The sequence below is a fragment of the Bacillus cereus group sp. BfR-BA-01309 genome (assembly GCF_022664315.1).
Lineage (GTDB): Bacteria > Bacillota > Bacilli > Bacillales > Bacillaceae_G > Bacillus_A > Bacillus_A mobilis.
Genome location: NZ_JAKUHE010000026.1, coordinates 1 through 48,434 on the forward strand (window position 1 = coordinate 1; position 48,434 = coordinate 48,434).

The window sequence follows — 48,434 nt, forward strand, 5'->3', positions numbered from 1 at the left end:
CTCTCCAATAAAGTTAGTTTGTCTAGCATCTAAAAATAAAAATTGACGTTTCACGTTGTTTGTTTCGTTCAGTTTTCAAAGAACTTGTCTGTCGCTCAGAAGCGACTTTATTAATATAACATTTCGTTATATTTTCGTCAACAACTTTTTTCAATAAGTTGTTTTTCGTTTGTTTTGCTTGTTACCTTTCGTGGCAACGAATATAAATATACCAGTTTGATTATTAAAATGCAATAGTTTTTCTAATAAAATTTTTAACTTAGTAAAAAAGTATAAAAACAGCACATTTCTTCTATATAAATATAATTTCTTGCACCCTCAAGAACTACTATCCCCACGTAACTCTTACTCAAATAAAAAAAGCTTTGGAGAAATCTCCAAAGCTTAGTCTTGTTTATGACGCATAGCAGGGAATAATAATACATCACGAATAGATGGTGCATTCGTTAATAGCATAACAAGACGATCAATACCAATTCCTAGTCCACCTGTAGGAGGCATACCGTACTCAAGAGCTTCAATATAATCATCATCCATCATGTGGGCTTCATCATTACCTTGTTCGCGCTCTTTTAGTTGCGCTTCAAAACGTTCTTTTTGATCAATCGGATCATTTAGCTCAGTGAATGCATTTGCATGTTCACGTGCAACGATAAATAATTCGAAACGATCTGTGAATCGTGGATCTTCGTCATTCTTTTTCGCAAGTGGCGAAATTTCTACCGGATGACCGTAAATAAACGTTGGTTGGATTAATTTATCTTCTACTTTTTGTTCGAAGAATTCATTTATAATATGACCAACTTCCATCGTATCCTTAATACCTACATTATGTTCTTTTGCAAGTTCACGCGCTTCTTCTACACTCATTGGATTCCAAAAATCAGCTCCAGAGTGTTCTTTAATCGCATCCACCATATGAAGACGTGTCCATTCTGGCTCTAGATTAATTTCATAATCACCATATTGGATTGTTGTTGTACCTAGTACTTGCTTCGCAATATGAGCAACCATATTTTCTGTTAGTTTCATAATATCTTTATAATCAGCATACGCCTCATATAATTCAATCATTGTAAACTCTGGGTTATGGCGAGTTGATACACCCTCATTACGGAATACACGACCGATTTCATAAACTTTTTCTAATCCACCCACAATAAGGCGTTTTAAATGAAGTTCAATTGCGATACGCATGTATAATTCCATATCTAACGCATTATGGTGCGTAATGAAAGGACGCGCAGAAGCTCCACCTGCAATTGCATGCATCATAGGTGTTTCCACTTCAAGGTAACCATTGTCATCTAAGTATCTTCTCATTTCACGAATGATCTTACTACGAGTAACGAATGTTTCACGACTTTCCATACTTGTAATTAAATCTAAGTAACGTTGACGGTAGCGTTGTTCAACATCTTTTAACCCATGATATTTATCCGGTAATGGACGAAGAGATTTCGTTAATAGTGTAAAGCCCGTTGCTTTCACTGAAAGTTCTCCAACGTTTGTTTTGAATACTTTACCTTCAATACCTACTAAGTCGCCTAAATCTGCTGTTTTAAATAATTCGTACTCTTCATCTCCAACAGCATCTTTACGAACATAAATTTGAACTTGTCCATGTAAATCTTGAATATGTGCAAATCCAGCTTTTCCTTTACCGCGTTTTGTCATAATACGACCAGCGATAGAAACAGAGATTTCTTTCTCTTCTAATTCTTCTTTAGAGAACTCTCCATATAAGCTTAATAAGTCATTTGTTGCATTTGTACGTTCAAATCGTTTACCGAACGGATCGATTCCTTGCTCACGTAAGTTATGTAACTTTTCACGACGAACAAGCAATTGGTCGTTTAATTCTTCGTGGTTCATGTTATCCATGGTATTGATATCACTCCAGCTCTATTAATTTTTACAATATATACAGTATAGCATTTTCTACTCAACTAGAAAAACTGCCAGCAACTAGCTGGCAGTTCTTCTTTCTTTCACGTAATTATAGGAAGTGTATAGAAGAATGTCAATCTTCCCTATCTATTATTAACCAACGTGAATTGTTTGTTGTTTCGCTTCTACTTCTTCTACAAATGCACCTAATACATTCGCAAGGTCTTCACGCGTATTACAAGCATTGATACCATTACGTACAGTTGCATTACCTCGAACACCCTTTAAATACCAAGCTGCATGCTTTCTCATCTCTCTTACAGCGACATTTTCGTTCTTTAAATCGATAAGACGATCCAGATGCAACATACACACGTCAATTTTCTCACGCACTGTCGGTTCCGGCATTAATTCACCTGTCTCTAAATACTTTACCGTACGATAAATCATCCACGGGTCCCCAAGGGCAGCGCGACCAATCATAACACCATCTACACCAATTTCATCAAGCATTCGCTTTGCATCTTGTGGCGTTTCGACATCACCATTTCCGATAACCGGGATATTTACAGCTTGCTTTACTTGTTTAATAATATCCCAATCTGCTTTCCCTTCATACATTTGTACTCGTGTACGCCCATGAACCGCCACCGCTTGTCCGCCAGCACGCTCAACAGCTTTCGCATTCTCAATTGCAAAAATATGATCTGCATCCCAACCAATACGCATCTTAACTGTAACCGGCTTTTCAACAGCATCTACAACTGCTGCTACCATTTCATATATTTTATTCGGGTCTAAAAGCCACTTTGCTCCCGCATCACACTTAATGATTTTCGGTACTGGGCACCCCATATTAATATCAATAATGTCTGCTGTCGTATATTTATCTACATATTTCGCAGCATCTACAAGCGTTTCTTTTTCTCCGCCGAAAATTTGTAAACTTAATGGCTTTTCTCTTTCATCAATATATAACATATCTAATGTTCTTTTGTTATTAAGCAATATCGCTTTATCACTTACCATTTCAGCACAAACTAGGCCTGCACCAAATTCTTTTACTGTCAAACGGAATGCAGAATTACACACTCCCGCCATCGGTGCTAATACAACCGGGTTTTTCATCTCAATATTTGCGATTTTTAACACTCGACTTACTCCTTCCTTCATAGTCACTTTGGCATTAATTCCTCCACCGAAACCTTCAATGCCTTAGCAACTTCCACTACAAAATCTTGGGAAGGCGATCGATTCCCTCTCTCAACTTCACCTAAAACAGATACAGATACCCCTAACTCTTTCGCAAAACCTTCTTGCGTGTAGCCTTTTAGCTTTCGAAAAGCACGAATGCGTCTTCCCCATTTTTCTGCTTCCATACCGTTACTCCCTCTCGCCTTTTCATTTCTTCTACTTGTGAACGTGAAATGTTTTGTTTAATATCTTGATTAATCTCTAACAACGGAACGATAACAAAAGCTCTTTCGAACATCCGCGGATGCGGAACAATAAGATTCTCTGCCTCAATATTTTCTTGATTATATAGCAAAATGTCAAGGTCGATGGTCCTCGGACCCCACCTAATTTCCCTTTTTCTTCCTAAATCATTCTCTACTCTTTGCGTAACTTTCAATAACTCTTGCGGTGATAAATTGGTAGAAATTTTTACAACTAAATTTAAAAAGCAACTTTGGTCAGTATAGCCAACTGGTTCTGTTTCATATACAGATGAAACATCGTTAACTTCGATATACGGGTTTTTATTTAAAAACTGAATCGCTTCAGTTAAATACGTGTGACGTTCTCCGATATTTGAGCCTAATGCAATGTAAGCTATATTATTCATGGACGTTCTCTCATAATTTCCACTGCTACAGCACGATAATGCCCCGGTATCGGCGGATCTGGTTTAATTACTTTAATTGTACAACGGCAAATACTCTCATATTGTTTCAATATATCTGCAGCAATATTTTCAGCGATACTCTCCACCAGCTTATACGTTCTATCTTCAACAACTTTTCTACATAATTCGAAAAGTTCTCCATAATTGACAGAATACTCTAAGTCATCACTTTCTCCCGCCTGCTTCAAATCCAATTCCACCGTTAAGTCCACTTTAAATCTCTGACCCAATTTATTTTCCTCTGGGAATACACCATGATAACCGTAAAACTCCATATCATGAACATAGATTTTATCCAATTACTTTACCCCCTTACCAATCATCGCATCCATCATCTTAGCCATACGTGACATTTCCTTCACATCATGAACACGAACAAACTCACAGCCCTTTTCAATACCGAGACAAACGGTAGCTCCCGTTCCCTCAAGACGTTCCTCTACCGGTAAATCTAGCACATGCCCAATAAAGGACTTTCTTGAAGTACCTAACAGCACTGGGTAACCTAGCACGTTTAACTGTTCTAAATTACGCATCGCTTCTAAATTTTGTTCAGGTGTTTTAGCAAAACCGATGCCTGGGTCTAAAATGATATTCTCATCTCGCACACCCGCATCTTTAGCAATTTTAATACTGTCATATAAATCAGCAACCATATCAGCCATTAAATTGCGGTAATTCATGTTATCGCGATTATGCATTAAAATAATAGGTACATCGTAATGAGCTGCAACTTCAGCGATTTTTGGTTCCGCCTTCGCTCCCCAAATATCATTAATAATATGAGCACCCGCCTCTATTGCCTGTTTTGCAACTTCAGCTTTATACGTGTCGATAGAAATAGGTAATTTCACTTCTTGTGAAACAGCCTGAATCATCGGAACGACTCGCTTGATTTCTTCTTCCACTGATACTTTAGCAAAACCCGGTCGAGTAGATTCACCGCCGATATCAATAATATGAGCACCTTCATCTCGCATTTCTTTCGCATGTCGCACCGCAGCCTCTACCTCGTTGTAACTCCCACCATCAGAAAACGAATCTGGTGTTACATTTAAAATCCCCATAATTAAGGTTTTTTCATTTAAGTTCAATGTATATTCGCCGCAGCGCAAATCATAATCCCACTTCAAACTACACATCTCCTCTTCACAATTCATTTCTGCTCCACAATTTCTCTCTCTGCATTTCATAAAGACTCATAAACCTTTTTGTAACCATACCTACTTTACCCGGGAAATCTCGTCCCTCTACATGATAAAGTGGAACAATTTCTTGAATCGAGTTTGTTACGAAAACTTCATCAGCTGAAAGTAATTCATCTTTTGTAAAGAAACCTTCCTTTACTTCTATCCCTAACTCTGCAGCAACCTTTATAATAAACGCACGAGTGATACCATTTAAAATCCCCGTTTTTAACGAAGGTGTATATAAAATACTACCTTTTACGAAAAAAAGATTCGAAACAATACCCTCTGCAACATAACCTGTTTCAGTAAGGAAAATACCTTCCTTATTCACAACGTTTCCAATTTCACGTTTCCCTAAAATATTATTTAAATAATGATGAGACTTCAAGCGGGATGCACCTTCTGGTGTATTTCGCACTTGCTTTAAAACAACCCCTTCTTTTTCCACTACATCTCCCGGGGCTGCTAAAGGTTTTATAAAAACAATAACAGACGGCTCTTCATACATTTCCGTTTGCAATCCAATTTCATCTATACCCGCCGATACATTAAAACGGACATACGCATGCTCTAATTCATTCTTAACGAGTAGGTTCTTCAAAATAAGCAACACTTCATCTTTCGTCATTGTCCATTTAATTTGCAATGTATTCAGCGCATCTATTAAACGATCATAATGATCATCCAATAAGAAAGGATGACCATTATAAATACGAAATGTCTCAAAAACTCCAAGGCCATATAAATAACCATGGTCATAAGGAGAAATTCTTGCTTCATTTGCTTCTACATACTCACCATTTACGTAAATTAACATGATGTCACACTTGGACTGTATTTACGAATGAAATTCTGCAACAACTCTTTCCCGTGGGAAGTCATAATCGATTCCGGATGGAACTGTACACCTTCAATCGGTAACGTTTTATGACGGAGCGCCATAATTTCCCCTTCTTCCGTCCAAGATGTTACCTCTAAGCAATCAGGTAACGTCTCTTTCTTAACGATAAGGGAATGATAGCGCGTTGCAGTAAACGGATTAGGAATATCCGAAAAAATCGTCTTTCCGTCATGATGCATAAGCGATGTTTTTCCATGCATTAAGCGCTCAGCACGAACAACCTCTCCACCGAACACTTGTGCAATGGATTGATGCCCAAGACAAACCCCAAAAATCGGAATCTTCCCAGCAAAGTATTGAATAACCTCCATACTAATACCTGCTTCATTCGGACTACACGGACCTGGTGAAATCATTAAAAAGTCTGGTTTCATATTCTCAATATCTGAAATAGCCACTTCATCGTTACGTTTAACAACAAGCTCTTGTCCGAGTTCTCCAAGAAACTGCACTAAATTAAATGTAAAAGAATCATAATTATCAATCATTAATATCATTTCTCTCACCTAACCGTTTCTTCACTACGTTCTTTTGCACGCCATAAAGCAATCGCCTTTTTTAACGACTCTTTATATTCATTTTCCGGATTTGAATCAATTACAATTCCCGCTCCTGCTTGTACATGAGCCTTTCCATCTTTAGCAAGAAGTGTTCTAATTACAATATTCAATTCTGTATCTCCAGAATAACCGATCCAACCGATTGAACCTGTATAAATCCCTCTGCGAACAGGTTCTAATTCTTCAATAATTTCCATCGTACGTATTTTCGGGGCACCAGTAATTGTTCCCCCAGGGAATACAGCCTTCACTAAATCAAAAGCATCTTTATCTACATCCACCTCACCACGCACATTAGAAACAATATGCATTACATGTGAGTATTTCTCGATTACCATAAATTCATCTACTTCTACAGTGCCATATTTACAAACACGTCCTAAATCATTTCGTTCTAAATCTACAAGCATGACGTGCTCTGCTCTTTCTTTTTCGTTCTCAATTAATTCTCTGGCTAATGCTTCATCCTCTTGCTCATTCGCACCTCTAGATCTCGTTCCAGCAATTGGTCTTGTACTTACTTCGGTTCCTTGTTTCTTAATTAACAACTCCGGCGATCCACTAACAATTTGAAAATCTCCCAGCTCCAAGTAACCCATATATGGAGATGGATTAATTTCACGAAGACTTGTATAAATTTCTAGCGGGTGTGTTTGTAACGTTCTTTCTTGTCTCGTCGACAAGTTCACTTGGAACACATCACCAGCACCAATATATTCTTGAATACATTCAACCGCCTTCATAAAGCTTTCTTCTGTAAAAGCAACTGCTTCACTTTTCTTTTCAGGGCATGCAAATGGTATAGTCACTTCCGGCGCTTCTGTCGCCCAAAGAACCTTCCACTCATTTAATCGCTCTTTTGCCTCTTCATGCTTATCTACATAATGTGTAATAATCCATAATACTTTCTCTTCTTGATCATACACAAACACATCATCAAATAATAAAAAGAATATATCAGGTATATTAATGTCATCCTCCGCAAGAGAAGGAAGTTTTTCAATATAACGAATGCAATCATAACTAAAGTAACCAATCGCACCACCTTGAAAAGGCGGGTACTCTGGATTATAGTCCGTTTTCCATCGCTCCATATATTCCTGCATTAAATCTAATGGGTTTCCTTGCTTTATTGTTTCCTTACCACTTTCGCTTATATGTAACGTTTCATCCTTCCCTCGGATTACCGCTACTGGGTTCAACCCCACAATGTTATAACGACCGCCACGTCCACTTTCTAACAAAATATGTTGCGGTTTATCCTTAGAAAGAAATTTATATTGCTTAAAGAAATCTAACTGATATGGAATAGAAAGCGCTAAAGATTTTCTTCGTTGCATATCAACACCCCGTCTTCTTTTATCCCACCCTCTTAAAGTAACCACCACAAACTACATTCATTATGTATATAGAACGGTTATACTCGAAGGCTAGTGAAAATAAATTAATTATACTATCTCTTATTTTACATGAAGTTTTCTAGTCATTCACTCTTTTCCTATTTCCAATCCAAAAAGAAAAAGCATCCTTTTTCAGGGATGCTTTTTCAATCACATATAATTAAGACTCAAATTGATAAAGTGGTGTACTTAAATAACGTTCACCGTTACTTGGGATAATAACAAGTACCTTTTTCCCTTTACCTAACTTTTTCGCAATTTCTGTTGCCGCATAAATAACCGCTCCAGAAGAGATACCAACTAAAATACCTTCCTCTTTAGCCACTCTTCTTGCATATTCAAATGCTTGCTCCGTTTTCACTTGAACAATTTCATCATATACTTCTACATCCAATGTCTCTGGGATGAATCCCGCCCCAATTCCTTGGATTTTATGTGGACCTGGTTTCCCACCAGATAATACTGGTGAATCCGCAGGTTCTACTGCATAAATTTTAATATCTTTATACGCTTCCTTCAGTACTTCACCAGCACCAGTAATCGTTCCACCTGTGCCAATACCTGCAATAAACGCATCTAATTGATCGCCCATTTGTTCAACAATTTCTGGCCCTGTTGTTAAACGATGAATTTCTGGATTCGATTGATTTTTGAACTGTTGCGGTATAAAGTAACCATGCTCTTTTGCTAATTCAGTCGCTTGACGAATTGCTCCACCCATTCCTTCAGGCCCTGGAGTCAATACTAATTCCGCACCGTAAGCACGTAATAAATTACGACGCTCAATACTCATTGTTTCTGGCATTACTAAAATTGCCTTATATCCTTTAGCGGCCGCTACCATCGCTAAACCAATTCCTGTGTTACCACTTGTTGGTTCAATGATTGTATCGCCTTCTTTTAATAATCCTTTTTTCTCAGCATCTTCAATCATAGCTAATGCAATACGATCTTTAACGCTGCTCCCTGGATTCATAAATTCTAATTTTAAGTATATATCTGCGCTGTCTGATTCTACGATGCGGTTCAACTTAACGATCGGCGTTTTCCCGATTAATTCTGAAACTGATTGTGCCACTCGCATTCCTGTCACTCCTAACACCGAGTATTTTTATTGGTTTTATCTTTATTTAGATTTTGTCAGAAAATTCCCTGTTTGTCAATCTATTTAGGGGGAGAATCCCCTTAATATCCTTATTACAAACTCTCGATTAAATTTGTAATATCTTCTTTAGAGAACTTGTATCGCTCATTACAGAAATGACAATGAACTTCTGTCTCTTCTTCTTCTGCACGAACTTGCTCTAACTCTGTTTTACCTAAACTAATTAACACACTCTCAATACGTTCGCGTGAACATGTGCAATTAAATTGAACATCCATCGTTTCTAATACTTTTACTTTATCTTCTCCAAGAACTGCATACAGTAACTCTTCTGGAGAAAGCCCTTGTTCGATTAACGTTGATACAGGAGGAATGTTCTGCAAACGATCTTCAATGAATGAAATTGTTTCTTCCTGTGCACCTGGCATAATTTGAAGGATAAATCCACCTGCCGCTAATACGCTGTCATCTCCATTTACAAGAACGCCAACTCCTACAGAAGAAGGTGTTTGCTCAGAAACTGCAAAATAATACGTGAAGTCTTCTCCTAATTCTCCTGAAACAATTGGAGATTGACCAATAAACGGCTCACGCATACCAATATCTTTAATTACTGTTACAAATCCTTCAGTACCTACCGCTTGATATACACGTAATTTCCCTTGTTCCGTTCCTTCAAAATCAACATGTGGATTCGTTACATAACCACGTACATCCCCATTCGCATGAGCATCTACTAAGATGGGGCCAATCGGACCATTACCTTCTACCTTAATCGTTAACTTTTGGTCACCTTTTAACATTGCGCCCATCATTGTACCTGCAGTTAAAGAACGACCAAGTGCCGCTGAAGCTGTTCTCCATGTGTCATGACGTCTTTGCGCCTCACTTACTGTGTTTGTAGTACGTACACTATATGCACGCACTTCTCCATCAAACGCTAACGCTTTTACTAAATAATCTTTCATACTCATTTATTCACCTTTCTCATGCTGTAAATTTGCATTACGCTCGTATAACATATACAAACCTTTTAATGTTAAAAATGGATCTACAACATCAATTACATTCGATTCTTCTGAAATTAATTTCGCCAATCCACCTGTTGCAATAACTTTCGGTTCTTGTTTAGCTTCCTCTTTCATACGCTTAACAATACCTTCCACTTGTCCAACATAACCATAAAGAATACCCGATTGCATCGCACTTACCGTATTCTTTCCAACAACACTGCTTGGTTTTGTAATTTCAATACGAGGAAGTTTTGCCGCTCTACTATATAAAGCCTCTGCTGAAATCATAATTCCCGGCGTAATAACTCCACCCATATAATGCTTTTCTTCGTTAATATAACAATATGTAGTAGCCGTACCGAAATCGACAATAATAAGCGGACTTCCATATAAGTGGATTCCTGCCACCGCATTTACAATTCGGTCCGCGCCTACTTCACGTGGATTTTCATATTTAATATTTAGCCCCGTTTTTATTCCAGGACCTACTACAAGCGGTTTAATTTTAAAATATTTTTCACACATGCGCTCTAAAGCAAACATAATTGGTGGTACGACTGAAGACACGATAATACCTTTCACATCTTCAAACGAAAGACCTTCATGCTCAAGCAACTGCTTTACAAGCATTCCATATTCATCTTCTGTCTTATGACGATCTGTTTCCATGCGCCAATGTTGACGAAGTTCCCCCTCTTCAAACACGCCTAGCACAGCATTTGTGTTCCCTACATCCAATACAAAAATCATATTCTCACCACTTATCTTATTTAATCTATATTTGTTCAGTATGTATAAAACTTATAAAAACATCATATCACACATACTTATATAATCAGCTTTTCTATCCTCATCATTTTACAAAAAGATTACGCTCTATTTCAATTTTTAATACCAAATTTATTTAAATTCTTTTTCTACTTCATTTCGTTCCACAAATAAAAAAGGAGTGACTATCGTCACTCCTTCATCTCTTACTTATCTTCTGATTCTTCATCGTCCTTCTTCATGTTGATGTTTACTTTCACATCAGCTGAAGATGTTGGACGTTCTGGCAATCTGCCGTAATCACATAAATGATTGATTTGCTCTGCATCTAACGTTTCTACTTCAAGTAACGTTTTCGCAATAAGATCTAGTTTATCACGATTTTCAGTAAGAATTTCTTTCGCACGAGCATAACAGTCTTTCATAATCGTTTGCATTTCCACATCGATTTCATGTGCAATTGCATCACTGTAGTTTTGTTCTGAATGGAAGTCTCTTCCTAAGAACACTTGACCACCTTGTGAGCTACCAAATTGCATTGGTCCAAGCTTATCACTCATACCGAATTCCGTAACCATACGTCTTGCAATGCCAGTCGCACGTTGGAAGTCGTTGTGAGCACCTGTACTCACTTCACCAAACACAATCTCCTCAGCTACTCGACCACCAAGTAAACCAGTGATTTTATCAAGTAACTCTGGCTTTGTCATGAAGTAACGATCTTCTTTCGGAAGCATTACTGCATATCCACCAGCTTGACCACGAGGGACAATTGTTACTTTATGAACGACATCTGCTTCATCAAGAACAACACCAATTACAGTGTGGCCCGCTTCATGGAAAGCAACGATATTACGTTCTTTTTCAGAGATAACACGACTCTTCTTAGCCGGACCTGCAATAACACGATCCGTCGCTTCATCAATGTCGCTCATATCAATTTTCTTCTTATCTTGACGCGCAGCTACTAAAGCAGCTTCGTTTAATAAGTTTTCAAGATCGGCACCAGAGAATCCTGGTGTACGAGTTGCAATTGCTCTTAAGTTGATATTCTCATCAAGCGGTTTATTACGAGCATGTACTTTCAGTACAGCTTCACGACCATTTACATCTGGACGATCGACTGTGATTTGACGGTCAAAACGACCTGGACGTAATAACGCTGGGTCAAGAATATCAGGACGGTTTGTCGCAGCGATGATAATAATACCTTCGTTTGCACCGAATCCATCCATTTCAACAAGCAATTGGTTCAACGTTTGCTCACGCTCATCATGGCCACCACCAAGACCTGCGCCACGTTGACGTCCTACCGCATCAATTTCATCAATGAAAATGATACAAGGAGCATTTTTCTTTGCATTTTCGAATAAATCACGTACACGTGATGCACCGACACCGACGAACATCTCTACGAAATCAGAACCACTGATAGAGAAGAATGGAACGCCTGCCTCACCTGCAACGGCACGTGCTAGTAAAGTTTTACCTGTACCTGGAGGTCCTACTAATAGAACACCCTTCGGAATACGGGCACCAACTTCAGCGAACTTACGAGGGTCTTTCAAGAATTCAACTACCTCAACAAGCTCTTGTTTCTCTTCATCCGCTCCAGCAACATCTCTGAAACGAACTTTTTTCTTTTCGTCATTATATAACTTCGCCTTACTTTTCCCGAAGTTCATAACACGGCTACCGCCGCCCTGAGCTTGGTTTAATAAGAAGAAGAATAAAATGAAGATAATAACAAACGGAATGATAGAAGTAAAGAATGTTACCCAAGCACTTGTTTCTTCTGCTGGTTGATACTTAACTTCAGCACCTTGCGCTTTGTCATTAATTTTCTTTTGTAATTCCTCAGTATTTGGTGCATAAGTAACAAATTGTTCTCCTTGGCTAGAGTTGTTAAATTGTCCTTTTACCTCAAATACACCATTTTTCGGTTGAAGTTGCACATTACGCACTTCACCTTTTTCTAGTTTAGTAATGAATTTATCGTAGCTAACTGATGTCGTTTTTTGTGTCGAACCATTAAAATAGCTCACGATTCCAATTACTACTAGGAATATCAGTAAATAAAAGATGGTATTACGGAAGATACGATTCATTCCTAACCTCCTCTCACGGCATAAACACTATAGTAAATCGTAACATAGAAAAAATTTCCTATACAATTGTGACGCCTGTATTTAATTAATTTGAGTAAACGCTTGGTTTTAATACTCCTACATAAGGAAGATTACGGTACTGCTCTTTATAATCTAATCCATACCCTACAACAAATTCATGCGGTACAGTAAATCCAACATAATCCGCTTTCAAATCTACTTTGCGGCCTGTTGGCTTATCTAATAACGTAACAATTTTTACAGATTTCGCTTTACGATATTTAAATAGGTCTACTAAGTAGCTTAGCGTAAGACCGCTATCAATAATATCTTCAACAATTAAAATATCGCGACCTTCTACAGAAGTATCAAGGTCTTTTAAAATTTTCACTTCGCCTGTTGAAACAGTAGAGTGACCGTAACTAGATACAGCCATAAAGTCCATTTCAAGATATGTATCTGTTCTCTTTAATAAATCTGCCATGAATGGCATTGCACCCTTTAATACGCCGATTGCAAGAGGTACTGTGTTTTTATAATCCTCTGCAATAATTGCGCCTAATTCGAGCACCTTTTCTTGTATTTGTTCTTCAGAAATTAATACTTTTTCGATATCTTGATTCATCATTTCATTATCCTCCCGGAAGACTCCTTGCTTTGTAGTGAATAATCATATATTTATCCTTCTTTGCTGTCTCTTTCGAGATAGCAAATGCAGATCGCTTCAACAAGGGTATCCAAATAATATTCCCACTTGCATCACAAACGACCGGCCATTCTTCTCTTTTTTCTCTTGGTACTTTTGCTTCGATAAAAATAGTTTTTATCTTTTTTGTGCCATTCATACCTTGTATTGACATACGATCTCCATTTTCTCTAGAACGAATACGAAGTGGATATGATATATCATTATACTTAGCAACAAATACTGTTTCATTCATGTTACTTGGTATATCTTCGCTCACCTCTGCTACAAGCTTATCCCCGTTCGATAGCGTAATTGTCCCGGGCACTGATAAATCTTGTAAAAAAGGAGAAACAATTTCTTGTTTAAATCCAAAGTTGCACTCCTCGTATGCGCGAACAATTTTTAAATCACCTGGGAAATCAAGTGAACCCGAAGGTTGTGTCCGCTTAAAAAACTCAATCACTTTGTCAATATGTATAGAGGAAAGAGAAGATGGAATCTTATATTCATAAAGATAGTTTAATATTAGTTGAATCCCTCTTCTTTGTAAAGGCATAGACATGGATTCAAAGGCAGGAATTGATAAGCTAATTTGTTTATCACTTTTTTTTGTAATTACTTTATTCATTTTCTCAAAAGCTAATTCCTGCAAATACGCCTCATCCTCTTGCATCTGCATGCTAAATTTTTGGAATTTCTCATGCACTTGTGAATTTTCTTCTTTCAAATGCGGAAGGACATATTTACGTAATCGATTCCTTGTATATACTTCCTTTTTATTACTTGGATCTATACGAGGAATTATTTTTAGCTTATTACAGTAATCAACAATTTCTTCCTTCGTTACTCCAAGTAACGGCCTAATTAAATATCCATTATGAAAAGGACGCTTCACTGCAATGCCTGCATATCCTTTCGGAGTACTCCCTCGCACAAGGCGCATTAAGATCGTCTCTACTTGGTCATCACCATGATGTCCAAGAGCTACATATCTCGCATCATATTTCTTCATTATTCTTTCCAAAAATGCATATCTGCATTCTCTAGCAGCAACTTGTGCATTCATCCCGTATTGCTGTTGATATTGCGACACATTAATCCTTATCGTTTCGCAAATAACTCCCAGTCCCTTACAAAGATCCTGCACAAACTGTAGGTCCTCATGAGATTCATCACCTCTAAACATATGATCCACATGCGCCACTACAATTTCAAACTTTTTTGCTGCTCTTTTTTCTAACAAATAATATAGAAGAGCCAAAGAGTCAGGACCACCAGAAACCCCCACAACAATTGTTGAATGTTCCTTTAATACATCATGCTGCTTTACAAAGTCATCTACCTTTTCAACAAATGTATCTTTCAACTTCGTAATCACCTTTCATTAAACAAGAACAGCAACGTTAGTTACCTTGTTTATAATGGTACAACTTTTACAAACATTGTGCAAAAAAAAGATATACAAAAATTACATTTTTATCTTACATCATCCGTACATATTCACAAAAATAATACCATTATCTTTTAAAGCAAAAAAACCTAGGCATCCACCTAGGTTTTTAGAACGAAACATCATGCTTAAAGTGTCACTTTATTGTGCCTGCATTCCTACAATTGGAATCGTAGCCCACTTCGGCATATTTTTCTTCACTTTCGCCACAACAATAGTCATATCGTCATTTATATAACCATCACCGGAGCGAATCACCTCTTCCATAATGATATCAGCAATTTCTTGTGGATCTTCGGTTTGTAATTCTTTAATTTTTCGTTTCATCCATAGTTCATGATTCTCCACATGTTGCGCTCCCTCAAAAATCCCATCACTCATCATAATAAGAATATCACCCGTTTTTAATTGTTCACCTACTACATCAACTTCAACATCCTCAATAATCCCCATCGGTAAATTACTTGCCTCAATTTTCAAAATATTATTTGCGCGTTTAACAAAACTCGGTGTCGACCCAATCTTTAAAAACTTCGCGCTCGCATCCCGCAAATCTACCATAGCTAAATCTAACGTCGTAAACATCTCTTCTGTTGTCCTTAAAGAAAGAATAGAATTGATAGACTTAATCGCTATTTCCTCATCAATGCCTGATTGAAGTATTTTTTGTAATAATTTCACCGTTTCTTTACTCTCCATATGAGCTCTTTGCCCATTTCCCATACCATCACTAATTGCAAGCGCATATTTACCGACACTTAGATCCATCATCGCATAAGAATCACCCGAAACAAACCCACCGCCTTTTGCAGCTGTAGCCAACCCAGTATCAAGAGAATACGTTTTTGCCGAACCAAATGATATTAAGCTGTGACCGTTCGGATAAGAAGACTTTTCTTCATGTTTAACAACTATATTTTCCTTTAGAATATCAGAAAGCATCGGTGCAACTAATTTTTCACACTCTCCATGTTCATTAGATGCAACCGGAATTAGCATTTCAATATCAATACTTCCTCTATCTAAACAATAAATATCAACGTGCTCTATTTCTACACCAAAATCACGAAACGCTTGCAAGATCTGTTCTTCTTGTACTTGGTGATTTTCTCGTTCTCTTTGTATCTCCTTAGCAAAATCCTCCATAACTTTTGATACACCTAATAGTTGCTCCGCTACTATTCTACGATTTTCTTTCATTTGCTTTCGTAATTTCTGTCCCTCATAGAAATGATCTAATTCACCAGCTACTAAATCCGTCACTTTCTTTCCTCTCACACAATGCTTGTCCCATTCACGGACTAACTTCCGATTATGCTGCAACGTCCCCTCTTCCGTTTCACTCATTATTTGTTTCATATAGTCGTACGTTTTATCGAAATTAACTACCCAGCATTGGTCCTTTTTAAAGCATGTTTGACATGTTTTTGCAGTAATTGTGCTTAAGAACAAGTCTGCCTCCGTCTCTTTATCTTCCTCCTCCACATATCCATATACAGAAAAGCTATTAGATAAAGCAGCAAATACATTGGCAAATTGATTAATTTTATTCGCTGTAACATCACGCATCCTTCTTAAATACTGTTGTTGATCTTGCGAATGTTCCTGTGTGCCTGGCATGAATTTAGCAATACGATCCATAACAAGTTTCGGTGTTAATAAGAAGAACGCAATCGCCACACCAGATTCAATTAAAGTTGTCACAATGTTTGTTTGTTTGTCTACATATAGCGTAATCAAGCTCGTCCCAATTAATAAACCTAAACTAACACCTAAACGCTTTCCTTCTTTTAACAAACCACCAAGCAACCCAGAAAAAGCAAGCAGACTAAGTTGAGACAAACTAGAGACATTCGCTAAACTTAATATTAATCCAGTGACGACCCCCACTGTAGATCCTGTAGCCGCCCCCGCGATAAATGCAAACACGAGCACTAAATACCTAGTAAAAATATGTTGAATAGAAGCGTCATATACAAACCAATCTGTTGTACCTGTTAAAACAGATGCTAGTAATATAATTAAACAAACAATTTCTTCTGTCTCTAGCGCTTGTTGTTTACCTTTTCGTTCGACTAAAAGCGGAACACTTTGTAAAAATATCATAGTTAATACGAAGCTAAGCCCTGCCTCAATCGTACTAACGAGTAAATCGTACATGGTAACAGTTTGTTGCGCAAAATATACGACAACTAAATGTGCGGTTAATGCGGAGATAAATACTTGGAATGGAACAAGTCCGACAGTTTTACGTGTAAACCGACTAAAGAAGATATTATAAATGAAGAAAGTAAAAATAGATGCAAAGGTAAAGAATAAATTATCTATCGAAACTGAAAGTGCGCCCCCCATTAGAGCCAAGAACGCGAGCGGCATTTTATCCCGCTTCATAACATAAACAGCAGCAAAAAACGGCAGTGCAAACGGTAAAATGTTTGTTAATATATATGCTCGTCCCAAAAGAAAACCAATAACAACAATAATAAATCCCCATCTAAAGAAAACTTGTTCAAACTTCATTCGCAACTTACTTGTCCACTTTCCTGCTCCAAGCTGACTCTCATTCATTGCCAATGCACTTGTATTCATAGTATTCCTTCCTGCTTTAGGCATATTTTTAACACCACCTGCATAGTTTAATTACTGTCATTATAAAAGATGATTATTGGGATTTTTGTCAAAACAACAGTTTTCACTTTTATAATCGTTCGACTTTTTATTCGAAATAACTCTACATATATACACGGTATGTAATGTATCCTTAATATTTTAATCGAACATTCAGAAAATATAGGGTGATTTTGTAGAAGTGTTGTATGTCTTAATTTATTTAACAAAAAAAGATCATGCAAATTTGCATGATCTTTTTAGGATGACCCGTACGGGATTCGAACCCGTGTTACCGCCGTGAAAGGGCGGTGTCTTAACCACTTGACCAACGGGCCGTTAAATTAAATATAGCGGCGGAGGGGATCGAACCCCCGACCTCACGGGTATGAACCGTACGCTCTAGCCAGCTGAGCTACACCGCCATGTCGTCTTATTTAACGGACAATTAGTATCTTACCTCAGATATAATTTAAAGTCAACACATCTTGAAAACTTTTTTAAAAATATATTTTCACATATAAAAAAGCACCCTGAGCAATCGCCCTGGGTACCTCTCTATATGCTAAGAATTAAACGTTCTTATTATCCGCGACGTGCGCCACGGCCACCACGTTTAGATTCTGTGTTACGCTTTAAAGAAGTTAAACGATCTTCACTATCCTTTAAGAAACGTGCCATCTTTTGCTCGAATGTTTCTTTTGGAGCTCGTTCGTTACCGCCGCCACGGTTATCTCTGTTGAAAGAACGATTATTACGTTGTGGACGTCCAGAACGTTGTTGATCGCCACCACCGCGTTGGTATTCACCACGTGGACGATCTCCTTCTGTTTTTTCACGCTCTTTCGCTTTTTTAATAGATAGACCGATCTTGCCATCTTTTTCAACGTTAATAACTTTTACTTCTACTTGGTCGCCCACTTTTAAGTGATCGTTAATATCTTTCACATAATTATCAGCAACTTCACTAATATGAACAAGACCCGTTAAGCCTTCTGGCAGCTCCACAAAAGCCCCAAAATTTGTAATACCTGTTACTTTACCCTGTAACTTGCTGCCTACCTCGATTGACATAAAAAAAATGCTCCTCCTTAGTGGTTAAAAAGTCAAATTTTACTTTATTATATATAATCCTAAAATATAGTGTCAATAAGACATACTCTACTTAGAAACAGGAAAAATTATCTCCCCTTTTCCAGAGAAGAAATAATCCCTTCTAGCAATCTTTAATACGTACTCTTCATCATTTAACTTTTGAACTTCGTCTTTTAGACTCTTTTCTTTATTCGTTAATGAATCCAGTTCTTTTTTCATGTCCTTAACTTTTGCTTCTTTTGCTCTAATGGAACTGTTTTGTTGATAAAACGTTACACTAATACTCGCAATAATTGTAAAAGCAAAGACAAGAAAAACCGCTAAACGGCGATAAAGTCGCTTCCTGTTCTCATCCGTTTGTATTATATGCTCTTTAACAGGATTTGGACTCTGTTTTTCGATTGTTCTTTGTCTCAGTTCCCTCATTTCCGAGGTCCCCCTAACTTCTTTTTTATACGCTCCCATAATTGGAAGATATGTCCCTTTAATTTTGCTATATATTGCAGGAACCCTACATGTTTCATTATAAAAAGTTTAACACGATTAGGGAGAAGTTTCCATATGAGCGAAGCAATAAATCGAACAGGCCAGAAAAAAACTTTCCATATGAAAAGTAATATCCAAATCACCATTTTCCATAACACATGTCCAATTGAAAGCAGTATACGAAATAAGAATAATATAAATGCAATAAATAGCTGCGCTATAATAATAACAGGTTTTATCATGAGTAGCTTTATAATTTGAACAAAAAAGTGTGTTGTTTGCATAAAAATATAGATGAGAAAATTTAACAATCTCATGTATATTGCTTTCAATAAGCTTTGATACGCCGCAAAACCACATAATAATGCCAAAAATACATATATACGTAGTTCAGCTTCATTTACAAGAAGCAATACGTAAAAAACGAATAATGCTTGGACAATCCAAAATAGTATATCATATATAAATACAAGCCAACGTTTACGTTCCTGACGATTTAAAAATCGTTGGTATGTATCTAAAGATGCCCCAACCCAAGCACCCATTCCGATCATTGAGAGCATCGTATACAACTGAATTGTTAGACTCATTTAAACAACTTACTAAAGAATCCTTTAGTTTTCTCCCCTTGATTCTCATCAATATACAGCATCTCATGAACTTTCCCTTTAATTGATACAACACCTTTTTCCACATCTAAATTTTTCATTTGCAAATTTTGACCACGAATTGTTAAAAAGCCCATTACAGTCTCAAGCAAAAACTCTTCGCTATCAAAACTCTCTACCTGCTTTACACCGGTAATATCAATTACACGCCTGCCACGCATAATAATATCATGCTCTACAGAAACATTTTGTTGATTAGAAGACATAGGTGAGTAACCATTATTCACGTAAATCCCCCCATACATTTATACTAGCTAATAGTAATGTATGAAGGGATAATTGATTTTAGAACAAGCCTTCTTCAGCCTTTACTTTTTCTTCGCGAACTAAGCTATACATATTTGCTGCATCTTCTTTTTTAGTCGTTTCTTTCAATTCGTTTATTTTTACAGTTACTATTTTTTGACCAAAACGAATTGTTAATTCATCAGCTACTTTCACATCCGAACTCGCTTTTGCCACTTGACCATTAATTGCTATTCTTCCTTGATCAGCTACTTCTTTCGCTAATGTTCTTCTTTTAATTAAACGTGATACTTTTAAAAACTTATCTAGACGCATATCAAATCCCCCTATTAACGCTCTGTTTGTTTTGCCTCTTCCCATAAAACATCTAACTGCTCTAATGATAAATCTTGCATCTCTTTATTCATTTCAGCTACTTTTGCCTCCATGTATAAGAAACGACCGACGAATTTCTCATTCGTTGAATGTAACGCTTCTTCGGGATCTATTTTATAATGACGAGCAATATTCACAAATGCAAATAGTAAGTCGCCGAATTCACCTAACATCTTCGCCTCATCCATGTTTGTAACTTCTTGCTGGAACTCTTGCCATTCTTCTAAAGCTTTTTCTATCATCGGTTGTACATCAACCCAATCAAAACCAACCTTGCCAGCTTTTTTCTGGATTTCATAAGCGCGTAGTAACTGTGGCAAACTTTTTGGAACTCCATTTAAAACAGATTCTTTTACGAATCCTTTTTCTTGTTTTTTAATTTCTTCCCAATTAGCAAGTACTTCATCGGCACTATTTACATCCGTATTCCCAAATACATGCGGATGGCGACGAACCATTTTCTCAGATAAAGTTCGAATAATATCATCTATAGAGAACCAGCCTTCATCCTCTCCGATTTGGGCATGCAGCATAACTTGTAATAATACATCCCCCAGTTCTTCTACTAAGTGATCATCATCCTCTTCATCAATTGCTTCCAATACTTCATAAGCTTCCTCGATTAAATACTTCTTTAAAGATTGATGTGTTTGCTTTTTATCCCACGGACAACCATTCGGGCCACGAAGGTCTGCAATAATTTCTCTAAGCACGTCAAACTGTTGATACAAGGACGCACGTTCCTGAACTGGTGGTACATATACACTCGTTAAATTATTTAATTCCGTTTCATGATCTAACATGTACAACGGCACCTTTTTAACTTGTTCAAATGAAGTCCCTGCAGCTGTTACGATATACACTTCATAATCATCTGGCAGCATCTCCATTAATGTTAATTTCACATCAGATGCAACGAATGCGTCATATACTTGGCAAAAGATTAAATGTTGACGTAATTCTAATTGCCCTCTTTCAAATGATGTAGCATCAATTAATTGGAATCCTTCAATCGGGTCAATCTTTAGACTTGCAAACATAGGATCAAGGAAACTTTGTCCACCTTCAATGCGCACTTCAACATTCGCTACTTCGCCTTTTTCCAATAGTAGCTGAACCGTTCTTTCCGCTACAAGCGGATGCCCTGGCACGGCATAGATGATTTCTGTGCCTTCAGCTTGTTCTAACAATGTATTCGCAATTGTTTCATATACAATTTCAAACGTATCATGTGCTTCATACACACTGTCAAAGGCTGTATATTGTATACCTTCTTTCTCCAACTCTTCTATAACGGGATGTTCCTTCGTTCTAACAAACATGTGATCTGCTTCTTTTATTTTTCGATATACACCCATCGTTAACTGATCTAACTCACCAGCACCTAATCCTAAAATAGTAATGATTCCACTCACAACCTGCCACCTCTATCCACTCTTCTTCAAAGAACCTTCTTTTTTCTCTTTTTTCATAACGGTTCCTATTTCCGCTTTTGTAAATACACGTAATTTTAAAATTAAAAACATATATGCCAATCCGCCGATAGCTACACCTAACAATGCCTCAATTGTCGCGATTCCTCTATGTTCCGTATCAATTACTAATCCAGACATTTGCATCACACGCATAAACATTATTAATACAAATCCCATACCGATACCACTAATAACTACACCTAACATATTACGTTTATCGATGAGCGATTCAGATACGGCTTGCATAAGTAATGCACTATTTAACACAGAAATTACAATTAACGCAACTAGTGTTGCGATTGCAGCTCCCTTCACACCAAAATACGGCATTAATATATAATTTAAAGCTAACTTTAAACAACTCCCAAATATAACGAATATTGCTGGTTTTAATGTTTGTCCTAGCCCTTGCAAAATAGAAGCAGTTGTAATCGACAATGAACTAAATAAAATAGATAAAGATAAAATGGATAAAACATCTGACCCATCACTATTTTCAAACAGCATAATATTCGTAGGCTGAATAATACAAGTTAATCCAACGGCCGCTGCAAATCCAATAACAAATGTTATTTTCATTGCTAACTTTACCTTTTCTCGAATAAAGGAAAGATCTCCTCTTTCCTTCGCCGCTGTAATGATTGGAATAAGCGACAACGAGAAAGAAGTTGTCACGACAGTCCCTAATTGCATAAGCGGGATACTTCTGTCATATACACCTTTTAATACCTTTGCACTTTCAGCTGGCTCTCCTGCCCCAATAAGTAAAGAATAGAAGGAAACAGAATCAGCCATTTGTATAAAAATAAGCACTAAATTACTAACACAAATCGCCAAACCCTGCCAAAACAGAATTTTAATGATCCTCTTTTTGCCCTTAATCCTCTTTACACTTTTGAAGAATATAGAACGAAAGTCATGACGCATATAAAGTACAAGTACGATAATCCCAATCAGTCCGCCTGCGATTGAACCTAACATAGCACCTGCACCGACTGTATATAAATCAAATCCGTGAGCAATTAGGAATAGTGATAAAAATACAATAATAGAAACACGAATCGTTTGTTCTATCACTTGCGAAACAGCTGTTGGCATCATATTATTGAACCCCTGAAAATATCCTCTTGCTACAGATAAAAACGGCATCAATATGAATGAAAATGAAATAACACGTAATAACTTATCTAAGTGTGTATCGCCCATAGCTGTTGCAATTGCTTCGGCACCAAAAAACAATGTAAAAAAGCCTATGAAACCAATTCCTAATAAAAACCAAAAAGATACACAAATAATTTCTTCTGCTTCTTTTTGTTTCCCTCGCTCTAATCGTTCCGCAACCATTTTTGAAATTATAATGGGGAATCCATAAGTAGCTAAAATTAAACAAAATCCATAAAACGGATAAATTTGTTGGTAAATATAAAAACCAATATCACCCGCTATATTTTGATATGGAATACGGTAAAAAGCGCTTAATACCTTTGTAACAAAACTTGCGATTGTTAATATAATAGCCCCACGCCAAAAGGCTTGATACTTCTTCGATTCCATACAAGAAAACTCCTTTTTCTATTCTCACCCCTCGTATTATATCATAAAGAAAAGGACAAGCTTCCTTACCTACACGAGTAATAATACGTTCGTGCAACGCTAGAAATGTTCAACGAAAAAAGGTAGCAAAGTGCTACCTTTTTTCAATATACATATATCTCCAAATAATTGATTTCTCAAGAAGAAATATCATAATTAGGAAAGATTGCTACTTCTAAAATTCGATATGGCCTTACTGCTCCATTTGTTTCGCTAAAAAGCTCGCAGCTGTATTTACTGACTTATGCTCTACTTCACTTATAATGGCCTCTTTAGAGAAGATAATAACAGCTCCAATTGGATCCCCATTCGCAACAATCGGGCCAATTGTATAAGAACTAACTTTTTCTGTTACTCCATCAATAATTGAAATTTCGCTTTCATCCGTCATAATTACAGACTTACGATCTTCCATTGTCTTCTCAATTAAATCGCCAACGCTTTTATTTAAGTATTCTTTTTTAGATATGCCTGCTACCGCGATAATAGAATCACGATCGCATACAAGCACATTATGTCCTAAGCTATCGTATAAAGCTTCCGTATATTCTTTTGCAAAATCACCTAGTTCACTAATCGGAGAATATTTCTTCAAAATCACTTCTCCATCGCGATCAACAAATATTTCTAATGGGTCTCCTTCTCGAATACGTAAAGTTCTACGAATTTCCTTCGGGATTACTACCCTACCTAAATCATCAATTCGACGTACGATTCCAGTTGCTTTCATTCTAATGCTGCCTCACTTTCTACTGATGATGAAAGTGGTGAATTTACCTGTTCATGTAAAAATCACCAACTGTTAGACATAGTATTTTACACATTAGTTCTTCTATGCACGCCGAATTGTATTTTTTTATCTAATATTAGGCATTTATGACTTCTTTTTTTACATCTGGTAGGCCTTTTAATAAATTTTCAGCAATTGTTAACCACTTCGATGTCTCTAAGCCATTTGTTTTCATAACGATTTTCAATTGTGATCCTTCCATCCCTAAACCGATCATACGTCCAAAACTATTTCCAAGCATGAATAATTTTCCGCCATCAATATTTTGACTTGCTTGTTCTGAGAACAGAATTGTTACTTCAAATTTATTTTGCTTAATTAACTCAATTTGTTCTTTCATTGCCAATACTTTAATATTTGCAATTTGTAATAAGTAACCAACTTCTTGCGGGTAATCACCAAATCTATCTATCATCTCTTCCTGCAACTCTTCAATATCCTCCATTGCAGAAACGCCTCTAAACTGTTTATACATCATAATTTTTTGTTTACTATCTGAAATATAAGCATCTGGTAAATATGCATCTACTTCTAAATCAATTTCAACATTAACTGTATTTTCAACCCCATCTGTTCCTCTACGCTGTTCAATTGCATCTTTTAACATTTGAGAATATAGATCAAATCCGACAGAATCAATAAATCCATGCTGTTCGGCACCTAACAAGTTACCTGCACCACGAATAGATAAGTCTCTCATCGCAATTTTGAAACCTGATCCAAGCTCTGTGAACTCTTTAATGGCTTGTAGACGCCTCTCTGCAACCTCTGATAACACTTTATCTCGTTTGTATGCAAAGTATGCATATGCAACACGATTAGAACGTCCAACACGCCCACGAAGCTGATACAGCTGCGATAATCCCATACGATCTGCATCAAATACAATTAACGTATTTACATTCGGAATATCTACACCCGTCTCAATAATTGTTGTACTTACAAGAACATCATGCTGCCCCTCTAAAAACGATAGCATAACAGACTCTAATTCACTTTCGTTCATTTTCCCATGTGCATAAGTTACACGCGCGTCTGGAACTAACATCGAAATTTCATCTGCTTTTCTTTCGATATCCTCCACACGATTATATAAGAAGTAAATTTGCCCACCTCTTGCAAGCTCTCGTTCTATCGCTTCTCGCATTAACGCTGGATTATACTCTACTACATACGTTTGAACTGGGAAACGATTTTCTGGTGGTGTCTCAATAACAGATAAGTCACGCACACCAAGCATAGACATATGGAGTGTACGCGGAATCGGAGTTGCCGTTAATGTTAATACGTCAACATTTGCTTTTAATTGTTTAATTTTTTCTTTATGCGTTACACCAAATCTTTGTTCTTCATCAATAATAAGGAGACCTAAATCTTTATAAGTAACATCTTTAGATAAAATACGATGCGTTCCGATTACGATATCTACCGTACCATCTTTTAAGCCTTTAATTGTTTCATTTTGCTGTTTTCTCGTACGGAATCTACTTAATAATCCTATATTGATTGGATAATCTTGAAAACGCTCTCGAATTGTTTCATAGTGTTGTTGTGCAAGGATCGTTGTCGGTACTAAAATAGCAACTTGTTTTTCATCCATAATTGCCTTAAATGCCGCACGGATAGCTACTTCCGTCTTTCCATATCCTACATCACCACAAAGAAGCCTATCCATCGGACGTCCACGTTCCATATCTTTCTTAATCTCTTCAATAGAACGCAATTGATCCTCTGTCTCTTGATACGGGAAAGAAGATTCAAATTCTTGTTGTTCTGCTGTATCTGGTGTATATGCATAACCCTTTGAAGCTTCGCGTTCAGCATATAGTTTAATTAGGTCATCCGCAATGTCTTGTACAGATTTTTCAACTTTCGTTTTGACCTTTTTCCAGTCATTTCCGCCCAATTTATAAACTTTAGGATCCTTACCTTCAGATCCTACATATTTTTGCACTTGGTCAATTTGTTCAATTGGAACGTATAACTTATCATTACCTTGATATTTAATATTCAAGTAATCTTTATGAACGCCATTAATCTCTAACGTCTCGATACCTAAGAATTTACCTATACCATGATTAACATGAACTACATAATCTCCAACTTTTAATTCCGAATAACTTTTAATGCGTTCGGCATTAGATAACTTTTGCTTACGTTGTGATTTTTTAACTTTCTTATGAAAAAGCTCTTTTTCAGTAATAACAACAAGCTTTTGCATCGGCATTTCAAATCCCGCATGTAAATCACCTACAGCAATTTGTAACCTTCCAGGCAATAATATATCTGTGCCCTCTACAATATCTGCCTCAATATCATAATCACTTAAAATATGTTGTAGTTTTTTTACACGTTCATCATCAGTTCCGAGCACAACAGTCGTAAAATGCCCTTCGTTCCATCTATCAATTTCAGTTTTCAACAACTGCATCTGCCCATGGAAATCTTGCATTGTTTTACATGTCACATTCACAATATTTTGCGGATGTGTATGTGCTATATGACGTAAGAATAACGTTAAATATACAAAACTTCTTTTTTTATGATGAAGAAATTCCTCAAACGAGTGTGAGAAAGATAAATCTTGAATAATCGTTCCCTCACCAAGAAGTGAGATATACCATTCCGCCTCTTCCGTTTCAAGATGTGATGCTGTTTCTTGAATACGGGAAATCTCATCTAAAATCACAATACCATCTTCTGGTAAATAATCTATCAGACTAGCAGGTTCGTTATAGAAAACAGATAAATATTTAAACATCTGTTCTATACTTTGCCCGTTTTTTAACATCTCAATTTCATGACTTACCGTCTCAAGCACTGTAGTCTTCAATTTATCATCGGAAAGTTTTTGCATCGTCTTAGTCAAACCTTCCTCAAGACGCTTAATTCCCGACTTCAATTCTTCTTGTGAAAATAAAAACTCTGTTGCTGGGCCAAATCTAACACTTTCTTTTTTATCTTGAGAGCGCTGTTCATCCACATCAAATAATCGAATAGAATCAACTTCTGTGTCGAAAAATTCAATACGAAATGGTAACTCTTCAGTTAATGGATAAATATCTAATATTCCCCCGCGCAAACTGAATTCCCCAGGAGCCTCTACCATCGACTTACGCTCATAACCAATATGATGTAAAGTATGCAAGAATGTATCTAAATCAATCTCTTGCCCTAGATTAATTTCGATTTGCCTTTGCTTCCACAATTCTTTCATTGGTAAAAATCTGCGTAGTCCCGCAACCGGTGCTACAATAATCCCATTCTCTCCTGCAGCTAAACGATTCAATACTTCAATACGTTGCGCCTTCAATTCTGGGCTTGCAACACCAATTTCTGATGCTATCAATTCATTTACTGGGTATAGCCACACATCTTTTTCACCAAGTAACGCCACTAAATCTTCATGTACTTTTTGCGCTTGATATAAATTATGCGTCACAATAAGTTGTGATTTTTTTGTTTTTTTATATAAGGCCGCCATTAATAACGAACGAGAAGAGGTTGCCATACCTGATACAAGCTGTTCTTTTAAACCATCTTCTAATCCATTAATAACCGATTGGATCTCTTCATTTTTATAAAATTGCTCTAATAAACCTATCATTTTCAAAACCCCTCTCAACATAAAGAGCAAGCCACTATATTTTATGCAAATATTTTGGAAAAAGAAAACAGAAAAATGCTTTGGACATGCCAAAGCGACAACATTTTATTGCAGAAATTTTTCATATTCATAATACTCAGGATAAGATGCGAGCGTTTCTTGACACGATTCACAAATCGTTTGTATATATATATTTCCATTCTCATGAAAATGAATCATCTCTACTACTTCTTGCTCTGTTAGTTGAAATAAAACGTCGCTATATACTTTTTCTGCAGTAACGGAGCCTACATTACTCCCGCAATGTCTGCAATGATAATAACCTTCCATACTAGCCTCCTAAAAATCCAATTACTACTAGTATGGGTAAAAATAAAACAAAATATTCCCAATCATACCCTTAACTATTGAAGGTATTCATGATTTGAAGAAAAGGTTTATTTAACCATTCTTCACATGCATCCGCTGCTTTTTCAATAGAATGACCCACATCAGGAATTTCTTCCGATGTGAAACGTCCTAATACGTAATCTACTACCTTCATGCCATTTTTCGGACGATCAATTCCCATGCGGATGCGTTGAAACTCTTGTGTTCCTAAATGTGAAATTGTTGATTTCACACCATTATGTCCACCAGCACTACCTTTCATACGAAGGCGTAATTTACCTACAGGAATGTCTAAATCATCGTACAGAACAACGAAGTCCTCAACATCAATTTTATAGTAATCCATGAGTGGACGAATACTTTCCCCAGATAAATTCATATATGTAAGTGGCTTTAATAAGATTACTTTTTCCCCATTAACAAATCCTGCACCAAATACTCCTTTAAATTTTTGTTCATTCAAAGAAATATTCCAACGCTTTGCAAGTTCATCAATTGCCATAAATCCAATATTATGCCTTGTTAATTCATATTCTCTACCCGGGTTCCCAAGTCCTACTATCAATTTCATTCTTGTACCACTACTTTCTTTTTTCGATACGAAAAGACGTAACCAATCTTGGTTACGTCTCATTCTATCCAATTAATTGAATAATACACTTACAGATTCTTCTTCGTATACACGAATGATTGCTTCTCCGATTAATGGAGCAACTGAAAGTTCATGTACTTTGTCGATTTTCTTATCTTCCGGTAATACGATAGAGTTCGTTACAACTAACTCTTTAATATTTGAGTTTTGGATACGCTCAATTGCTGGACCAGATAATACTGGGTGTGTACAGCAAGCATATACTTCAGAAGCACCGTTCTCAACAAGAGCGTTTGCTGCTAATGTAATTGTACCAGCTGTATCAATGATGTCATCAATTAAAATTGCTGTCTTACCTTCAATATTACCGATAATGTTCATTACCTCTGATACGTTCGGACGAGGACGACGCTTATCAATAATAGCGATTGGTGCTTTTAGGCGATCCGCCATTTTTCTAGCACGAGTTACCCCACCATGGTCAGGTGATACGATTACGATATCTTTAAGACCTTTTGTTTCAAAGTAATCTGAAAGAATCGGTACACCCATTAAGTGGTCGATTGGGATATCAAAGAACCCTTGAATTTGTGGAGCATGTAAATCTAGAGTGATTACACGAGTTGCACCTGCTGTTTCAAGCAAGTTTGCTACAAGTTTCGATGTAATTGGTTCACGAGAACGCGCTTTACGGTCTTGACGCGCATAACCATAGTAAGGAATAACAATATTAATTGTTTTTGCAGATGCACGCTTTAATGCATCGATCATAATAAGTAATTCCATGATATGTTCGTTTACTGGGAAGCTTGTAGATTGAATAATGAATACATCGCAACCACGGATACTTTCTTCAATGTTAATTTGAACTTCTCCATCACTAAAACGATCAACAGAACATTTTCCTAGTCCTACTCCAATGTGCTTTGCAATTTGCTCAGCAAGTTCCTTATTAGAGTTTAAAGAGAATACTTTCAAATTAGAATTTAGATATTGAGTCGACATCTAGATTAACCCTCCACATTATGATTTTTTCTTATTCAGCAATTGATCAACATAGTCTTCTTTGTTAACTTGACGTGCACGTGCTACAGATAATGCTTTTGATGGAACATTCTCTGTAATTGTAGAGCCTGCTGCCACATAAGCACCATCTTCAACTGTTACAGGAGCAACAAGGTTTGAATTACATCCAATAAATACCCCGTTACCAATCACAGTTTTGAATTTATTCTTACCGTCATAGTTCACCGTAATTGAACCACAACCAAGATTCACGTCTTCTCCAACTTGTGCATCCCCGATATAACTTAAGTGTGAAGCTTTACTTCTATTACCAAAAACAGTTTTTTTGATTTCCACGAAGTTTCCAACGCGTACTTCATCTCCAATAACTGAATCTGGGCGAATATGTGCAAATGGACCAACCGATACTTCTGTACCAAGTTTACTATCATGTACAGTAGATTGACGAATTGTCGTACGATCTCCAATTTCACTATCGCGAATTACTGTATGCGGTCCAATTTCACAATCAGAACCGATTACAGTGTTCCCCTCAATAATTGTTCCTGGATGAAGAACTGTATCACTACCGATAATTGCATCAGCAGAAATATACGTGTTACTTGGATCAATAATCGTAACACCATTTACCATGTTCTTTCGGTTGATACGGTTTTTCATAATAATTTCCGCTTGCGATAGAGCGACTCTGTCGTTAACACCTAACGTTTCATCGAAGTGCTCTGTTTGATAAGCCGATACAATGTGACCTTCATTTTTTAAAATCTCAATAACATCTGGCAGGTAATATTCACCTTGTACGTTATCATTTGAAACTTTAGAAAGCGAAGCGAATAAAGCTTTATTATCAAAACAATACGTACCTGTATTGATTTCTTTAATAGCTAATTCTTTCTCATTTGCATCCTTATGCTCAACAATCTTTTCAACATGACCATTCTCGTTACGAACGATACGACCATATCCAGCAGGCTCTTCTATGTAAGCTGTTAGCACTGTTGCCATTGCCCCTGCTTCTTTATGTTGCTGAAGCAATGATTCCATCGTTTCAGCAGTTATTAGCGGCGTATCACCACAAATAACTAAAGTTGTTCCTTCTTCATTTGCAAGTACACTTGCAGCTTGATCTACAGCATGCGCTGTACCAAGTTGTTCTGCTTGTAATGCAAACTCACTTACGTTTCCTAGCTGTTCTTGTACCATTTCAGCACCATGTCCTACGACTGTTACAAGTTTCTGCAATCCTAATTGAGATACTTGATCAACAACATGTTGTACCATAGGTTTTCCACATACAGGATGAAGCACTTTGTATAGCTTAGACTTCATACGTGTGCCTTTACCTGCAGCTAGAATCACTGCAAATCTGTTTGACATATAGACCCTCCATCGCAACCTATTTATCCATTAACGATATTATCCTAAATCATCATATATTTCAAGAAACACATTTTAACTATTAAATTTTACCATAATTCTCATACGATGTTTTACTCTTTAGTATCTTTTTTAAGAAATAAGCTATACTATTTAAATTGATTTTGAAAAAATTAGAAGTTTTCTTCTTCATTTTAATGAATTCTGAATTTTCCGCACGTAAAATGTATAAAACCAAAAAAAAAAAACAAACTCCTGTAAATGCTTACAGGAGTTTGTTGCAAAATTATAGGGCTTTCTTTAAAAAGCCCTTTTCATTCGAATTTTACGAAGCACCCGCTTCTTCAAACTCAACCTCTTCTAACTCGCCTAAACGATGATACTCTGTTAAAACCGCATCTTGAATTTTAGAGCGTGTACCAGAATTAATTGGATGTGCAATGTCACGGAATTCTCCATCTGGAGTACGTTTACTTGGCATTGCTACAAATAATCCATTATTACCATCAATTACACGAATATCATGAACAACAAATTCATGGTCTAGAGTAATAGAGGCAATTGCTCTCATGCGGCCTTCTGTGTTTACGCGGCGTAATCTTACGTCAGTCACTTCCATCTTGTGTTCACCACCCTTTTCTAAATAAGCGATATATTTGTATAAATTCCACAAATTTTCTATTTTCCCTTTAATTTTTTAAAAATTTTTAAGATAAAAATTTTTAATGTAATTGAATATAGAGATTAGTGGAGGTTATCGCTTACAAAGAACTACTTAACTAGGGCAATTACTTCAATTTCAACTGAAACATCTTTCGGTAATTTTGCTACTTGTACACAAGAACGAGCTGGCTTATGAGTAGAGAAATAAGAGCCGTATACGTCATTAACAGCATTAAAATCATCCATATCTTTTAAGAATACTGTTGTTTTTACTACTGAATCAAATGAAGCACCTGCTTCTTCTAATACCGCTTGTAAATTTTGAAATACTTGCTCTGTTTGTACTGTCACGTCTCCTGCTACAAGCTCTCCGCTTGCAGTTAATGGAATTTGTCCTGAACTGTAAAACATATTATTTACAATAATCCCTTGTGAATATGGTCCAATTGCTTGTGGTGCATTGCTTGTTTGAACAACTTTCATATTTTTCCACCCTTTTATTATTTATTTTTACTCTTTAAAAATAGTGCACGAAAAGCAGTTTGTCCATCTATTTTATAATTTATAAATAGAATAAAAAAAAGATAAAGCGACCTGCTTTACCTTTTTACTCAGCCTCTACAAGCCCTTCATCAAATGGTGCCAGTGAATAATTTCCCTTTTCCACTTGAATCGCTTTTTCTTTCACATCAACTTCTGATAGACGAATTAATGATACAAAATTATTAATTAGTCTTTCTTCGATATCCGTGGATTCTACTAATACACCAATACCAACAACATTAGCCTTAAACTCTTCTAACATACTCATCATACCTTGAATTGTCCCGCCAGCTTTCATGAAGTCATCAATAATTAAAACATTTGATCCTTCTGGAAGACTACGCTTTGCTAACGTCATTGTTTGAATTCGCTTAGAAGAACCTGATACATAGTTAATACTAACAGTTGGGCCTTCTGTTACCTTATTATCTTTTCTTGCAATTACTACCGGTACATCTAAGTAATTTGCCACCGCATAAGCAAGTGGAATCCCCTTCGTTGCCACCGTCATAACCGCATCAATTGGTTGCCTAGCAAAAACAGAAGCAAACAAACGACCTGCGCCATTAATATGACGAGGATTACTTAAAAGATCTGTCATATATAAGTAACCACCGGGTAAAATACGACCTGGATTTTCAAATAGGCTACAAAGCTCTCCAATAATGAGATCTGCCTCTTCCGCACTTATATATGGTATATATTTCACTCCTCCTGCTGCTCCTGGTATCGTTTGCAATGTGCCGACCCCTTGTTGTTCAAACGTTTGCTTAATAATAACTAAATCTTCACTAATGGAAGACTTAGCTGATTGATACCTTTCAGCAAAAAAAGTGAGAGAAACTAGCTGACGAGGATTTTGTAACAAGTAATACGTCATATCGACTAATCTTGTACTTCGTCTAATTTTCATACTCCCACCTCAAATCACGAATATTCTAAACAAATCATACCGTATTATACGTCTTTATTCAAGCGTTTCTCGCTCTCCCAATAAACGTACTGCATATACTTGTTCACAAAATCCTTTTAATCCGTTATATATACGATGCATTCGCGAATCATGGTGCACAAGGCCAAATACGGTTGGGCCGCTTCCACTCATTAATACGGCATCCGCCCCAAATCGCTTCATCTGTGCCTTAATACGTGCAACTTCAGGATGCATCGCAAACGTTACATCTTCTAAAACGTTACCAACAGTATCACAAATCCCTTTGTAATCCCCGGCATTTATGACATCAACCATTTTATCTACATTTGGATGTGTAACTCGATTTAACTTTAAATTTCCATACACATCAGCAGTAGATACACCAATATGGGGTTTTGCTAAAATAACCCAACAAGAAGGTGGAGTTTTTATGTGCTCAATTTGCTCTCCTCTTCCAGTGGCAATTGCTGTCCCACCATATACACAAAACGATACATCTGATCCGATTTCTGCGCCTAGCTCTGCTAACTGGTCAATTGTAAGCCCTAAATTCCATAATTTATTAAGGCCACGTAATGTCGCTGCTGCATCACTACTTCCACCTGCTAATCCAGCTGCTACTGGAATCGTTTTTTCAATAGTAATAGATACGCCTTTTTTTACATTAAACTTCTCTTTTAATAATCTCGCTGCTTGATAAGCTAAATTTCTTTGGTCGTCTGGGACATACCGATTATGGGATAAAATTTCAATACGGTCTTCTGCTAATTCCATTAGTTCTAAACGATCCGCTAAATCAATTGTTGTCATAATCATTTTCACTTCATGATATCCGTCTTGTCTTTTCCCCAGTACATCTAACGACAGATTAATCTTTGCTGGTGCTTTCACTAGTAGCTTCAATCTATTCACCCACTCTATGTACTCAATCTTTTATCGTTTATTTTACCATAAATTTATAGTAAGACGATGACACTTCCCTAATTATAACGAAAAGCATTCAGAATGAAACTACTTATGTAAAATGATGGCACCTTTTAGAGTACAAAAAGCCGAGGAATCACTCCTCGGCTACCGTAGCATAGAAAGTATCTTATAACTACTGGTTTTGTTTCATTAATTGCTGTTCTGCAATTTCTATAGCACGTTTCACCATGTTACCAGCATCTTTCGCACGAATTCCGCCCCATCCTTCTTTCTGAACAACATCATAAAAGCCTAGCTCTTTTGCAAGCTCTTCTTTAAATTGATTTGACATGACACCTCTTCGTCTACTCAATGCAGAGTCCCTCCTTATTTTGCTACGGTATAATTAGTATGCAAAATAATATAGCTTTTCATTTGTGGGAATATATGTAACGATACATCAATTATAAAATCACTTCATTATGAGGTTCACCATAAAATGTTAACTCTACTGTCTCTGTTAAAACATCCGCATAGCTATATGATACACGTTGTAACGCATCTTCTTGCTGATCCAATTGTACAACAAAAACAGAACGATACGTTTCTGCAAGTACACCTGATTGTTCTACTGTTTTTCTTCTCCCACTATTTGCCTTTAACATCAGTCTCTCTCCAAGATGGTGATCTAATTCGCTTTTAATTTCATCTAAACGTTTTGACATATACTTCGTTACACCTCGCTGTAATTTAGATTGAACACTTAAAACACGATATATCTATCCCAATTATTAACCGCAACTCACAGACAATATCATTATAAAAGCATTATGCGTTCGAATAGATAGAAGAAATACTATATTGTAAAAGTATCATTATGTAGTCTGTGCGTTCTTCTCTCTTTTTATCCAAGCTGATTTAAATCCTTCCCATACAAAAAAGCAAGATACATATGTACCTTGCTTATTCCTCATAATGTTGAAAGGGTAATCCGGTTCGTAAAATTCCCCTCGTTTCAATTCCGCCAAGTCCCTTCTCGCCAGTAATCGTATTACGTACAACATCCCATACATTGACTCTCTCCATAAATGACGTAAAACTAATTTTACCCACCACATATACAGGATCTAGTGCGTGAATATTAATTCTAGATGGTGAACTAGCAAAATTAGCGCCAGCTCGAATTAATGCTTCAAAGTGTGATTGGCATGCCCCTGCAAAAATAACGAGTTGATCCAATGATGGATATTTTTTTCTCACTTCTCGAACAGCCTGTACAAAATGCCTTGAATGTCTATATGCTGCTAAATCTCCCTTTACCCCTTTTGATTTTGTATATGCATCGTGCCCTGTAATAACTAAAATGTCCGGGCGAAAATGATCTATTAAATCTACTACCTTTTCATGCATCTCTGTTTCTTTACAATGAATACCTTGTACAGGAACACCAATTTTATTATATAAATCTAAGCACTTGCGCAAATATAACGGGTCTCCATCTATATGCAATACACGTCCTGGCATTTGAAAATAATTCACCTCACTTGTGTATCCACCCGTTGAAGTGTGTTCATGCCTTTGTTTCATTAATACATAATCTTGTTGAAACAAACGATACGTACGCTCCATCGTTTCCTTCTCACGCTTTGCTCTTTTTTTATGTTCTCGTTGATCTATACTAACTAAATCTTCAAGTGGCGCATCTGCCACCAGTCTAATTTCCTCTCCAAATAATATAGCTATCTCGCCTTTTATTTCTATAATACGAAAAAGAATATCCCTCTTATGAGAATATCGTTCCACTAATTCTCCAACATGTAAAGCCATTCTCCTACCTCCAAACTCTTTAGGCCATCTTACCTGTTTTTAAAGTATGAATGTAGGAGAGGAAAGGTGACAAAAGGGACAGTTCAAGTTGAACTGTCCCTTTTGTATTCTTATGACAATTTATGAAGAACTAATGCATTACTTAATGTTGCAAACTCCTCGATAGATAGCGTTTCGCCTCTTCGTTTCGGATCAATTCCTACTTCTGTTAAAATTCGATCCAACAGCTCTTTATCTTTCGGGAAACCATTTAAATTATTTGATAAATTATTCATTAAAGTTTTACGACGCTGTGCAAAACTTGCTCGTACTACTTCAAAGAAGAATGTCTCATCTGTTACTTCTACAACTGGTTTCGGACGCTTCAGAAGACGAATAATCGCAGAATCAACATTTGGTTGTGGCACAAACACTGTACGCGGTACAGTCATAACCGTTTCTACCTCTGTATAATACTGAATAGCAATGGATAAAGAACCATACTCTTTCGTTCCAGGCTTAGCAGCTAAACGATCTCCCACTTCTTTTTGCATCATAACAACAAATCCACGAACCGGTAATTTCTCTTCCAGCAATTTAAATAAAATTGGCGTTGTAATATAGTACGGTAAATTAGCTACTACCATTACATCTTGCCCTTCCTCAAATTGCTCACTAAACACCTCATGTACATCTGCCTTTAGTACATCTTTATTGATAACTGTAACGTTGCTATATGGAGCTAACGTCTCATCTAAAATCGGTAATAATCTTTGATCAATTTCAAAAGCCACTACTTTTTTAGCACGCTTCGCTAATTGTTCTGTTAACGCACCGATACCTGGTCCAATTTCAATTGCACCACTTTCTGAACCAATTTCAGCGTGATCAACGATACGATTTAATACATTCGTATCAATTAAAAAATTTTGTCCTAAACTTTTTTTGAATGAGAATCCGTACTTTTCAACAATGTCTTTCGTACGATTTGGCGTTGCGATATCCTTCATTTTCTTTCCTCCTGTATGACTTGCTTATAAGCTTCTGCAAATGCTTCTTTTGAAACTTGAAACATTTGTAAACGTTTATGTAACTGTTTTGCGTTTGTATAACCAATCTTTAATAGCTTACCCATTCTTTCTCTGCGACTCTTTGCCATTTCTCCGCCCACTAAGCCTGCATCGACTAGATCGCTCCAACTAATTTCACTTGTGTAAGCTTCCATTTCTTCATGTATATTCTCTAAAGCACGGCGAATTGATTCATTAGAAGCATGCTCAATTCCGACACCTTTTTTCCTTTTAGCAAGTGCTTCTTCCTTCGGTAAAAAAGCATGTTTACATCCAGGAACCTTATCAGAAATAATTTTTCGAATACGCTCTCCAGGATAATCCGGATCTGTAAAAATAATAACGCCTCGTTTTTGCAGCGCTAATTTAACTTGCTCAATAACATGATCACCGATTGCTGAACCGTTCGTTTCAATTGTATCCGCATCAACAGCACGCTTAATCGCAACTGTATCATCTTTACCTTCTACAACGATAATCTCTTTAATTTTCATGCTTGCCTCCACACTCGTTTCGTCTCTACTTAGTAAAACAAAAAAATGACGACTTTTCCATTATTATTTTCCCCATTCTTACATTTTAAAAAATAGAATGTCCAAAACTTTCTTCTCTCTCCTTATTGTAACACTTCCTCATTCGCCCTTCTTTTTTCACAAAAATAAAAAAAGAAGGGGTTCTCCCACTCCTTTTTATTCAACACCAAATAAAGCTTTTGCATTTTTTGTTGTTACTTCTGCTACTTCCTCATAAGAAATTCCTTTTAAGTTCGCAATTTCTTCTGCTACAAGTTTTACATAACTCGGTTCATTTCGTTTCCCTCGAAATGGATGTGGTGTTAAATATGGACAGTCCGTCTCTATTAACAATTTCTCTAACGGAATCTCCGCAGCAACCTCTTTCGGTTTCTTAGCATTTTTAAATGTAACTGGTCCGCCTAACGAAATTAAAAAGTTCATATCAACACATCGCTCTGCTACTTCTACGCTGCCACTAAAGCAATGCATAATGCCTCCCACTTCAGCCGCATTCTCTTCTTCTAGAATATCAACAATATCTTGAGTTGCATCGCGGTTATGTATAATAATCGGCAATTTCACCTTTTTAGCTAATGTAATTTGTTTACGGAATACTTCCTTCTGTATTTCTTTTGGAGACTTATCCCAGTGATAATCTAACCCCATTTCTCCAAGTGCAACAACTTTAGGATGGGAAGCAAGTTCTTCTAACCAAGCTAAATGTTCTTCCGTCATGTCGATTGCATCAACTGGATGCCATCCAACTGCAGCGTAAATAAAATCATAAGTTTCAGCTAATTCAATCGCCTTTTTGATCGTTACTTCATCAAAACCAACAACAACTGTATAAGTAACTCCCGCTTCTTTCATTCGTGCAATAACTTCTTGCAAATCTTCTTCAAATTGCTCTGCATTCAAATGTGAATGTGTATCAAACAACATCATACATAACTCCTTTTATATTGAAATCAAGTTTATTCTACACAAATAAGCTCTTTACTAACTTAACGATAACAATACTACAATCTTAATGCAAAAATTGAGAGTGTAAAAAGAAAAAAGACGCTTCACACATGTTACACGTGAAACATCTCTTTTCTTGTCTTAATTACTTAATTTTTGTACCATTTGGTAGATTTTGGTCAATCATTGCTAATGACAATACGCCATTCTCTTCACCCGCTAAAATCATACCTTGTGATAATTCACCGCGTAATTTTACAGGTTTTAAGTTTGTTACACAAATAACCTTTTTACCTTTTAGGTCTTCTGGTGAATAGAATTTTGCAATTCCAGAAACAACTTGACGCTTTTCTGTACCTAAATCTAGCTGGATTTTTAACAACTTATCTGCTTTTTTCACAGGCTCAGCAGATAATACTTCAGCTACGCGTAATTCTACTTTAAAGAAATCATCAATTGTAATTTCTTCTGCCTTCGGTTCTTCTTCTTTTTTCTCTTCTACTTTAGGAGCAGAGGCTTTCATTTGTTCTTTAATGTACTCTACCTCTACTTCCATTTCTAAACGTGGGAAAATTGGTTGTCCCTTTTCTACTTTTGTTCCAGCTGGAATACAGCCAACTGTAGATAGACTTTCCCAAGACTTATGTGCTTCATCAGTAAGGCCAAGCTGAGCAAACATCTTGCTTGGTGCTACTGTTAAGAATGGCATAAGCATAATACCTGTTTGACGAAGTACTTCTGCTAAATGGGCCATTACAGAAGCTAACTTTTCACGATCATTCTCATCTTTTGCTAATACCCAAGGTTGTGTTTCATCAATATATTTATTCGTACGGCTAACCAATTGCCAAATTGAGCTTAACGCTACAGAGAATTCCATATTCTCCATTGCTTCTTCTACTTTTTTCAACGTATCCTGTGCAAATGTTACTAACGTTTCATCAAATTCCGTTACATTCGCTTTAAATGCAGGAATTTCACCATTAAAGTACTTATCAATCATAGCTACTGTACGATTTAATAAGTTACCTAAGTCATTTGCTAAATCGAAATTAATACGCTCTACAAATCCTTCTGGTGTGAATACGCCATCAGATCCGAATGGAACTTCACGAAGTAAGTAATAACGTAATGCATCTAATCCGTAACGATCGATTAATGTAACTGGATCTACTACGTTCCCTTTTGACTTACTCATCTTTCCGTCCTTCATTAAAATCCAACCATGAGCAAAGACTTTTTTCGGAAGAGGTAAATCTAATGCCATTAAAATGATTGGCCAATAAATTGTATGGAAACGAACGATTTCTTTTCCAACTAAGTGCACATCAGCCGGCCAGAACTTCTTATACATCTCTTCATTCTCTGTTCCATAACCTAATGCTGTAATGTAGTTAGATAATGCGTCAACCCATACGTAAATAACGTGTTTTGGGTTACCTGGAACACGAACTCCCCAGTCAAATGAAGTACGAGAAACAGCTAAATCTTCTAATCCTGGTTTAATGAAGTTATTAATCATTTCATTCTTGCGAGACTCTGGCTGAATGAAATGTGGATTATCTTCATAGAATTTTAATAGTCTGTCGACATATTTACCCATTCTAAAGAAATACGATTCTTCACGAACAAGTTCTACATCATGACCACTATCTGGGCTTTTTCCTCCAACTACTTTGTCACCTTCCATAATTGGATCTACTAATTGATGCGCTGTATAGAATGTCTCATCTTGTACAGAATACCAACCTTCATATTCATCAAGATAAATATCACCTTGATCTACTAGTTGCTTGAAGATTTTTTCAACAACATCTTTATGACGATCTTCAGTTGTACGAATAAAATCATCATAAGAGATATCCATCTTCTCCCAAAGTTCTTTAATTCCTGCAACGATGTTATCCACATATGCTTGTGGTGTCACGTTTAATTCTTCTGCTTTCTTTTGGATCTTCTGTCCATGCTCATCAGTTCCTGTTAAATAATGAACATTATATCCTTGCATACGCTTATATCGTGCCATCGCATCTCCTGCTACTGTCGTATAAGCATGTCCAATGTGTAATTTTCCACTTGGATAATAAATTGGGGTAGTAATATAAAAGGACTTGTTTTCCTCTGTCATTGTTTTGGACCTCCCGAATAACCTCATATGTATTTATAAACAGTATATCAAAAACTTATATATAAAGTGAAACTTTAATCTGTGGGGTTTTGTTCACTCCCGCGGATTATTAGCCCGCACCAATTGGGCTTTTACAAGCAGCCAGATCCCCACTTGACTTCTTTCCTCCAACCGAAGTTTGAAATGGGAATCTTACTGCTCGTTAACGCGGATAAAAAGCGAGTTAATACCTAGTACCTTTATCATCTATTACTCATATTTCGAGAAAATATACAATCTTCACTTAAATTTATAAATTTTTCTGAAAATAAAGTGAAATAATAGTAGAAATTACTCACATTCTATTATATATAAGAAGTAAGAAATCTATAAATCTTTTTAAAAAATATAGAATTTAAGAATTGACGGAAATGTAAATGATTGGTATCATATGTCCATAGGGTATTTTGTCGAAAAATGACGAATCTAGAAAATAGACTCGAAACTTATAAACTATTTCTTTAGGAGGAAAAGAATTATGAAATCTACTGGTATCGTTCGTAAAGTTGATGAATTAGGTCGTGTAGTAATTCCAATCGAATTACGCCGTACTTTAGGTATTGCAGAAAAGGATGCTCTTGAAATCTACGTTGATGACGAGAAAATCATCTTAAAAAAATATAAGCCAAACATGACTTGCCAAGTAACTGGTGAAGTATCTGATGGTAACCTATCTTTAGCTGAAGGTAAAATTATCTTAAGCAAAGAAGGCGCTGAGCAAATCTTAAACGAACTTCAAGATTATATCGAAACAGCAAAATAAGCTTCTCAATTATGAGAAGCTTATTTTTTATCGACATGATAGATTTGATATACATCGCGTTTCGACAAATCTCGATCTTTAGCGACTGTTTTTATCGCCTCTTTTGAATTCATACCTTTTTCGTTTATATAATGTTCAATATGATCATATACCGAAATAGATTCCCACCACTGTTCTTCTGGGGCAGGTTCTTCCGTTGAACCAGCTACTAAAATACAAAACTCGCCACGAACTTCATTTTGTTTCGTCCACTCAATTGCTTCCTCGACTGTTCCACGAATAAATTCCTCGAATTTTTTCGTTAGCTCTCGACATAATACAATTTCTCTATTTCCCAACACTTCTTGCATCGAGATTAAAGTATCATCTAAACGATGAGGCGCTTCATAAAACATCATTGTAGTTTGTACATAACGAATCTTCTCTAACTCCATTTTTCTTTCTTTTTTATTTCTTTGTAAAAATCCATAGAAATAAAATTGTTTTGTGTCAAGACCTGATGCGATTAACGCTGTAAGGGCTGCATTTGCCCCAGGAAGCGGGATAACATGATACTGTTCCGCTACAGCCTCTACAACAATATCGTAACCTGGATCGGAAATACAAGGCATACCAGCATCACTAACAAGTGCTACTGTCTTTCCTTCGTCTAGCTTATCTAATATTTTCTTCCCACTTACTCCCTTATTATGCTCATGGTAACTCATAACAGGTGTTTCAATTTCGAAATAATTACAAAGCTTTTTCGTTTGTCTCGTATCTTCAGCAGCAATTAAATCAGCTTCTTTTAAAATTCGGATTGCACGAAATGTCATATCTTCTAAATTTCCAATAGGAGTTGGTACTAAATATAAAACTCCCTTTTCATTTTGTTGAAAGCTTTTTTGTTGCCACATAGCGTTCTCCTTTTTGCATATATTCTTCTTTTTGTTTTCTATTTAATTGCTTAAAATAGTACTCTGCTTGCATAGCTGTACGCTTATCTTCATGAAATTCTACATATTTTAAAACAACTGGAAGTCTAGCACGCGTATACCTAGCTCCCTTTCCACTATTATGTGTCTGAATCCGCTTCTCTATATGATTTGTATATCCAGCATAATAACTTCCATCAGAGCACACTACTACATAAAAACAATGCTTATTCTTCTCCATATAAAATTGAACGAATCTCCTTTGTATATTCATTATTTTCTTCATATACAAAAAGAGGTGGAAATATTTTCAAATCTGCGTTTCCATCCTTAATTCCTTCAATTAACAACGTATTCGCTTCTTTACCTGCCTTTGGATAAACAAACCGCACACGTTTTGGTTCAATTTTGTATTTACGCATTAATGTAACAATATCAAGTAAACGGCCTGGACGATGTACAAATGCTACTTTCCCGCCTTGCTTTACTAGCTGACTACTTGCAGATACAACATCCTCTAATGTACACATAATTTCATGACGAGCTATCGCTAAATGTTCATTCATATTTTTCTCAGACGTTGCTGGTGTTTGAAAATAAGGCGGATTACATGTGACAACATCATATTGATGACGTCCAAGTTTCTCCGGCATATCTTTCAAATCCCCATGTATTAAGTGAATTCTTTCTTCTAACTTATTGTATTGAACGCTTCTGATTCCCATATCATATAAACGTTCTTGAATTTCCACACCTGTAATATTCCCTTTCGTTCTTGTGCTTAATAGAAGGGGCACAACTGCATTACCTGTACACAAATCAAGTAAATTACCTTTTTGAATTGGTACCCAAGCAAAGTCTGCAAGTAAAACAGCATCTAACGAAAAATTAAATACTGATGGGCTTTGTACGATCTTCATATCTTGCGCTAATAAGTAATCTAAACGTTCATCTTCATATAAATTCATATGTTACTCCTTTTCTTACACTTAACCTACCCTATTTCATCTTCTACTAATAAAAAACATATTTCATTCTACTCTCATGTATAAAAAATTACCTTTCCAATTATCATTGGAAAGGTAATTTCACTTTTTATTTAAAAATGACAGGCAGAATAAACAATCTCCCTCTTTACGTACACTTCCATAATGCAGATTACAAATATGAAAACCTTCTTGATATAGTCTTGCTAAATTATCGTAGCCTTCACCAATATCAGCTGTCTTCGGCTTCACTTCTTTACGTTTTTGAGTTTTTTGTTTTTCTTTAATCTGCACTTCTTCAAAACGGTGTCGCAAATTTTCATTTTCCATTTTTATATGTTGGTTTTCTTCCAACAACTCTGCAAGATGTTGTTTTAATTCTCCCAACTGTTTGTATAAATGTCCAATTTGCTCTTCCATACTAGAAACCGATGCAAAAATATCTTTTTTCTCCACAAGCACCCACCTCATTAATCTGTGGTTTGACTCGAAACGACCCCTTTATTCACTAACTCATCTAACGTATATTCTACTATCCGTTCCTTGTCTACTAGTTCCACTTGAATTAATCTTTCTAAAATATTTAATCCGATAACACGGCCAGTACCATGCGGGGTTTGTATACGTTGATCTAAATCAGGAAGTTGTTCCTTTGCTGCCTCATATTCATCATTCTCATATTTTAAGCAACACATTAAACGACCACATAAACCAGAGATTTTTGCAGGATTTAATGATAAATTTTGATCCTTTGCCATCTTAATAGATACAGGTTCAAAATCACCTAAAAAAGTAGAACAACAAAGCATACGACCACACGGACCAATACCACCAAGCATCTTCGCTTCATCACGAACACCAATTTGTCTTAGTTCAATTCTTGTCCTAAAAATTGCTGCTAAGTCCTTCACCAGTTCTCGGAAATCAATCCGACCATCCGCAGTAAAGTAGAAAATAATCTTATTACGATCGAACGTATACTCTACATCTACAAGTTTCATATCAAGATTATGCTCTACTACCTTTTGCTGACAAACTTGATATGCTTCTTTCGCAGCATGTTTGTTCTCTTCAACAATGGTACGATCATTTTCATTTGCAATACGAATAACCTTTTTTAGCGGTAATACAACGTCGTTTTCATCAACTTGCTTTTTGGTAATAACTACTTTTCCGTATTCAATACCTCTTACCGTTTCTACAATTACAAACTCATTTTCAGAGATATCGAACTGGTTCGGATCAAAATAGTACACCTTTCCGGCCTTCTTAAAGCGAACACCTACTACATCATACAAAACGGTCATCCCTCCTGCAACCGCAACACTAACTGTTCGAACACAAGCTGCGCATTTACATTAGCGTTGATTCTATTTTTTGCCTCTAATATATTAAAGAGAGCTGATACAATGCGCTTCTGAGCATAGGAGAAAGATTCAAACATCTCTTTCTGCTCATGAAAAACAAGACGATCTTCTTCTCCAAGTTGAACATATAATAAATCCTTATAAATAAGGAGTAACATATCTAAACCTTGCTGTAATTGTTCTTTCTCTCCAAAGTGTTTTCCCCATTTTTCTTGTACAAAAAAAATAGAGGCTTTATCCTTTTCGAGCGCTTCACATAATTTTATCACTAAAGCTCGTGCTTGTGCAAACCATTCATCACTACATAAAGCTAAAGCTTCATCAAAACTATTCGTGAGTTGTGCAGCAAGTGTTGATAAAGATGCCGTAATACCTTCATCCTGTAATCTTCTAATTAAAGATTCCGTAGGTAATGGTCTAAATGTAACAACTTGACAGCGAGATAAAATCGTATTTAAAATTTGATGACTTTGTTCAGTAAGTAAAATAGCTGTTGTATCACTGCTCGGTTCTTCTAAAAATTTCAAGAGTGTATTCGCTGCATTTGCTGTCATGCGGTCTGCGTGCTCAATAATATATACTTTTTTATTTGCCTCTAATCCTGTTTTTGAAAACTCTTCTTGTAAATCATGAATTTGTTGCTTCTTAATAGATAATCCGTCTGGTTTTACAATATGTAAGTTCGGGTGGTTACCTGAATCAATTCGCTTACAATTTGTACATACATGACAAGGCTCTACCCCATTCCGCTGAGAACAGAGGAAACTCTTTGCCATTTGAATTGCCGTCGCAAACTTTCCTGTCCCTTTCCCTCCCTCTAACAAGTAAGCGTGGGATATACGCTCTTTTGCAATGCTATTCATCAACATTTTTACACCGATGGGTTGTATAGCAGAAAGCTGCTCCCACGTCTTTGTCATAATGCATACCTCACTTATTTCATTCTTTCCTTCTATTATAACAATTTATCTTCTATAATCTGAACAACTTCTTCTATAAGTTTTTCCATTGGTTGATCAGCATTTACTAATACAATACGATCTGAGAAACGTTCTACAACTTGTAAATATCCTTCACGCACACGTTTATGGAAAGAGATATCTTCCATATCTAATCGATTCACTTCACGTCCTGCATCTTTTTCAATTCGGGCCAAACCAATCTCTGGTTCAATGTCTAAGTAAATCGTTAGACTAGGCATACAGTCCTCAGTTGCGAAACGATTGATTTCAAATACTTTATCCATACCTAATCCTCTTGCATATCCTTGATACGCTAAAGAGCTATCTATAAAACGATCGCATAATACAAGGTAGTCCTCGTTAAGCGCTGGCATAACCTTTTCCACCAAATGTTGTCTACGTGCAGCAGCATACAGAAGCGCCTCTGTACGTGCTTCCATCATCGTATATTCTTGTTTATGTAAAATCGTTCTAATATCCTCAGAAATTGCAATACCACCTGGTTCTCTCGTCGCCATTACCTTCTGTTCCTTTTGTTCAAAGTATGGCAATAAACTTTGAATTAACGTTGTTTTACCAGAACCTTCTGGACCTTCAATTGTTACAAATAATCCCTTCATCCTAAAACCCACTTTCTATATCATACACTTTCATATATTTCGCACTGCCTTGAAAACGAGCGCCCGCTTTCTCTAAATACATAATTTGCTCTTTATGTTCTGAAGTAATTCTTTCTCCATACATAATCAATGGAATTCCAGGTGGATACGGAATCACCATTTCTGCCGCTATCATCCCAACTGCTTCTTCTACAGATACTACTTTTGTTTCATATCCTTCCAGTTGTTTATATGTATACGGTAAAGGAGAAATTTCTCCTTTATAAGTATAACGAATAGATTCCTTCTTGTCTTTCACCTCATAATATTGCAATGCCTCTCGGATCATCTCTATAGCCTTCATATACTCCTTATTTACTTGCAAGGGCAAAATAAATAGGACATTATATGGATCCGCCATTTCTGTATATATACCGACCTTTTCAAATACAGACTGTAATTCGTATCCTGATAACTGACAACGTGTCTGTACGGTTACCTTTAACTCGTCTTGTAATGGATATTGTAAAATAGCTATTTGTGGAATAGAACACAATTCTTCTTTAAATTCCCGTAAAAACTCGACAATTTCATCATGGCCCTTTTCTTTTATACGCGCTATTGTAAAGCGTGCAATATCAAGAGAAGTCATAATTGGATACGATGGACTACTAGATTGTAGCATACTTAAATAAGTAGAAACTTTTTCTTCTTTCACTAGGCGACTATTTATATGTAAATAGGATCCCATCGTCATGGCGGGTAATGTTTTATGTGCAGAATGAACTACAACATCTGCACCATATGCTAATGCTGACTTTGGAAATGCTCCCCCTAAACAAAAATGGGCTCCATGTGCTTCATCTACTAAAACAGGGATTTGATGTGCATGTGCATAAGCGATGCTTGCCTCTAGATCCATCCCCATACCATAATAATTAGGATGCGTTAAAATAAGTGCTTTAGCATTTGGATATTTTTCAATTGCTTCCTTAATAATTTCATCATGAATTCCCACTGGTACGTTATAAGCTTCATCAATCCATGGATCTAAAAAAATTGGATTTGCCCCCGCTAATTTTAAACCATTAATAATCGATTTATGACAATTTCTTTGTACAAGAACAATGTCGTGTTCCCCGCAACAAGACAAAATCATTGCTAAGTTCCCCACTGTTGAACCATTAATTAAAAAATAACTTTTTTCCACTTCATATACATCAGCTAATAATTGTTGTGCCTCATCTATACATTCAAACGGACTATGTAAATCATCTAACCCTGACAACTCAGTTACATCGATAGATAGTATATCTTTAAACTCCTCTACTGCCTCCTGAGGGAAGTTTAAACCATTTTTATGACCTGGAACATGAAAGGACAACGGCCCTCTTTCTTTAAACTCTATTAATGCCTCATATAAAGGTATGCGATTTTGATTCATCTATATCTCTTCCTTATTATTTCATTCTTTCTCTATTATACAGAACAAAAAAAATAATAGGCATATGCCTATTTAAAAATATGATACTTCTAATTTCCGAAGCTGTTTTAAATAATATATATACTTCGGATCATTTGTCTCCGTATTCACCATATCTTTTTCACATTCATAACATATTAAATTATTATAAACATATATCCCTTCTTTTCTTTCTGTCTCACATACAATACAAACTTCATTTTTCGATTTCATATCCTTCCCTCCCTATTTAAATGGACATATTTTATACTCCTATTCCTTAACAATTTACAGAAAAATATACATCAATCTCTTATATAATATGATTAATCCTTGGGCAACGTGTTTGTATTATCATTACTTCTTTTTACGTACTGTTTGAAAACACAAAAAAACACAAGTCAAAAGACTTGTGTTTTTAGTTGCTTGGCGACGTCCTACTCTCACAGGGACAAGGTCCCAACTACCATCGGCGCTAGAGAGCTTAACTTCCGTGTTCGGTATGGGA

49 protein-coding genes, 2 tRNA genes, 1 rRNA gene and 1 pseudogene are annotated in these 48,434 nt (G+C 36.4%); 1 reads left to right on the forward strand and 52 read right to left on the reverse strand.

The window, feature by feature from the left end; translation table 11 throughout:
• Nucleotides 1-384: 384 nt before the first annotated feature.
• From lysS to metG, 42 genes and pseudogenes are all read right to left on the reverse strand, one after another.
• The gene (gene lysS / locus MR115_RS27210; RefSeq protein WP_000369672.1) at nt 385-1,884 is read right to left on the reverse strand and encodes a lysine--tRNA ligase; all 1,500 of its coding nucleotides are present in this window, start codon (nt 1,882-1,884) and stop codon (nt 385-387) included.
• Between the two features lie 159 nt (nt 1,885-2,043).
• Nucleotides 2,044-3,042, reverse strand: a complete 999-nt coding sequence (gene dusB / locus MR115_RS27215) for a tRNA dihydrouridine synthase DusB (protein ID WP_000912237.1) — start codon at nt 3,040-3,042, stop codon at nt 2,044-2,046.
• A 23-nt stretch (nt 3,043-3,065) separates the two neighbouring features.
• The gene (locus tag MR115_RS27220; protein WP_000387029.1) at nt 3,066-3,269 is read right to left on the reverse strand and encodes a helix-turn-helix domain-containing protein; all 204 of its coding nucleotides are present in this window, start codon (nt 3,267-3,269) and stop codon (nt 3,066-3,068) included.
• Nucleotides 3,221-3,736, reverse strand: coding sequence for a 2-amino-4-hydroxy-6-hydroxymethyldihydropteridine diphosphokinase (gene folK / locus MR115_RS27225; RefSeq protein WP_242243386.1), 516 nt, complete (start codon nt 3,734-3,736; stop codon nt 3,221-3,223). The genes MR115_RS27220 and folK overlap by 49 nt, the downstream gene beginning before the upstream one ends.
• Nucleotides 3,733-4,095, reverse strand: coding sequence for a dihydroneopterin aldolase (folB, locus tag MR115_RS27230; protein ID WP_242243387.1), 363 nt, complete (start codon nt 4,093-4,095; stop codon nt 3,733-3,735). Before folB ends, folK begins: the two co-directional genes overlap by 4 nt.
• Nucleotides 4,096-4,956: a dihydropteroate synthase gene (gene folP / locus MR115_RS27235; RefSeq protein ID WP_242243389.1), complete on the reverse strand. Its 861-nt coding sequence runs from the start codon at nt 4,954-4,956 to the stop codon at nt 4,096-4,098.
• Nucleotides 4,946-5,803, reverse strand: coding sequence for an aminodeoxychorismate lyase (pabC, locus tag MR115_RS27240; RefSeq protein WP_098596936.1), 858 nt, complete (start codon nt 5,801-5,803; stop codon nt 4,946-4,948). The genes folP and pabC overlap by 11 nt, the downstream gene beginning before the upstream one ends.
• Entirely contained in the window at nt 5,797-6,384 is a 588-nt protein-coding gene (gene pabA / locus MR115_RS27245) for an aminodeoxychorismate/anthranilate synthase component II (RefSeq protein WP_242243391.1), read from the reverse strand. Before pabA ends, pabC begins: the two co-directional genes overlap by 7 nt.
• A gap of 5 nt (nt 6,385-6,389) precedes the next feature.
• Nucleotides 6,390-7,787, reverse strand: coding sequence for an aminodeoxychorismate synthase component I (pabB, locus tag MR115_RS27250; RefSeq protein ID WP_242243392.1), 1,398 nt, complete (start codon nt 7,785-7,787; stop codon nt 6,390-6,392).
• Between the two features lie 220 nt (nt 7,788-8,007).
• The gene (gene cysK, locus MR115_RS27255; RefSeq protein WP_001261702.1) at nt 8,008-8,931 is read right to left on the reverse strand and encodes a cysteine synthase A; all 924 of its coding nucleotides are present in this window, start codon (nt 8,929-8,931) and stop codon (nt 8,008-8,010) included.
• 113 nt (nt 8,932-9,044) lie between these two features.
• Nucleotides 9,045-9,920, reverse strand: a complete 876-nt coding sequence (gene hslO / locus MR115_RS27260; RefSeq protein WP_061678927.1) for a redox-regulated molecular chaperone HslO — start codon at nt 9,918-9,920, stop codon at nt 9,045-9,047.
• A 6-nt stretch (nt 9,921-9,926) separates the two neighbouring features.
• The gene (locus MR115_RS27265; protein WP_000578367.1) at nt 9,927-10,715 is read right to left on the reverse strand and encodes a type III pantothenate kinase; all 789 of its coding nucleotides are present in this window, start codon (nt 10,713-10,715) and stop codon (nt 9,927-9,929) included.
• A gap of 224 nt (nt 10,716-10,939) precedes the next feature.
• Nucleotides 10,940-12,841 (reverse strand): ATP-dependent zinc metalloprotease FtsH, encoded by a 1,902-nt coding sequence (ftsH, locus tag MR115_RS27270; protein WP_001079662.1) that lies wholly within the window; start codon nt 12,839-12,841, stop codon nt 10,940-10,942.
• Nucleotides 12,842-12,926: 85 nt separating this feature from the next.
• Complete coding sequence (hpt, locus tag MR115_RS27275) at nt 12,927-13,469, reverse strand: hypoxanthine phosphoribosyltransferase (protein ID WP_000981838.1); 543 nt, start codon at nt 13,467-13,469, stop codon at nt 12,927-12,929.
• A pseudogene (tilS, locus tag MR115_RS27280) lies at nt 13,466-14,895 on the reverse strand (tRNA lysidine(34) synthetase TilS). Before tilS ends, hpt begins: the two are co-directional and overlap by 4 nt.
• A 225-nt stretch (nt 14,896-15,120) precedes the next feature.
• Nucleotides 15,121-17,592 carry a stage II sporulation protein E gene (gene spoIIE, locus MR115_RS27285; protein WP_242243393.1) on the reverse strand — a complete coding sequence of 824 codons (2,472 nt, stop codon included), beginning with the start codon at nt 17,590-17,592 and terminating at the stop codon, nt 15,121-15,123.
• Nucleotides 17,593-17,852: 260 nt separating this feature from the next.
• Nucleotides 17,853-17,924 (reverse strand) — tRNA-Glu (locus tag MR115_RS27290).
• Nucleotides 17,925-17,937: 13 nt separating this feature from the next.
• A tRNA-Met gene (locus MR115_RS27295) sits at nt 17,938-18,011 on the reverse strand.
• Between the two features lie 160 nt (nt 18,012-18,171).
• Complete coding sequence (locus tag MR115_RS27300; protein WP_061678909.1) at nt 18,172-18,660, reverse strand: S1 domain-containing RNA-binding protein; 489 nt, start codon at nt 18,658-18,660, stop codon at nt 18,172-18,174.
• A gap of 87 nt (nt 18,661-18,747) precedes the next feature.
• The gene (gene divIC / locus MR115_RS27305; RefSeq protein WP_001208737.1) at nt 18,748-19,107 is read right to left on the reverse strand and encodes a cell division protein DivIC; all 360 of its coding nucleotides are present in this window, start codon (nt 19,105-19,107) and stop codon (nt 18,748-18,750) included.
• The gene (gene yabQ, locus MR115_RS27310) at nt 19,104-19,757 is read right to left on the reverse strand and encodes a spore cortex biosynthesis protein YabQ (protein ID WP_061678910.1); all 654 of its coding nucleotides are present in this window, start codon (nt 19,755-19,757) and stop codon (nt 19,104-19,106) included. The genes divIC and yabQ overlap by 4 nt, the downstream gene beginning before the upstream one ends.
• Nucleotides 19,754-20,062 (reverse strand): sporulation protein YabP, encoded by a 309-nt coding sequence (gene yabP / locus MR115_RS27315; RefSeq protein WP_001059101.1) that lies wholly within the window; start codon nt 20,060-20,062, stop codon nt 19,754-19,756. The genes yabQ and yabP overlap by 4 nt, the downstream gene beginning before the upstream one ends.
• 58 nt (nt 20,063-20,120) lie before the next feature.
• The gene (locus MR115_RS27320) at nt 20,121-20,396 is read right to left on the reverse strand and encodes an RNA-binding S4 domain-containing protein (RefSeq protein ID WP_001234875.1); all 276 of its coding nucleotides are present in this window, start codon (nt 20,394-20,396) and stop codon (nt 20,121-20,123) included.
• 14 nt (nt 20,397-20,410) lie between these two features.
• Entirely contained in the window at nt 20,411-21,871 is a 1,461-nt protein-coding gene (yabN, locus tag MR115_RS27325) for a bifunctional methyltransferase/pyrophosphohydrolase YabN (protein ID WP_242243394.1), read from the reverse strand.
• A 12-nt stretch (nt 21,872-21,883) separates the two neighbouring features.
• Nucleotides 21,884-23,485, reverse strand: coding sequence for a putative polysaccharide biosynthesis protein (locus MR115_RS27330; protein ID WP_242243395.1), 1,602 nt, complete (start codon nt 23,483-23,485; stop codon nt 21,884-21,886).
• Nucleotides 23,486-23,717: 232 nt separating this feature from the next.
• Nucleotides 23,718-24,254, reverse strand: a complete 537-nt coding sequence (gene spoVT, locus MR115_RS27335; protein ID WP_000648309.1) for a stage V sporulation protein T — start codon at nt 24,252-24,254, stop codon at nt 23,718-23,720.
• A gap of 136 nt (nt 24,255-24,390) precedes the next feature.
• A complete protein-coding gene (mfd, locus tag MR115_RS27340) occupies nt 24,391-27,921 on the reverse strand; it encodes a transcription-repair coupling factor (protein WP_242243397.1) in 3,531 nt (1,176 codons plus the stop codon).
• Nucleotides 27,922-28,026: 105 nt separating this feature from the next.
• Nucleotides 28,027-28,251 carry an anti-sigma-F factor Fin gene (locus MR115_RS27345; protein WP_061678914.1) on the reverse strand — a complete coding sequence of 75 codons (225 nt, stop codon included), beginning with the start codon at nt 28,249-28,251 and terminating at the stop codon, nt 28,027-28,029.
• Between the two features lie 70 nt (nt 28,252-28,321).
• Nucleotides 28,322-28,882 carry an aminoacyl-tRNA hydrolase gene (pth, locus tag MR115_RS27350; RefSeq protein WP_080000234.1) on the reverse strand — a complete coding sequence of 187 codons (561 nt, stop codon included), beginning with the start codon at nt 28,880-28,882 and terminating at the stop codon, nt 28,322-28,324.
• 72 nt (nt 28,883-28,954) lie between these two features.
• On the reverse strand, nt 28,955-29,908 hold the full coding sequence (locus MR115_RS27355; RefSeq protein ID WP_002174555.1) for a ribose-phosphate diphosphokinase: 954 nt from the start codon (nt 29,906-29,908) through the stop codon (nt 28,955-28,957).
• An 18-nt stretch (nt 29,909-29,926) separates the two neighbouring features.
• Nucleotides 29,927-31,306 (reverse strand): bifunctional UDP-N-acetylglucosamine diphosphorylase/glucosamine-1-phosphate N-acetyltransferase GlmU, encoded by a 1,380-nt coding sequence (gene glmU, locus MR115_RS27360; RefSeq protein ID WP_061678915.1) that lies wholly within the window; start codon nt 31,304-31,306, stop codon nt 29,927-29,929.
• A 325-nt stretch (nt 31,307-31,631) separates the two neighbouring features.
• Nucleotides 31,632-31,925, reverse strand: a complete 294-nt coding sequence (gene spoVG / locus MR115_RS27365; RefSeq protein ID WP_000454041.1) for a septation regulator SpoVG — start codon at nt 31,923-31,925, stop codon at nt 31,632-31,634.
• Between the two features lie 152 nt (nt 31,926-32,077).
• Nucleotides 32,078-32,452 carry a RidA family protein gene (locus MR115_RS27370; protein WP_048542187.1) on the reverse strand — a complete coding sequence of 125 codons (375 nt, stop codon included), beginning with the start codon at nt 32,450-32,452 and terminating at the stop codon, nt 32,078-32,080.
• Nucleotides 32,453-32,576: 124 nt separating this feature from the next.
• On the reverse strand, nt 32,577-33,425 hold the full coding sequence (purR, locus tag MR115_RS27375; RefSeq protein ID WP_061678916.1) for a pur operon repressor: 849 nt from the start codon (nt 33,423-33,425) through the stop codon (nt 32,577-32,579).
• Between the two features lie 54 nt (nt 33,426-33,479).
• Complete coding sequence (ispE, locus tag MR115_RS27380) at nt 33,480-34,349, reverse strand: 4-(cytidine 5'-diphospho)-2-C-methyl-D-erythritol kinase (RefSeq protein ID WP_000772099.1); 870 nt, start codon at nt 34,347-34,349, stop codon at nt 33,480-33,482.
• A gap of 196 nt (nt 34,350-34,545) precedes the next feature.
• Nucleotides 34,546-34,725 carry an acid-soluble spore protein SspF gene (sspF, locus tag MR115_RS27385; RefSeq protein ID WP_001985066.1) on the reverse strand — a complete coding sequence of 60 codons (180 nt, stop codon included), beginning with the start codon at nt 34,723-34,725 and terminating at the stop codon, nt 34,546-34,548.
• Nucleotides 34,726-34,816: 91 nt separating this feature from the next.
• On the reverse strand, nt 34,817-35,077 hold the full coding sequence (gene veg, locus MR115_RS27390; protein ID WP_061678917.1) for a biofilm formation stimulator Veg: 261 nt from the start codon (nt 35,075-35,077) through the stop codon (nt 34,817-34,819).
• Between the two features lie 238 nt (nt 35,078-35,315).
• Nucleotides 35,316-36,179, reverse strand: a complete 864-nt coding sequence (gene yabG / locus MR115_RS27395; protein WP_061678918.1) for a sporulation peptidase YabG — start codon at nt 36,177-36,179, stop codon at nt 35,316-35,318.
• A gap of 110 nt (nt 36,180-36,289) precedes the next feature.
• Nucleotides 36,290-37,168, reverse strand: a complete 879-nt coding sequence (gene rsmA, locus MR115_RS27400; protein WP_000651555.1) for a 16S rRNA (adenine(1518)-N(6)/adenine(1519)-N(6))-dimethyltransferase RsmA — start codon at nt 37,166-37,168, stop codon at nt 36,290-36,292.
• Nucleotides 37,165-37,722 carry a ribonuclease M5 gene (gene rnmV / locus MR115_RS27405; protein WP_048562636.1) on the reverse strand — a complete coding sequence of 186 codons (558 nt, stop codon included), beginning with the start codon at nt 37,720-37,722 and terminating at the stop codon, nt 37,165-37,167. The genes rsmA and rnmV overlap by 4 nt, the downstream gene beginning before the upstream one ends.
• 195 nt (nt 37,723-37,917) lie before the next feature.
• Complete coding sequence (locus MR115_RS27410) at nt 37,918-38,685, reverse strand: TatD family hydrolase (protein WP_242243399.1); 768 nt, start codon at nt 38,683-38,685, stop codon at nt 37,918-37,920.
• A gap of 166 nt (nt 38,686-38,851) precedes the next feature.
• Nucleotides 38,852-40,834, reverse strand: a complete 1,983-nt coding sequence (gene metG, locus MR115_RS27415; protein WP_242243400.1) for a methionine--tRNA ligase — start codon at nt 40,832-40,834, stop codon at nt 38,852-38,854.
• A 517-nt stretch (nt 40,835-41,351) separates the two neighbouring features.
• Between metG and MR115_RS27420 the strand changes: the two genes are divergently transcribed.
• A complete protein-coding gene (locus tag MR115_RS27420; RefSeq protein ID WP_000843036.1) occupies nt 41,352-41,636 on the forward strand; it encodes an AbrB/MazE/SpoVT family DNA-binding domain-containing protein in 285 nt (94 codons plus the stop codon).
• Between the two features lie 20 nt (nt 41,637-41,656).
• Here the strand turns inward: MR115_RS27420 and rsmI are convergent, their stop codons facing one another.
• The 10 genes from rsmI to rrf all read right to left on the reverse strand — a co-directional run.
• Nucleotides 41,657-42,532: a 16S rRNA (cytidine(1402)-2'-O)-methyltransferase gene (gene rsmI / locus MR115_RS27425; protein ID WP_242243401.1), complete on the reverse strand. Its 876-nt coding sequence runs from the start codon at nt 42,530-42,532 to the stop codon at nt 41,657-41,659.
• Nucleotides 42,501-42,791 (reverse strand): GIY-YIG nuclease family protein, encoded by a 291-nt coding sequence (locus MR115_RS27430; RefSeq protein WP_061678922.1) that lies wholly within the window; start codon nt 42,789-42,791, stop codon nt 42,501-42,503. The genes rsmI and MR115_RS27430 overlap by 32 nt, the downstream gene beginning before the upstream one ends.
• The gene (locus MR115_RS27435; protein WP_242243403.1) at nt 42,778-43,518 is read right to left on the reverse strand and encodes a tRNA1(Val) (adenine(37)-N6)-methyltransferase; all 741 of its coding nucleotides are present in this window, start codon (nt 43,516-43,518) and stop codon (nt 42,778-42,780) included. The genes MR115_RS27430 and MR115_RS27435 overlap by 14 nt, the downstream gene beginning before the upstream one ends.
• Nucleotides 43,519-43,638: 120 nt before the next feature.
• Nucleotides 43,639-43,992 (reverse strand): DNA replication initiation control protein YabA, encoded by a 354-nt coding sequence (yabA, locus tag MR115_RS27440; protein ID WP_000412055.1) that lies wholly within the window; start codon nt 43,990-43,992, stop codon nt 43,639-43,641.
• Between the two features lie 14 nt (nt 43,993-44,006).
• Nucleotides 44,007-44,834, reverse strand: coding sequence for a PSP1 domain-containing protein (locus MR115_RS27445; protein WP_000272429.1), 828 nt, complete (start codon nt 44,832-44,834; stop codon nt 44,007-44,009).
• Nucleotides 44,835-44,839: 5 nt separating this feature from the next.
• Nucleotides 44,840-45,823 (reverse strand): DNA polymerase III subunit delta', encoded by a 984-nt coding sequence (gene holB, locus MR115_RS27450; RefSeq protein ID WP_000169570.1) that lies wholly within the window; start codon nt 45,821-45,823, stop codon nt 44,840-44,842.
• Nucleotides 45,824-45,858: 35 nt separating this feature from the next.
• Nucleotides 45,859-46,485: a dTMP kinase gene (gene tmk / locus MR115_RS27455; RefSeq protein WP_061678924.1), complete on the reverse strand. Its 627-nt coding sequence runs from the start codon at nt 46,483-46,485 to the stop codon at nt 45,859-45,861.
• 1 nt (nt 46,486) lies between these two features.
• Nucleotides 46,487-47,908 (reverse strand): aminotransferase class I/II-fold pyridoxal phosphate-dependent enzyme, encoded by a 1,422-nt coding sequence (locus MR115_RS27460; RefSeq protein ID WP_242243406.1) that lies wholly within the window; start codon nt 47,906-47,908, stop codon nt 46,487-46,489.
• Nucleotides 47,909-47,980: 72 nt separating this feature from the next.
• Nucleotides 47,981-48,160: a sigma factor G inhibitor Gin gene (locus tag MR115_RS27465; RefSeq protein WP_061678926.1), complete on the reverse strand. Its 180-nt coding sequence runs from the start codon at nt 48,158-48,160 to the stop codon at nt 47,981-47,983.
• Between the two features lie 190 nt (nt 48,161-48,350).
• Nucleotides 48,351-48,434 (reverse strand): 5S ribosomal RNA (gene rrf / locus MR115_RS30380); the annotation flags it as partial.

Bases quoted from the DNA above. Each gene is read 5' to 3' on its own strand.
- MR115_RS27460 (WP_242243406.1), bottom strand. From the start codon at position 47,908: ATGAATCAAAATCGCATACCTTTATATGAGGCATTAATAGAGTTTAAA.
- cysK (WP_001261702.1), bottom strand. From the start codon at position 8,931: ATGCGAGTGGCACAATCAGTTTCAGAATTAATCGGGAAAACGCCGATC.
- yabG (WP_061678918.1), bottom strand. From the start codon at position 36,179: ATGGCTTTACATGTTGGAGAATTAGTGGAACGATATTCTCATAAGAGG.
- folP (WP_242243389.1), bottom strand. From the start codon at position 4,956: ATGAATTGTGAAGAGGAGATGTGTAGTTTGAAGTGGGATTATGATTTG.
- MR115_RS27320 (WP_001234875.1), bottom strand. From the start codon at position 20,396: ATGCGTCTAGATAAGTTTTTAAAAGTATCACGTTTAATTAAAAGAAGA.
- glmU (WP_061678915.1), bottom strand. From the start codon at position 31,306: ATGTCAAACAGATTTGCAGTGATTCTAGCTGCAGGTAAAGGCACACGT.
- yabQ (WP_061678910.1), bottom strand. From the start codon at position 19,757: ATGAGTCTAACAATTCAGTTGTATACGATGCTCTCAATGATCGGAATG.
- rsmA (WP_000651555.1), bottom strand. From the start codon at position 37,168: ATGAAGGATATCGCAACGCCAAATCGTACGAAAGACATTGTTGAAAAG.
- MR115_RS27265 (WP_000578367.1), bottom strand. From the start codon at position 10,715: ATGATTTTTGTATTGGATGTAGGGAACACAAATGCTGTGCTAGGCGTG.
- lysS (WP_000369672.1), bottom strand. From the start codon at position 1,884: ATGGATAACATGAACCACGAAGAATTAAACGACCAATTGCTTGTTCGT.
- pabA (WP_242243391.1), bottom strand. From the start codon at position 6,384: ATGATATTAATGATTGATAATTATGATTCTTTTACATTTAATTTAGTG.
- veg (WP_061678917.1), bottom strand. From the start codon at position 35,077: ATGTCAAAACGTTTAGATGAAATTAAAAGCGAATTAGATCACCATCTT.
- metG (WP_242243400.1), bottom strand. From the start codon at position 40,834: ATGACAGAGGAAAACAAGTCCTTTTATATTACTACCCCAATTTATTAT.
- MR115_RS27435 (WP_242243403.1), bottom strand. From the start codon at position 43,518: ATGAATTTATATGAAGATGAACGTTTAGATTACTTATTAGCGCAAGAT.
- hpt (WP_000981838.1), bottom strand. From the start codon at position 13,469: ATGATGAATCAAGATATCGAAAAAGTATTAATTTCTGAAGAACAAATA.
- rsmI (WP_242243401.1), bottom strand. From the start codon at position 42,532: ATGTGGCAACAAAAAAGCTTTCAACAAAATGAAAAGGGAGTTTTATAT.
- spoVT (WP_000648309.1), bottom strand. From the start codon at position 24,254: ATGAAAGCAACTGGAATCGTACGTCGAATTGATGATTTAGGTAGGGTA.
- MR115_RS27355 (WP_002174555.1), bottom strand. From the start codon at position 29,908: ATGTCGACTCAATATCTAAATTCTAATTTGAAAGTATTCTCTTTAAAC.
- MR115_RS27370 (WP_048542187.1), bottom strand. From the start codon at position 32,452: ATGAAAGTTGTTCAAACAAGCAATGCACCACAAGCAATTGGACCATAT.
- pth (WP_080000234.1), bottom strand. From the start codon at position 28,882: ATGAAATTGATAGTAGGACTTGGGAACCCGGGTAGAGAATATGAATTA.
- MR115_RS27420 (WP_000843036.1), top strand. From the start codon at position 41,352: ATGAAATCTACTGGTATCGTTCGTAAAGTTGATGAATTAGGTCGTGTA.
- divIC (WP_001208737.1), bottom strand. From the start codon at position 19,107: ATGAGGGAACTGAGACAAAGAACAATCGAAAAACAGAGTCCAAATCCT.
- spoIIE (WP_242243393.1), bottom strand. From the start codon at position 17,592: ATGCCTAAAGCAGGAAGGAATACTATGAATACAAGTGCATTGGCAATG.
- mfd (WP_242243397.1), bottom strand. From the start codon at position 27,921: ATGATAGGTTTATTAGAGCAATTTTATAAAAATGAAGAGATCCAATCG.
- MR115_RS27410 (WP_242243399.1), bottom strand. From the start codon at position 38,685: ATGTTGTTTGATACACATTCACATTTGAATGCAGAGCAATTTGAAGAA.
- holB (WP_000169570.1), bottom strand. From the start codon at position 45,823: ATGACAAAGACGTGGGAGCAGCTTTCTGCTATACAACCCATCGGTGTA.
- rnmV (WP_048562636.1), bottom strand. From the start codon at position 37,722: ATGAAAATTAAAGAGATTATCGTTGTAGAAGGTAAAGATGATACAGTT.
- spoVG (WP_000454041.1), bottom strand. From the start codon at position 31,925: ATGGAAGTGACTGACGTAAGATTACGCCGCGTAAACACAGAAGGCCGC.
- pabC (WP_098596936.1), bottom strand. From the start codon at position 5,803: ATGTTAATTTACGTAAATGGTGAGTATGTAGAAGCAAATGAAGCAAGA.
- MR115_RS27300 (WP_061678909.1), bottom strand. From the start codon at position 18,660: ATGTCAATCGAGGTAGGCAGCAAGTTACAGGGTAAAGTAACAGGTATT.
- tmk (WP_061678924.1), bottom strand. From the start codon at position 46,485: ATGAAGGGATTATTTGTAACAATTGAAGGTCCAGAAGGTTCTGGTAAA.
- folK (WP_242243386.1), bottom strand. From the start codon at position 3,736: ATGAATAATATAGCTTACATTGCATTAGGCTCAAATATCGGAGAACGT.
- MR115_RS27220 (WP_000387029.1), bottom strand. From the start codon at position 3,269: ATGGAAGCAGAAAAATGGGGAAGACGCATTCGTGCTTTTCGAAAGCTA.
- pabB (WP_242243392.1), bottom strand. From the start codon at position 7,787: ATGCAACGAAGAAAATCTTTAGCGCTTTCTATTCCATATCAGTTAGAT.
- purR (WP_061678916.1), bottom strand. From the start codon at position 33,425: ATGAAAATTAGACGAAGTACAAGATTAGTCGATATGACGTATTACTTG.
- MR115_RS27345 (WP_061678914.1), bottom strand. From the start codon at position 28,251: ATGGAAGGTTATTATCATTGCAGACATTGCGGGAGTAATGTAGGCTCC.
- hslO (WP_061678927.1), bottom strand. From the start codon at position 9,920: ATGAAAGATTATTTAGTAAAAGCGTTAGCGTTTGATGGAGAAGTGCGT.
- MR115_RS27330 (WP_242243395.1), bottom strand. From the start codon at position 23,485: ATGGAATCGAAGAAGTATCAAGCCTTTTGGCGTGGGGCTATTATATTA.
- MR115_RS27465 (WP_061678926.1), bottom strand. From the start codon at position 48,160: ATGAAATCGAAAAATGAAGTTTGTATTGTATGTGAGACAGAAAGAAAA.
- MR115_RS27430 (WP_061678922.1), bottom strand. From the start codon at position 42,791: ATGGAGAAGAATAAGCATTGTTTTTATGTAGTAGTGTGCTCTGATGGA.
- ftsH (WP_001079662.1), bottom strand. From the start codon at position 12,841: ATGAATCGTATCTTCCGTAATACCATCTTTTATTTACTGATATTCCTA.